The sequence below is a fragment of the Algibacter aquimarinus genome (assembly GCF_039543265.1).
Classification (GTDB): domain Bacteria; phylum Bacteroidota; class Bacteroidia; order Flavobacteriales; family Flavobacteriaceae; genus Algibacter_B; species Algibacter_B aquimarinus.
In genome coordinates this window covers 57,672-115,342 of the sequence record NZ_BAABJK010000002.1, presented here as the reverse complement: position 1 = coordinate 115,342, position 57,671 = coordinate 57,672, and the positions used below count along the sequence as shown (strand labels likewise).

General features: G+C 31.9%; 57 protein-coding genes and 6 tRNA genes (2 of these 63 cut by a window edge). 43 read left to right on the top strand and 20 right to left on the bottom strand.

Going from position 1 to position 57,671, the window contains the following annotated elements; translation table 11 throughout:
- Positions 1–716: the 3' end of a TonB-dependent receptor gene (locus tag ABD939_RS00575; protein ID WP_345163159.1), read on the top strand. 1,438 nt of this gene lie to the left of the window's left edge; only the last 716 of its 2,154 coding nucleotides appear in the window; the start codon falls outside the window, past its left edge; it ends in the stop codon at positions 714–716.
- 12 nt (positions 717–728) lie between these two features.
- Here ABD939_RS00575 and ABD939_RS00570 read toward each other — a convergent pair whose 3' ends face one another.
- From ABD939_RS00570 to ABD939_RS00555, 4 genes are all read right to left on the bottom strand, one after another.
- Entirely contained in the window at positions 729–1,139 is a 411-nt protein-coding gene (locus ABD939_RS00570; protein WP_345163156.1) for a hypothetical protein, read from the bottom strand.
- A complete protein-coding gene (locus tag ABD939_RS00565) occupies positions 1,117–1,686 on the bottom strand; it encodes an archaeosortase/exosortase family protein (RefSeq protein WP_345163153.1) in 570 nt (189 codons plus the stop codon). Before ABD939_RS00565 ends, ABD939_RS00570 begins: the two co-directional genes overlap by 23 nt.
- Complete coding sequence (locus ABD939_RS00560) at positions 1,673–2,017, bottom strand: PID-CTERM protein-sorting domain-containing protein (RefSeq protein WP_345163150.1); 345 nt, start codon at positions 2,015–2,017, stop codon at positions 1,673–1,675. Before ABD939_RS00560 ends, ABD939_RS00565 begins: the two co-directional genes overlap by 14 nt.
- 200 nt (positions 2,018–2,217) lie before the next feature.
- On the bottom strand, positions 2,218–2,613 hold the full coding sequence (locus ABD939_RS00555; protein WP_345163147.1) for a DUF2721 domain-containing protein: 396 nt from the start codon (positions 2,611–2,613) through the stop codon (positions 2,218–2,220).
- Positions 2,614–2,702: 89 nt separating this feature from the next.
- Here ABD939_RS00555 and ABD939_RS00550 point away from each other — a divergent pair, with 89 nt between their 5' ends.
- The 24 genes from ABD939_RS00550 (at position 2,703) to ABD939_RS00435 (ending at position 24,749) form a co-directional block, all read left to right on the top strand.
- Positions 2,703–3,974 carry a DUF2851 family protein gene (locus ABD939_RS00550; protein ID WP_345163145.1) on the top strand — a complete coding sequence of 424 codons (1,272 nt, stop codon included), beginning with the start codon at positions 2,703–2,705 and terminating at the stop codon, positions 3,972–3,974.
- 36 nt (positions 3,975–4,010) lie between these two features.
- Positions 4,011–4,238: a PspC domain-containing protein gene (locus ABD939_RS00545; protein ID WP_345163142.1), complete on the top strand. Its 228-nt coding sequence runs from the start codon at positions 4,011–4,013 to the stop codon at positions 4,236–4,238.
- Between the two features lie 5 nt (positions 4,239–4,243).
- Positions 4,244–5,266, top strand: coding sequence for a potassium channel family protein (locus tag ABD939_RS00540; RefSeq protein WP_345163140.1), 1,023 nt, complete (start codon positions 4,244–4,246; stop codon positions 5,264–5,266).
- Between the two features lie 105 nt (positions 5,267–5,371).
- Positions 5,372–6,982, top strand: a complete 1,611-nt coding sequence (locus ABD939_RS00535) for an alanine/glycine:cation symporter family protein (RefSeq protein WP_345163137.1) — start codon at positions 5,372–5,374, stop codon at positions 6,980–6,982.
- A 17-nt stretch (positions 6,983–6,999) separates the two neighbouring features.
- Positions 7,000–7,887, top strand: coding sequence for a ComEA family DNA-binding protein (locus ABD939_RS00530; RefSeq protein WP_345163134.1), 888 nt, complete (start codon positions 7,000–7,002; stop codon positions 7,885–7,887).
- Entirely contained in the window at positions 7,888–9,054 is a 1,167-nt protein-coding gene (locus ABD939_RS00525; RefSeq protein ID WP_345163131.1) for an acyl-CoA dehydrogenase family protein, read from the top strand.
- A 398-nt stretch (positions 9,055–9,452) separates the two neighbouring features.
- Positions 9,453–9,647: a 30S ribosomal protein S21 gene (rpsU, locus tag ABD939_RS00520; RefSeq protein WP_345163128.1), complete on the top strand. Its 195-nt coding sequence runs from the start codon at positions 9,453–9,455 to the stop codon at positions 9,645–9,647.
- A gap of 141 nt (positions 9,648–9,788) precedes the next feature.
- Positions 9,789–10,679: a tyrosine-type recombinase/integrase gene (locus tag ABD939_RS00515; RefSeq protein WP_345163125.1), complete on the top strand. Its 891-nt coding sequence runs from the start codon at positions 9,789–9,791 to the stop codon at positions 10,677–10,679.
- Positions 10,680–10,704: 25 nt separating this feature from the next.
- Positions 10,705–11,007 (top strand): ribosome hibernation-promoting factor, HPF/YfiA family, encoded by a 303-nt coding sequence (hpf, locus tag ABD939_RS00510; protein ID WP_345163122.1) that lies wholly within the window; start codon positions 10,705–10,707, stop codon positions 11,005–11,007.
- Between the two features lie 110 nt (positions 11,008–11,117).
- Positions 11,118–11,191 (top strand) — tRNA-Thr (locus ABD939_RS00505).
- A 32-nt stretch (positions 11,192–11,223) separates the two neighbouring features.
- Positions 11,224–11,305 (top strand) — tRNA-Tyr (locus ABD939_RS00500).
- 62 nt (positions 11,306–11,367) lie between these two features.
- Positions 11,368–11,440, top strand: a tRNA-Gly gene (locus ABD939_RS00495).
- An 88-nt stretch (positions 11,441–11,528) separates the two neighbouring features.
- Positions 11,529–11,600, top strand: a tRNA-Thr gene (locus tag ABD939_RS00490).
- Between the two features lie 71 nt (positions 11,601–11,671).
- Positions 11,672–12,859 carry an elongation factor Tu gene (tuf, locus tag ABD939_RS00485; protein ID WP_345163119.1) on the top strand — a complete coding sequence of 396 codons (1,188 nt, stop codon included), beginning with the start codon at positions 11,672–11,674 and terminating at the stop codon, positions 12,857–12,859.
- A gap of 62 nt (positions 12,860–12,921) precedes the next feature.
- Positions 12,922–12,994, top strand: a tRNA-Trp gene (locus ABD939_RS00480).
- Positions 12,995–13,042: 48 nt separating this feature from the next.
- Positions 13,043–13,237 carry a preprotein translocase subunit SecE gene (secE, locus tag ABD939_RS00475; RefSeq protein WP_345163117.1) on the top strand — a complete coding sequence of 65 codons (195 nt, stop codon included), beginning with the start codon at positions 13,043–13,045 and terminating at the stop codon, positions 13,235–13,237.
- A gap of 10 nt (positions 13,238–13,247) precedes the next feature.
- Positions 13,248–13,802, top strand: a complete 555-nt coding sequence (gene nusG, locus ABD939_RS00470) for a transcription termination/antitermination protein NusG (protein WP_345163114.1) — start codon at positions 13,248–13,250, stop codon at positions 13,800–13,802.
- 74 nt (positions 13,803–13,876) lie between these two features.
- Positions 13,877–14,314 carry a 50S ribosomal protein L11 gene (gene rplK, locus ABD939_RS00465; RefSeq protein WP_271559721.1) on the top strand — a complete coding sequence of 146 codons (438 nt, stop codon included), beginning with the start codon at positions 13,877–13,879 and terminating at the stop codon, positions 14,312–14,314.
- 20 nt (positions 14,315–14,334) lie between these two features.
- Complete coding sequence (gene rplA, locus ABD939_RS00460) at positions 14,335–15,024, top strand: 50S ribosomal protein L1 (RefSeq protein WP_345163106.1); 690 nt, start codon at positions 14,335–14,337, stop codon at positions 15,022–15,024.
- 20 nt (positions 15,025–15,044) lie between these two features.
- Positions 15,045–15,566 carry a 50S ribosomal protein L10 gene (gene rplJ, locus ABD939_RS00455; protein ID WP_345163103.1) on the top strand — a complete coding sequence of 174 codons (522 nt, stop codon included), beginning with the start codon at positions 15,045–15,047 and terminating at the stop codon, positions 15,564–15,566.
- A 62-nt stretch (positions 15,567–15,628) separates the two neighbouring features.
- The gene (gene rplL / locus ABD939_RS00450; RefSeq protein ID WP_345163100.1) at positions 15,629–16,003 is read left to right on the top strand and encodes a 50S ribosomal protein L7/L12; all 375 of its coding nucleotides are present in this window, start codon (positions 15,629–15,631) and stop codon (positions 16,001–16,003) included.
- A gap of 189 nt (positions 16,004–16,192) precedes the next feature.
- Positions 16,193–20,005, top strand: coding sequence for a DNA-directed RNA polymerase subunit beta (gene rpoB / locus ABD939_RS00445; RefSeq protein ID WP_345164049.1), 3,813 nt, complete (start codon positions 16,193–16,195; stop codon positions 20,003–20,005).
- Between the two features lie 32 nt (positions 20,006–20,037).
- On the top strand, positions 20,038–24,339 hold the full coding sequence (rpoC, locus tag ABD939_RS00440) for a DNA-directed RNA polymerase subunit beta' (RefSeq protein ID WP_345163097.1): 4,302 nt from the start codon (positions 20,038–20,040) through the stop codon (positions 24,337–24,339).
- 92 nt (positions 24,340–24,431) lie between these two features.
- Entirely contained in the window at positions 24,432–24,749 is a 318-nt protein-coding gene (locus tag ABD939_RS00435; protein WP_345163094.1) for a DUF3467 domain-containing protein, read from the top strand.
- Between the two features lie 44 nt (positions 24,750–24,793).
- Here the strand turns inward: ABD939_RS00435 and ABD939_RS00430 are convergent, their stop codons facing one another.
- Together ABD939_RS00430 and ABD939_RS00425 are read right to left on the bottom strand one after the other, a co-directional pair.
- On the bottom strand, positions 24,794–25,024 hold the full coding sequence (locus ABD939_RS00430; RefSeq protein ID WP_345163091.1) for a (4Fe-4S)-binding protein: 231 nt from the start codon (positions 25,022–25,024) through the stop codon (positions 24,794–24,796).
- Positions 25,025–25,154: 130 nt separating this feature from the next.
- Complete coding sequence (locus ABD939_RS00425) at positions 25,155–26,744, bottom strand: peptide chain release factor 3 (protein ID WP_345163088.1); 1,590 nt, start codon at positions 26,742–26,744, stop codon at positions 25,155–25,157.
- Positions 26,745–26,873: 129 nt separating this feature from the next.
- Here ABD939_RS00425 and idi point away from each other — a divergent pair, with 129 nt between their 5' ends.
- From idi to ABD939_RS00400, 5 genes are all read left to right on the top strand, one after another.
- Complete coding sequence (gene idi, locus ABD939_RS00420) at positions 26,874–27,398, top strand: isopentenyl-diphosphate Delta-isomerase (protein WP_345163085.1); 525 nt, start codon at positions 26,874–26,876, stop codon at positions 27,396–27,398.
- Entirely contained in the window at positions 27,395–27,805 is a 411-nt protein-coding gene (locus ABD939_RS00415) for a 6-pyruvoyl trahydropterin synthase family protein (RefSeq protein WP_345163082.1), read from the top strand. The genes idi and ABD939_RS00415 overlap by 4 nt, the downstream gene beginning before the upstream one ends.
- Positions 27,806–27,815: 10 nt before the next feature.
- The gene (locus ABD939_RS00410; protein ID WP_345163080.1) at positions 27,816–28,778 is read left to right on the top strand and encodes a type I phosphomannose isomerase catalytic subunit; all 963 of its coding nucleotides are present in this window, start codon (positions 27,816–27,818) and stop codon (positions 28,776–28,778) included.
- A gap of 28 nt (positions 28,779–28,806) precedes the next feature.
- On the top strand, positions 28,807–29,076 hold the full coding sequence (locus tag ABD939_RS00405) for a hypothetical protein (RefSeq protein ID WP_345163077.1): 270 nt from the start codon (positions 28,807–28,809) through the stop codon (positions 29,074–29,076).
- Positions 29,077–29,095: 19 nt separating this feature from the next.
- Positions 29,096–29,169, top strand: a tRNA-Thr gene (locus ABD939_RS00400).
- 73 nt (positions 29,170–29,242) lie between these two features.
- Here ABD939_RS00400 and ABD939_RS00395 read toward each other — a convergent pair.
- The 3 genes from ABD939_RS00395 to ABD939_RS00385 form a co-directional block, all read right to left on the bottom strand.
- Positions 29,243–29,941 (bottom strand): DUF4369 domain-containing protein, encoded by a 699-nt coding sequence (locus tag ABD939_RS00395; protein ID WP_345163074.1) that lies wholly within the window; start codon positions 29,939–29,941, stop codon positions 29,243–29,245.
- Between the two features lie 51 nt (positions 29,942–29,992).
- A complete protein-coding gene (locus tag ABD939_RS00390) occupies positions 29,993–31,291 on the bottom strand; it encodes a DUF819 family protein (protein ID WP_345163071.1) in 1,299 nt (432 codons plus the stop codon).
- 497 nt (positions 31,292–31,788) lie between these two features.
- Positions 31,789–32,382: an alpha-ketoglutarate-dependent dioxygenase AlkB family protein gene (locus ABD939_RS00385; protein WP_345163068.1), complete on the bottom strand. Its 594-nt coding sequence runs from the start codon at positions 32,380–32,382 to the stop codon at positions 31,789–31,791.
- A gap of 39 nt (positions 32,383–32,421) precedes the next feature.
- Here ABD939_RS00385 and ABD939_RS00380 point away from each other — a divergent pair, with 39 nt between their 5' ends.
- Complete coding sequence (locus ABD939_RS00380; RefSeq protein WP_345163065.1) at positions 32,422–33,087, top strand: M15 family metallopeptidase; 666 nt, start codon at positions 32,422–32,424, stop codon at positions 33,085–33,087.
- A gap of 61 nt (positions 33,088–33,148) precedes the next feature.
- Here ABD939_RS00380 and ABD939_RS00375 read toward each other — a convergent pair whose 3' ends face one another.
- The gene (locus ABD939_RS00375; RefSeq protein WP_345163062.1) at positions 33,149–33,487 is read right to left on the bottom strand and encodes a DUF6249 domain-containing protein; all 339 of its coding nucleotides are present in this window, start codon (positions 33,485–33,487) and stop codon (positions 33,149–33,151) included.
- Between the two features lie 154 nt (positions 33,488–33,641).
- Between ABD939_RS00375 and ABD939_RS00370 the strand changes: the two genes are divergently transcribed.
- Both ABD939_RS00370 and ABD939_RS00365 read left to right on the top strand, forming a co-directional pair.
- Positions 33,642–34,220 carry an RNA polymerase sigma factor gene (locus ABD939_RS00370; RefSeq protein ID WP_345163059.1) on the top strand — a complete coding sequence of 193 codons (579 nt, stop codon included), beginning with the start codon at positions 33,642–33,644 and terminating at the stop codon, positions 34,218–34,220.
- Positions 34,210–34,635, top strand: coding sequence for a hypothetical protein (locus ABD939_RS00365; RefSeq protein ID WP_345163056.1), 426 nt, complete (start codon positions 34,210–34,212; stop codon positions 34,633–34,635). The genes ABD939_RS00370 and ABD939_RS00365 overlap by 11 nt, the downstream gene beginning before the upstream one ends.
- Here the strand turns inward: ABD939_RS00365 and ABD939_RS00360 are convergent, their stop codons facing one another.
- From ABD939_RS00360 to ABD939_RS00345, 4 genes are all read right to left on the bottom strand, one after another.
- Entirely contained in the window at positions 34,636–35,964 is a 1,329-nt protein-coding gene (locus tag ABD939_RS00360; protein ID WP_345163053.1) for a hypothetical protein, read from the bottom strand. It lies immediately after the preceding gene.
- A gap of 61 nt (positions 35,965–36,025) precedes the next feature.
- Complete coding sequence (locus tag ABD939_RS00355) at positions 36,026–36,526, bottom strand: cupin domain-containing protein (protein WP_345163050.1); 501 nt, start codon at positions 36,524–36,526, stop codon at positions 36,026–36,028.
- Between the two features lie 10 nt (positions 36,527–36,536).
- Positions 36,537–37,778 carry a DEAD/DEAH box helicase gene (locus ABD939_RS00350; RefSeq protein ID WP_345163047.1) on the bottom strand — a complete coding sequence of 414 codons (1,242 nt, stop codon included), beginning with the start codon at positions 37,776–37,778 and terminating at the stop codon, positions 36,537–36,539.
- A 43-nt stretch (positions 37,779–37,821) separates the two neighbouring features.
- A complete protein-coding gene (locus tag ABD939_RS00345) occupies positions 37,822–38,457 on the bottom strand; it encodes an MOSC domain-containing protein (protein ID WP_345163044.1) in 636 nt (211 codons plus the stop codon).
- Positions 38,458–38,696: 239 nt separating this feature from the next.
- Between ABD939_RS00345 and ABD939_RS00340 the strand changes: the two genes are divergently transcribed.
- A complete protein-coding gene (locus ABD939_RS00340; protein ID WP_345163042.1) occupies positions 38,697–41,513 on the top strand; it encodes a M16 family metallopeptidase in 2,817 nt (938 codons plus the stop codon).
- 243 nt (positions 41,514–41,756) lie between these two features.
- Here the strand turns inward: ABD939_RS00340 and ABD939_RS00335 are convergent, their stop codons facing one another.
- Both ABD939_RS00335 and ABD939_RS00330 read right to left on the bottom strand, forming a co-directional pair.
- Positions 41,757–42,206, bottom strand: coding sequence for an FKBP-type peptidyl-prolyl cis-trans isomerase (locus ABD939_RS00335; protein ID WP_345163039.1), 450 nt, complete (start codon positions 42,204–42,206; stop codon positions 41,757–41,759).
- 184 nt (positions 42,207–42,390) lie between these two features.
- Positions 42,391–43,413, bottom strand: a complete 1,023-nt coding sequence (locus tag ABD939_RS00330) for a glutamine synthetase beta-grasp domain-containing protein (protein ID WP_345163036.1) — start codon at positions 43,411–43,413, stop codon at positions 42,391–42,393.
- Positions 43,414–43,671: 258 nt separating this feature from the next.
- Between ABD939_RS00330 and ABD939_RS00325 the strand changes: the two genes are divergently transcribed.
- The 4 genes from ABD939_RS00325 (at position 43,672) to ABD939_RS00310 (ending at position 51,192) form a co-directional block, all read left to right on the top strand.
- The gene (locus ABD939_RS00325; protein WP_345163034.1) at positions 43,672–45,858 is read left to right on the top strand and encodes a glutamine synthetase III family protein; all 2,187 of its coding nucleotides are present in this window, start codon (positions 43,672–43,674) and stop codon (positions 45,856–45,858) included.
- Between the two features lie 372 nt (positions 45,859–46,230).
- A complete protein-coding gene (locus tag ABD939_RS00320; RefSeq protein ID WP_345163031.1) occupies positions 46,231–47,409 on the top strand; it encodes an AIR synthase related protein in 1,179 nt (392 codons plus the stop codon).
- 73 nt (positions 47,410–47,482) lie between these two features.
- Positions 47,483–48,442 (top strand): DUF3078 domain-containing protein, encoded by a 960-nt coding sequence (locus ABD939_RS00315; RefSeq protein WP_345163028.1) that lies wholly within the window; start codon positions 47,483–47,485, stop codon positions 48,440–48,442.
- Between the two features lie 194 nt (positions 48,443–48,636).
- A complete protein-coding gene (locus ABD939_RS00310; protein ID WP_345163025.1) occupies positions 48,637–51,192 on the top strand; it encodes an adenosylcobalamin-dependent ribonucleoside-diphosphate reductase in 2,556 nt (851 codons plus the stop codon).
- Between the two features lie 51 nt (positions 51,193–51,243).
- On the opposite strand, the gene ABD939_RS00305 is transcribed toward ABD939_RS00310, so the two are convergent.
- Entirely contained in the window at positions 51,244–51,906 is a 663-nt protein-coding gene (locus ABD939_RS00305) for an ATP-binding cassette domain-containing protein (RefSeq protein WP_345163022.1), read from the bottom strand.
- A 105-nt stretch (positions 51,907–52,011) separates the two neighbouring features.
- On the opposite strand from ABD939_RS00305, the gene ABD939_RS00300 reads away from it, so the two are divergent.
- The 3 genes from ABD939_RS00300 (at position 52,012) to pyrF (ending at position 54,211) form a co-directional block, all read left to right on the top strand.
- Positions 52,012–52,161, top strand: coding sequence for a hypothetical protein (locus ABD939_RS00300; protein ID WP_345163019.1), 150 nt, complete (start codon positions 52,012–52,014; stop codon positions 52,159–52,161).
- 147 nt (positions 52,162–52,308) lie between these two features.
- Complete coding sequence (gene prfA / locus ABD939_RS00295; RefSeq protein WP_345163016.1) at positions 52,309–53,385, top strand: peptide chain release factor 1; 1,077 nt, start codon at positions 52,309–52,311, stop codon at positions 53,383–53,385.
- A gap of 10 nt (positions 53,386–53,395) precedes the next feature.
- Positions 53,396–54,211 (top strand): orotidine-5'-phosphate decarboxylase, encoded by an 816-nt coding sequence (gene pyrF / locus ABD939_RS00290; RefSeq protein WP_345163013.1) that lies wholly within the window; start codon positions 53,396–53,398, stop codon positions 54,209–54,211.
- Here pyrF and ABD939_RS00285 read toward each other — a convergent pair.
- Both ABD939_RS00285 and ABD939_RS00280 read right to left on the bottom strand, forming a co-directional pair.
- Positions 54,204–54,353 carry a hypothetical protein gene (locus tag ABD939_RS00285; protein WP_345163010.1) on the bottom strand — a complete coding sequence of 50 codons (150 nt, stop codon included), beginning with the start codon at positions 54,351–54,353 and terminating at the stop codon, positions 54,204–54,206. The genes pyrF and ABD939_RS00285 overlap by 8 nt on opposite strands.
- A gap of 80 nt (positions 54,354–54,433) precedes the next feature.
- Positions 54,434–55,138 (bottom strand): DUF4197 domain-containing protein, encoded by a 705-nt coding sequence (locus ABD939_RS00280; protein WP_345163007.1) that lies wholly within the window; start codon positions 55,136–55,138, stop codon positions 54,434–54,436.
- A gap of 43 nt (positions 55,139–55,181) precedes the next feature.
- Between ABD939_RS00280 and ABD939_RS00275 the strand changes: the two genes are divergently transcribed.
- Positions 55,182–56,147, top strand: a complete 966-nt coding sequence (locus ABD939_RS00275) for an MBL fold metallo-hydrolase (protein ID WP_345163004.1) — start codon at positions 55,182–55,184, stop codon at positions 56,145–56,147.
- A gap of 74 nt (positions 56,148–56,221) precedes the next feature.
- Positions 56,222–57,355 carry a TlpA family protein disulfide reductase gene (locus ABD939_RS00270; protein ID WP_345163000.1) on the top strand — a complete coding sequence of 378 codons (1,134 nt, stop codon included), beginning with the start codon at positions 56,222–56,224 and terminating at the stop codon, positions 57,353–57,355.
- Positions 57,356–57,401: 46 nt separating this feature from the next.
- Here ABD939_RS00270 and ABD939_RS00265 read toward each other — a convergent pair whose 3' ends face one another.
- Positions 57,402–57,671, bottom strand: partial view of an OmpA family protein gene (locus ABD939_RS00265; protein ID WP_345162997.1) — the 3' portion only. Its footprint extends 828 nt past the window's final position; the window shows 270 of its 1,098 coding nt (coding positions 829–1,098); the start codon falls outside the window, past its right edge — the gene reads right to left on this strand; the stop codon is at positions 57,402–57,404.

Here is a 57,671-nt window from a genome sequence, read left to right as displayed (position 1 = left end):
AAAACCCATCGAGTAATGTTTTGAAGTTTAATCAAGATTTTGAACCTGCAAATGCAAAACACTATATTTTGAATTATCAATACAATGCCGATAGAAAAATTTTTAGAGCAGAGGCTTATTATAAAGATTACAGTGGCTTAGAGAAGTTCGATGGTGCATTCGCGAGTTTTGATAGTAATTTTAGTAATAATGGCTCTGGTTTTGCAAAGGGTATAGACTTTTTCTGGAGAGATAGTAAAAGTATCAAAAATGTAGATTATTGGTTGAGCTATTCAATTTTAGATACCAAGCGTGATTATAGAAACTTCATTGAAAGTGCACAACCCAACTTTGCAAATACGCACAACTTTTCAGCAGTTGCTAAATACTGGATAGACGATTGGAAAAGTCAAGTAGGGTTTAGTTATGCTTATGCTTCAGGTAGAACCTTTACCAATCCAAACAAGTCAGGTTTTTTAAATGAAAAAACTAAAGCATTTAATAGTTTAAGTTTGAATTGGGCATATTTAATCAGTCCCCAAAAAATATTATATGCATCGGTTAATAACGCTCTAGGTTTTAAGAATATTAATGGGTATCAATATGCTAATACGCCAGATATAAATGGTAATTTTAACCGACGTGCGTTACGTCCTGCTTTGGATCAGTTCTTTTTCGTTGGTTTCTTTTGGACTATTAGTGAGGATAAAAAGAGTAATCAGTTAGATAATTTATAAGTTTTTTTTAATCTATTTTTTAGCGTCTCTTTTTAAACTTGTATTAAGTATTCCCATTGCAAAATATAGAACTGGAGAAATCAATATTTCTTGTATTGTATGTGCAAAACTTTTTAAGTTCCTACTGATTTCAAAAATAAACCAATCAAATAACCCCATAGAGGTAATAATAATTAAGCCAGAAATATGAACTAGATGCCAAATTGTTGACATCCAAGAATCTTTTAGCTTGCCTAAATGAAAAGTACCTATAAAATAAACAACAATAGTGACAGCAAACCTAATTAAATGAAAAGTTAACTTGGGAAGTAGCATCCAACTTTGATCTTCGGTAATAAAAAAAAGGTAATACCAAGAATAGATGATTATTATAAAAATAAGCCCTGAAATAAAGCGAATTTTATCCGACTTGTACAGCTTCATTTTTTAAAGAAATTTTACGAGAATATTTAATCCACATTATAAATGTTACTCCATAAACAACTGCTTTAAACAGATAATGATGAGCAAAATCAAAGTAGGCATGAAAATATTCCCTCAAGTAAATAAGCCCACTACATCTCAATATATTGATAAGATCAATTATTATTATGCCAATTAAAATATATTTTACTTTTCGCCAAAAACTTGACGGCATGCAGATAATAAAGCCAATGTATAAAATCATCAGTTCAAGACCATTACAAACATCTGCTACGAACAAAACTAATCTATCATTATGATATATCTCAGAAGATATACCATCACCAATTTCGATTCTATTGGTAGTAAAACCAGACATGCCAGAATTATTTAAGACAAAGGTGGACGCTTTTGCTACGTGGGTTGTTAACGGGTAATCTAGAATACCTGAATTGTAAAGAAAAACACCATAAACAATTTTCCAAATTATGAAAAATAATAAGGCTTTTCCTAAGAAAAGCCTTATTGGTAATGGTATGTCGTTTTTTAAAGTATTAAGCTTTGTCATTTTTATTTGAGCGTAACTTTCTAACTCCAAAAGCAGCAGCACCTAAAACTAAAATACCTAAGCCTCCATCTAATGGCACTTTGTCGCCGCTTGTTGGTTCGCTTTTAGGTGTACGTTTGCATCTGCAAAACCATCTCCAACATCTTCTACATTTTCTCCACCTCCATGTCAAAGCTGTAGTAGAACTAGCTACAGAAGTAGATAGATTTAAAGTAGTAGTTGTTGCATTTAATGCAGTAGTTGTAGCATTTGCGTTGCTAGAAAAAGTAAAGGCTAATACAATAAGAATTGTACTTAGTAAGCTTAAACCTTTTTTTCTGATAATTTCCATTTCTTGTTAATTTAATTGTGTGATTAATAGCTAGAACAAAAATATGGTAAATTTAAAAAGGAGTTTTGTTTTTTTGTTTTTTTCGATGTAATTCTTTTTTTAGCTATAAAATACTTTTTTGATTAAGGTCATCGATTTTAATGGTAAATAATCGATTTTTACTCATAGTTTTTTTATTGAGAATTTGATAAAAAATTAAGCTAATTATTTTCAATATCGTAAATATGATGTTCTAGAGCTTTTACAGAAATTTGAATTTCAATAATTAAGAAGGCTAACGATAATATTAACAAGAGTAGTGCTAAACCAAAAATCCAAACCGCTATGGCATTTTGTTGAATGTATATTAAGAACATGGTTAAAACACATAGTAATAAACTGCTTATTCCAGCAATTTGCATAGAGCGAGTAAGATAAAGGCGTTGCTTTATGTTTTTTATCTGTTTTATTAATCGCTCATCATTTTTTTGAAGATACTTGTCATGTAAATTTCTTATAACTGCCGCATAAGCTAAAAATCTGTTGGTATAAGCTAGCATAATTAATGAAATTGCTGAAAATAAAAGCGCAGGTGTTGTTAAAGTGAGTTGTTCCATAAATAAAAATTTATAACAAAGTTATTCATTTATTGAAGAATAAATGAAAGCAATTTGGTGCTTGCATTTTGTAATTTTATATTTAAGCCATGAGAGAAGATTTTCTTCATTATATATGGAAACATAAAAAGTTTCTAATGCTTAATCTAAAAACTGAATCAGGTGAAAGCTTGAGTGTGGTTTCTTTAGGAGAGCATAATTTAAATTCCGGACCAGATTTTTTTAATTCTCAATTATTAATTGGTAATCAACTTTGGGCTGGTAATGTTGAAATTCATGTAAAATCATCGGATTGGTTTTTACACAATCATGAAAATGATAAAGCTTATGATAACGTTATTTTACATGTTGTTTGGGAGCATGATACAGAGGTTTTTAGGAAAGACAATACTGTTATACCTATATTACAACTAAAAAGTTATATTTCAGAATCCGTTTTTAATAAATATAAGCAGTTGTTTAATAGCAAAGATAGATGGATTAATTGTGAAAATGATTTTGCTTCTATAGATGGTTTTCTTTTAAACAATTGGTTAGAGCGTCTGTATTTTGAAAGATTAGAGGAGAAATCTAATTTGATAGAGCAACTTTTGGAAACATCAAAAAACGATTGGGAAGCTGTGCTGTTTAAAATGTTATCAAAAACTTTTGGGTTAAAGGTAAATGGAGATGCTTTTTTAAGTTTAGCACAATCATTAGATTTTTCTGTAGTAAGAAAAACACAATCAACTCAAAAAACTCTTGAGGCGCTTTTGTTTGGTCAAACAGGGTTGTTAAATGATGATATTCAAAATTCTTATTTTTTAAATTTAAAAAAAGACTATCAATTTTTAAAACAGAAATTCAATTTAGAAAACGCACAAGTTTTACAATTACAGTTTTTTAGATTACGTCCAAATAATTTTCCAACTATCAGGTTATCTCAGTTATCTAATTTATACCACAAACACCAAAATCTATTTTCAAAACTAATAGAAAGTAAGAGTTTAAATGAGTTTTATGAGTTATTTAAAGTTGAAACATCCGAATTTTGGGAAAATCACTATACATTTCAAAAAGAATCGAAAAAGTCAAAGAAAGTGTTATCCAAATCTTTTATAGATTTACTATTAATAAATACTATTATTCCTGTTAAATTTAGTTACGCAATACATCAGGGTAAATCTATTAATGATGATATATTAGAACTTATCGCAAAAATAAAATCTGAGAAGAATAGTATTATAGATTCATTTAATAATTTGAAACCAATATCAAAATCGGCTTTACAATCTCAATCACTAATTCAACTAAAAAATCATTATTGCGATAAAAATAAATGTTTACAATGTGTTGTTGGAAACACACTTTTAGGCAAATAAACTTTCAAAGATTTAAACTTAATATTAAATTGCAGCATGAACAGTATTTATAAACCATTATTGTTTTTTCAAAAGCACGGATATTACGTTTGTCAGCGTATCGCAGAACGCTTTGGAATTCGAGCAAAAGTAGTACGCACATCATTTATGTATTTAACTTTTGTCACCTTAGGTTTTGGTTTTGCCTTGTATTTGTTTTTAGCCTTTTGGATGCGTATAAAAGATTTAATTTACACAAAACGTTCGTCAGTATTTGATTTGTAATGCATATGAGTAATCCGCTTATTCGCTTTTTTAGAACCAAGATTTACACCGCCATTTTTTTATTGGTTATTATTCTATTAATTGGTGTAGCTGGTTACAAAATGATATCAGGCTATTCTTGGGTTGATGCGCTATATATGACTGTTATAACCATGACTACAGTTGGTTTTGGGGAGGTAGTTCCGCTTAACGACCAATCAAAAATTTTCACAATATTCTTAATATTAGCAAGTATTGTTATTGTAGGTTATGCTTTATCTATAATCACAGAATACATTTTAAGTAAAAATGATGTTGAAGAATTAAAACAAAAAAAGATGCAAAAAAAGATTGATAGTTTTAAAAACCACGTTGTTATTTGTGGTTATGGTCGTAACGGCAAACAAGCTGTTAGAAAATTATTAGCACATAAAAAATCTTTTGTAGTTATTGAAAAGGATAAGGAAATGGAAGAGCGACTTCAATTAGACGAGGTGCCTTATGTAATAGGAAACGCGAATGAAGACGAAATTCTCTTGCAAGCAGGTATAGAGCGAGCTTCAAATTTCATATCAGCATTACCTAATGATGCTGATAACTTATTTGTAGTACTATCAACAAGACAAATTAATAAAGACATTAATATAATAAGTCGCGCATCAAATGAATCTTCGTATAAAAAATTAAAATTTGCTGGAGCCAATAATGTTATTTTACCAGACAAAATAGGAGGAGACCATATGGCTTCTTTGGTTGTAGTTCCTGGTTTAATGGAGTTTATAGATAATTTATCAATTGTTGGAAAGTCTAATATTAATATTGAAGAAATTGATGTTGAAAAACTATATAATACAAGGCGAATAAAAACTATTAGAGATTTAGATTTAAGAAAAAAAACGGGTTGTACAGTCATAGGTTATAAAGATGAAAATGGAGAGTATATTGTAAATCCTGAGGCTGAATTAGAATTAGCTCCAAATTCTAGGATTATAGTTTTAGGCAGACCAGAACAAATTGAAGAATTAAATTCTGAATACGATATCGATTAGAATTTCTTCTATTTTAACGTTCGTTGTTTTAAAAAACGAATAATTTTTAGCATCTTGCTATCTTTTCAATGTAAATTTTAATAAAAACTAACTAATTTAAAACTTATGAAGAAATTTCTTCTTTCAATTTTCACATTAATTTTACCAGTAATTACATTTGCTCAAGAAGCAGCAGAAAAAGGTTTAGACCAAAGGATAGATGAAGGTTTTAAACCGGTTTCAGACTTTTTTACTGACGTTATATTTTTTAATGTTTGGAAAGATCCAGATATTCCATTTGTATTACTTCTTTTAGTTGGTAGTGCTGCTTTTTTTACCATTTATTTTGGTTTTCCTAATATTAGATTTTTTGGTAAAGCAATTAATACCGTAAGAGGAAAGTATGATGAAATAGAAGGTGGGCATGCAGCTTCTGATACACCAATGACTATTGATGGAGATATTAGAGATACAATTAGAGACGAAAGTCAAGAAGGTGAAGTTTCTCACTTTCAAGCTTTAGCAACAGCAGTATCAGGTACTGTTGGTAATGGAAATATAGCTGGTGTAGCTTTAGCGATTGCTTTAGGTGGTCCGGGAGCAACGTTTTGGATGATTGTTTGTGGTTTATTAGGGATGTCTACAAAATTTGTAGAATGTACACTCGGTGTTCAATACAGAGATGTTGGTGAAGACGGAACTGTTTACGGAGGCCCAATGTACTATATAACTAAAGGTTTAAAAGAAAGAGGGTTTGGGATTCTAGGTAAAATAGCTGCTATTTTATTTGCTATTTTCTGTATTGGAGGTTCTTTTGGCGGTGGTAACGCTGCTCAATCAAATCAAGCAACTGTTGTACTAAAAGAACTTTTAGGTTTAGACAGTTCAAGTGCAGGAGCAATAATAGGTGTGGTTTTAGCTATTTTAGTTGGAATTATAATAATCGGTGGAATTAAAAGAATTGCATCAGTTACCGAAAAAGTAGTGCCATTCATGGCAGTATTATATATTGTAGCGTGTTTGTATATTATTTTAAGTAATTTCTCATTAGTAGATGATGCTTTTGGTTTAATTTTTAGTGAAGCGTTTAATCCGCGTGCTATAGGTGTTGGAGGTGTTATTGGTGTTTTACTAGTTGGTTTTCAGCGTGCAGCATTTTCGAATGAAGCTGGTGCAGGTTCAGCATCTATTGCACATTCGGCTGTAAAAACAAAATATTCTGCTTCTGAAGGTTTAGTGGCTTTATTAGAACCATTTATTGATACTGTTATTATTTGTACAATGACAGCTTTGGTAATTATTATTTTCAATACAGGAGGTGTATTTGAATATGGTGGTGATGGTACAGGTGGTGTATTAATTGATGGGATGCGTTATGAAGGTGCAGGTATAACAGCTCAAGCATTTGCAGAATATATTCCTTATTCAAATATTTTCTTAACTATTGCTGTGGTATTGTTTGCTGTATCAACCATGATATCATGGTCTTATTATGGGTTGCAATCTTGGAAATTCTTATTTGGTAGAGGTAAAACTGCCGATTTAGTCTATAAGCTATTATTCTTATTATTTGTTGTAATTGGAGCTGCGGCTAGTATGAATTCTATTTGGGCATTTTCAGATGCTATGATTTTTGCAATGGTATTCCCGAATATGGTGGGATTATATTTCTTATTCCCAGTTGTTAAAAAACAACTTAAAAGATATTTGGATGCTATAAAAGAAGCTAAAGCTTAAAATCAAGTCTAAATAATATGAAATCTCATTTCACTTTTTCAAAAAATCAGCGAAATGGGATTTTTTTATTGGTACTGGTTATCATAATTCTTCAATCTTTATATTTTTTTATAGACTTTGGTCCAAAAACTTTAGAAGTTAATCAAGACGTTCTATCAACGTTTCAAAAAGAAGTTGATTCGCTCAGATTAGCAAAATTGGAAGAAATAAAACCAAAAATATTTCCGTTTAATCCAAACTATATTACTGATTACAAAGGTGCATCTCTTGGAATGAGTAACGAGGAAATTGACAGATTACTCGCTTTTAGAAAGGAGAATAAGTGGATTAACTCTGCAAAAGAGTTTCAAAAGATTACAAAAGTTTCAGACTCATTGCTAGATGCAATATCTCCTTATTTTAAATTTCCTGAATGGGTAACAAATCCTAAGCAGTCAAGCTTTAACTCAAATTACTCAAACTATAATTATGATAAGGTAAAAACATTTTTACAAAAAAAGGATTTAAATACTGTAACCGCAAAACAATTGCAGCGAGTAAATGGCGTAGGAGCTGTTTTGTCAGAACGCATTATAAAGTGTAGAGATAAATTTAAAGGAGGTTTTATTGCTGATGTTCAGCTTGAAGACGTTTATGGTTTAGCCCCCGAAGTAATTGAAAGGATAAAAAATGATTTTACAGTAAAAACACCAAGAAAAATAAAGAAAATAAACTTGAATAAGGCTTCAGTTGATGATTTGGTCACAATTCAGCACATAGACTACGATGTTGCTTATAATATAGTTGAAGAAAGGCATTTAAGGGAAGGCTTTAAATCCATTAACGAATTAACTAAAGTTAAAGACTTTCCTTTAAATAAAATAAAGATAATTGAATTATATTTGCATCTTGAAAAAGAAAATTAAATGAATAGCATGTACTTCACCGAAGAGCATAACCTTTTTAGAAAAAGCCTTCAACATTTTTTAAAGAAAGAAGTAGTTCCACACATTAACAAATGGGAAAAATCAGGAACCATTGAGCGTTTTATCTGGAAAGAATTCGGAGAAATGGGATTCTTTGGTATAAATTATCCAGAAGCTTATGGTGGCATGAAGCTGGATTTATTTTACACAGTTATTTTTCTAGAAGAACTTCAAAAGATAAATTCAGGCGGTTTTGCAGCAGCAATATGGGCGCATGCATATTTAGCCATGACACACTTAAATGCAGAAGGGGACGAAGCTATCAAACAAAAATATTTAGTACCAAGTATTGCAGGAGATAAAATAGGTTGTTTAGCTATTACAGAACCATTTGGTGGAAGTGATGTGGCAGGCATGCGTACCACAGCAGTTAAAGATGGTGATCATTACATCATAAACGGATCAAAGACCTTCATAACAAATGGTGTTACTAGCGATTATTTAGTGGTAGCTGCAAAAACAACTCCAGAACTTGGTAATAAAGGCATAAGTATATTTGTTTTAGATAGAGATATGGAAGGTGTATCAGCAACCAAACTAGATAAGTTAGGATGGCGAGCATCAGATACTGGAGAAATAGCGTTTGATAATGTAAAAGTACCTGCAGAAAATCTTTTGGGTAAAGAAAATGAAGGCTTTTCATATATAATGCAGCACTTTTCTTTAGAGCGTTTAATAATGGGCGTTAATGCTCATGCGCGTGCAGAATTTGCATTAGATTATGCGCTTCAGTATATGAGCGAGCGTCAAGCATTTGGTAAAACTATCGATAAATTTCAAGCTTTAAGACATAGTATTTCAGATTTATATACTGAAATGGAGTTTTGTAAAACCTTTAACTATGCCGTAACTGCTAGATTAGACAAAGGAGAGTATGTTGTAAAGGAAGCAACCATGTCTAAATTAAAATCTACAAAAGTGGCCGATGATGTTATATATCAATGCCTTCAATTCTTAGGTGGCTATGGTTATATGGAAGAATATCCGATGGCTCGATTACTCCGTGATAGCAGATTAGGGCCTATTGGCGGTGGAACTTCAGAAATACTTCGTGAAATTTTGGCAAAAATCATCATCGATAAAAAAGAGTATAAGCCAGTTACTTAAATTACTTTGTTTTATGCTTGTAATATTTGGGCGTTACCACAAGGGTCGGGCTTTCCACTATATCTTTTGCTTTTTGTCATTCCTGCGAAGGCAGGAATCCATTAGCCGAATTACAGTATCTACAATAAGTCTTTTCTGTTTTGTATAAAGCAAAAGGATGCCGTTTCAATCCCTAACGCGGGCATATTTACTAAATTTAGTTTATGTCAAAAAAAGGGGGAGGTTCGTTTAATGCAAAAATAAAGTTCCGTTTCAATGAACTTTATTAGTTGTTAAACGAAGGTAGATGAATTTTTCTACAAAATCAAGTTAAAAAAACAACTTTATAAATTGCAAACTATAAAAGACTTTTTATATTTGCACCCTGAAAATTCTAAAAGAGAGGAGGTTAAGATACTATGTTAATAATTCCAGTTAAAGAAGGAGAAAATATAGATAGAGCGTTAAAGCGTTACAAACGTAAGTTTGTTAGAACAACAGTTAAAAATCAGTTGCAAGAGCGAAAGCAATACACTAAACCTTCTGTTGAGCGTAGAGCACAAATTCAAAAAGCTCAATATGTTCAGAGCTTAAGAGATTTAGAAGAGGTGTAAAAAAAATCAGCTTTTAAATATCATACAATCCCACTTTTTTTACAGTGGGATTTTTTTTATTTAGTAATTTATTTAATGTCATTTTAAAGTTGCTGTATTAACTTTTAACTTTTAACTTTAAGCTTTTAACTATTATTAGGTATGTCTTTAAAATCATTTTCAGATTATTTATTGCTAGAAAAGAATTACTCGTTATTAACGGTAAATGCTTATGCTAGTGATTTAGATGATTTTTCAAAATTTATTAAAACTGAGTACGATTCAAATTCAGTTACTGAAGTTAATTATTCTCAAATTAGAAGTTGGATTGTTTATTTGGTTGAAAAAAAAATATCCAATAGAAGTATAAATAGAAAAGTTTCAGCACTTAATACATATTATAAATTTCTTTTAAAAATAGGCGATATAGAAATTAATCCGTTGGCAAAGCATAAAGCATTAAAAACCAGCAAAAAAATTCAAGTACCTTTTTCAGAAAAGGAAATTACCATGGTTTTGGATGATTTTAATTTTGATAACGACTTTGAGGGTATTCGCGATAAGCTTATTATAGAGTTGTTTTATTCAACAGGAATAAGACGTATAGAATTAGTTGAATTAAAACTAACAAGCTTAGACTTGCATAATAAAACGTTAAAGGTGTTAGGTAAAAGAAATAAAGAACGCATAGTACCGTTATTAGAGACAGTATTAATAACCTTAAAAAAATACCTAAATAAAAGAGATGAGTTAGAGTTAATTATAGATAAAGATCATTTATTCTTAACCAAGAAAGGCGTTAAAATATATGAAACACTTGTTTACAGAATAATAAATGATTATTTTAGTGTGGCATCTTCAAAAGTAAAAAAGAGTCCTCATATATTAAGGCACTCTTTTGCTACTCATTTACTCAACCAAGGTGCAGATTTAAATACTGTTAAAGAGCTTTTAGGTCATTCTAGTTTAGCAGCAACACAGGTCTATACTCACAATAGTATAGCAGAATTAAAAAAGGTGCATATAAAAGCACACCCAAGAAGTAAAGAATAATATTGTCTAACCAAAAACGATAAGTATGAAAGTAAACACACAATCAGTTAATTTCAATGCTGATAAAAAGCTAATTGATTTTATTCAAAAACGCATGGACAAGTTAGATATGTTTTATGATAAAGTAATAAAATCTGATGTTTATTTGAAAGTAGAAAACACAAGCGACAAAGAAAATAAAATATTTGAAGCTAGAGTTAGTGTGCCGGGTGATAGTTTAATAGTAAAGAAGCAATGTAAATCGTTTGAAGAAGGTGCAGATATGGCTGTTTCCTCGTTAGAACGCCAGCTTAAAAAAAGGAAAGAAAAATTAAGAGCATATTTATAATAAAATTTCTCAAAAAATGTTTTGAATAAAGTAAAAAATCTATACATTTGCAGTCCGTTAGAAATAGCGGGCTTTTTTTATGTGGAATTTTTGTAAAAAAACACAAGAAAGCCGATGTAGCTCAGCTGGCTAGAGCAGCTGATTTGTAATCAGCAGGTCGTGGGTTCGAGTCCCTCCATCGGCTCAAGTTCTTTAAAAAATTGAAATAAGTTAATTGGGGAGATACTCAAGCGGCCAACGAGGGCAGACTGTAAATCTGCTGACTACGTCTTCGCAGGTTCGAATCCTGCTCTCCCCACAACTTTTTCTAATTTTTTGTTTAAGTATTGAAAACCAAACAAGCGAAAGCTTGTTAAAATTGCGAGAGTAGCTCAGTTGGTAGAGCGTCAGCCTTCCAAGCTGAATGTCGCCGGTTCGAACCCGGTCTCTCGCTCTAAAATTCCTGCGAAGGCAGGAATCTCTTCTTTCAATTTATGCAATCATGAATGATTGTTTGAGAGAAAAGGAAATAAAAACTTTACGCCGGTGTAGCTCAGGGGTAGAGCGTTTCCTTGGTAAGGAAGAGGTCACGAGTTCAAATCTCGTCATTGGCTCTATGTTAGAGTAAAAAAAAATAGAATACACTAATATTATTATATAACTAAGATTAAAATTATTTAAAAACATGGCAAAGGCAACTTTCGATCGTTCAAAACCCCACTTAAATATTGGTACAATTGGACACGTAGATCACGGTAAAACAACTTTAACTGCTGCTATTACTAAAGTATTAGCTGATGCAGGTTTATCAGAAGCAAAAGACTTCGATCAAATTGATAACGCTCCAGAAGAAAAAGAGAGAGGTATCACAATTAATACATCTCACGTAGAATATCAAACAGCTAACCGTCACTATGCTCACGTTGACTGTCCAGGTCACGCCGATTATGTAAAGAACATGGTAACTGGTGCTGCACAGATGGATGGTGCTATTTTAGTGGTTGCGGCAACTGATGGTCCTATGCCACAAACTCGTGAGCACATCCTTTTAGGACGTCAGGTAGGAATTCCTCGTATCGTTGTATTCATGAATAAAGTGGATATGGTTGATGACGAAGAATTACTTGAGTTAGTAGATATGGAAATCAGAGATTTATTGTCTTTCTATGAGTACGATGGAGATAATGGTCCTGTAATTGCTGGTTCAGCTTTAGGTGCACTTAATGGTGAGCAAAAATGGGTTGATACGGTAATGGAATTAATGGCAGCTTGTGATGAGTGGATTGAAGAGCCTGTTCGTGATATGGATAAGCCTTTCTTAATGCCTATTGAAGATGTATTCTCTATTACTGGTCGTGGTACTGTAGCAACTGGTAGAATTGAAACTGGTGTTGCTAATACTGGAGATCCTGTAGAGATTATTGGTATGGGTGCTGAGAAATTGACATCTACTATTACTGGTATTGAAATGTTCCGTCAAATATTAGATAGAGGTGAAGCTGGTGATAACGCTGGTATCTTATTAAGAGGTATTGAGAAATCTCAAATCTCTAGAGGTATGGTTATTACTAAACCAGGTTCGGTTACTCCACACGCTAAATTTAAAGCTGAGGTTTATATCCTTAAGAAAGAAGAAGGTGGACGTCATACTCCATTCCATAATAACTACCGTCCACAGTTTTACGTTCGTACAACTGACGTAACTGGAAACATTGCGCTTCCTGATGGAGTTGAAATGGTAATGCCTGGAGATAACTTAACAATTACTGTTGAGTTAATAAACACTATTGCAATGAACGTAGGTTTACGTTTCGCTATCCGTGAAGGTGGTAGAACAGTAGGTGCAGGTCAGGTAACTGAGATATTAGACTAATAAAGTTTAAATAAATATAGAGTTAAGGTATTTCGTTTTTCGGAATACCTTGACTTATATTTACGGGTTTAGCTCAGTTGGTAGAGCACTGGTCTCCAAAACCAGGTGTCGGGAGTTCGAGTCTCTCAACCCGTGCAATACAAAATTGAGTATCATTTCAATTTAGATTAAAAAAGAAATAACATGGCTGGAATTGTAAATTATATTAAAGAATCATTCGGAGAACTAAAAAACAATGTGTCTTGGCCTACATGGGCAGAAGCACAAAGTTTAACGGTTTTAGTTGCTGTTTTCTCTATAATATTTTCACTTGCTATTTGGGGTGTAGATACAGTTTTTAGTAAAGTTATAACGTATTACTTTGATTTAATTAAATAAGAATTTATCTATGTCTGAAGTAAGCGAAAAAAAGTGGTACGTTGTTCGTGCAGTAAGTGGTCAAGAAAACAAAATTAAAACCTATATCGAGAATGAAATTGCTCGTTTAGGAATGCAAGATTATGTTGATCAGGTACTAGTACCAACGGAAAAAGTAATTCAAATCCGTAATGGAAAAAAAATCCAGAAAGAGAAAACATTTTTTCCTGGATATATTATGATTCAAGCTAATTTAACGGGTGAAGTACCTCATATCATAAAAGGTATAACCAACGTTATAGGCTTTTTAGGTGAAACTAAAGGAGGAGATCCAGTACCTTTAAGACAATCTGAAGTAAACAGAATGTTAGGTAAAGTTGATGAATTAGCAGTAGAAGAGAGTGCAAATGTTGCCATTCCTTTTACTAAAGGAGAAACGGTTAAGGTTATAGATGGTCCTTTCAATGGATTTGATGGAACTATCGAAAAGATAAATGAAGAAAAGCGTAAGCTTGAAGTAATGGTTAAAATTTTTGGAAGAAAAACACCATTAGAGTTAAGTTATATGCAAGTTGAAAAAGTTTAATAGTGTTACATTACGATAGATGAATTTTTCGCTTCCAAAAGAAAGGTTTATCAAAATTAAATTAATTATTAAAAATGGCAAAAGAATTAGGTAAAGTAGTTAAGTTACAAGTTCGGGGAGGTGCTGCGAATCCATCGCCACCGGTTGGACCCGCTTTAGGAGCTGCAGGTGTTAACATCATGGAGTTCTGTAAGCAATTCAATGCCAGAACCCAAGATAAGCCCGGTAAAGTATTACCAGTGGTTATATCTGTTTACAAAGACAAATCATTTGATTTTGTAATAAAAACTCCGCCAGCAGCAGTTCAATTATTAGAATCTGCAAAGGTGAAGAAAGGGTCTGGAGAGCCAAACCGAAAAAAAGTAGCTAAAGTATCTTGGGATCAGGTTAAAACCATCGCAGAAGACAAAATGGTAGATTTAAATGCATTTACAATTGAATCTGCAATGAAAATGGTTGCTGGTACAGCAAGATCGATGGGAATAACTGTAACAGGAAAATTTCCTTCTTAATCTATAAAAGACATTAGAAAATGGCAAGATTAACAAAAAAGCAAAAAGAAGCTTTAGCGAAAATTGAAAAAGGTAAAATTTATTCTGTTGATGAAGCATCGGCATTAATAAAAGAGATTACCAATACTAAGTTTGACGCATCAGTTGATTTAGCAGTACGTTTAGGAGTAGATCCTCGTAAAGCTAATCAAATGGTAAGAGGTGTGGTTTCTTTACCACACGGAACTGGTAAGGATATGAAAGTATTAGCATTAGTAACACCAGATAAAGAAGCGGAAGCTAAAGAAGCTGGAGCTGATTACGTAGGTTTAGACGAGTACCTTGATAAAATTAAAGGTGGTTGGACTGACGTTGACGTTATTGTTACTATGCCAAGTGTTATGGGTAAATTAGGTCCTTTAGGACGTGTATTAGGTCCTCGTGGTTTAATGCCTAACCCAAAAACAGGTACAGTAACAATGGATGTTGCAAAAGCAGTAAGTGAAGTAAAAGCTGGTAAAATTGACTTTAAAGTTGATAAAACTGGTATTGTTCACGCGGCTATAGGAAAAGCATCTTTTAGTGCTGATAAAATTGCGGGTAACGCAAATGAATTATTAACAACATTAATGAAACTAAAACCGACAACCGCTAAGGGTGTTTATGTAAAAAGCATATTTATGTCTTCTACAATGAGCCCAAGTTTGGCGATTGATCCTAAAATTGGTTAATTAAGTTAAAACTTTAAATTATGACTAGAGAAGAAAAATCACAAGTAATTGAGGACTTAACTGCAGAATTAGCTAATAATGCAAATATCTATTTAACAGATATTTCAGGATTAAATGCAGGTTCTACTTCAGATTTGCGTCGTGCAGCTTTTAAAGCAAACGTGCAAATGGCAGTTGTTAAAAACACATTACTTGAAAAAGCTATGGAAGCTTCAGATAAAGAATTTGGAGACCTTGCATCAGTTTTAAAAGGAAATACATCAGTGATGTATTCTGAAACCGGTAATGCACCAGCTAAGTTAATTAAAAACTTCCGTAAAAAATCTGAAAAGCCTTTATTAAAAGGAGCTTTTATTGAGGAAGCAGTTTATATTGGCGATGAGCAATTAGACATGTTAGTAGATATCAAATCTAAAGAAGAATTGATTGGAGAGATTGTTACTTTATTACAATCACCTGCTAAAAATGTTATTTCTGCACTTAAATCAGGTGGAGGAACAATAGCTGGAATTATTAAAACGCTATCTGAAAAAGAAGGATAGTCTTAAATAGTACGCACTTTATTACAAATATATTATTACAAAATTATTAAAACGATAGAAAAATGGCAGATTTAAAAGATTTCGCAGAACAATTAGTTAACCTTACTGTAAAAGAAGTAAATGAGTTAGCAACTATATTAAAAGATGAGTATGGTATCGAGCCTGCTGCTGCTGCTGCAGTTGCTGTTGCTGGTCCTGCTGGAGGTGGAGAAGCTGAAGAAGCTCAAACTGAATTTGATGTAATCTTAAAAGCGGCAGGTGGTTCTAAACTAGCTGTAGTAAAATTAGTTAAGGAATTAACTGGTTTAGGTTTAAAAGAAGCTAAAGGTTTAGTTGATGAAGCACCAAGTGCTATTAAAGAAGGTATCGCTAAAGATGAAGCTGAAGCTTTAAAAGCATCTTTAGAAGAGGCTGGAGCTGAGGTTGAGCTTAAGTAAGCTTTACAACTCAAGAATACAAAGGTTTAGGTCTGGAGAGTAGTCTCTAAGACCTAGACCATTTTGCGTATATAATCATATGCACAAATAAAATCTCAAAACAGCACTTAATATAAATTAATATTAGTGTTGTTTATCTAGTGTTTCAAGGCACTATCAATATTTTTTTAATCAAAATTTCGTCCATTGATGTTAACAACACAAGCTGAAAGATTAAATTTCTCGTCTATTGTAAACAAGACAGAATATCCAGATTTCTTGGATATTCAGATAAAATCCTTCCAGGATTTTTTCCAGTTAGAAACAAAATCAGAAGAAAGAGGTGATGAAGGTCTTTATAATACCTTCATGGAAAACTTTCCAATTACAGATTCACGTAATCAATTCGTTTTAGAATTTTTAGATTACTTTGTTGATCCACCAAGATATGCTATTGAAGAGTGTATTGAAAGAGGGTTAACTTATAGCGTTCCACTGAAGGCTAGGTTAAAGTTGTATTGTACAGACCCTGAACATGAGGATTTCGAAACCATTGTTCAAGATGTGTATTTAGGAACTATACCTTACATGACGCCCTCTGGTACATTTTGTATTAACGGTGCAGAACGTGTTGTAGTATCTCAATTACACCGTTCACCTGGGGTTTTCTTTGGACAATCTTTCCATGCAAATGGTACAAAATTATATTCAGCAAGGGTTATACCTTTTAAAGGATCTTGGATTGAGTTTGCTACAGATATCAATCAAGTGATGTATGCTTACATTGATAGGAAGAAAAAGTTACCTGTAACAACGCTTTTCCGTGCTATCGGTTTTGAGCGTGATAAAGATATTTTAGAGATTTTTGATTTAGCAGAAGAGGTTAAAGTATCAAAATCTGGATTGAAGAAATACTTAGGAAGAAAATTAGCTGCTCGTGTGCTTAATACATGGCATGAGGATTTTGTTGATGAAGACACTGGTGAGGTTGTATCTATAGAGCGTAATGAAATTGTGCTTGATCGAGATACAGTTCTTGATAAAGAAAATATAGAAGAAATTCTTGAAGCAGAAGTAAAAACAATTTTACTTCACAAAGAAACTTCAGAGCAAGGTGATTATGCTATTATTCATAACACGCTTCAAAAAGATCCAACAAACTCTGAAAAAGAAGCTGTTGAACATATCTATAGACAATTACGTAATGCTGAGCCGCCAGATGAGGAAACAGCACGTGGTATTATAGATAAATTATTCTTTAGTGACCAACGTTACTCTTTAGGAGAAGTTGGGCGTTATAGAATGAACAAGAAATTACAGTTAGATATTGGTATGGATAAGCAAGTGCTTACCAAAGAAGATATCATTACTATCATAAAATATTTAATCGAGCTTATCAACTCTAAAGCAGAGATTGATGATATTGATCACCTATCAAACCGTCGTGTACGTACTGTTGGCGAACAATTATCTTCTCAGTTTGGTGTTGGTTTAGCACGTATGGCACGTACTATTCGTGAACGTATGAACGTTCGTGATAACGAGGTGTTTACGCCAATAGATTTAATTAATGCGAAGACATTATCGTCAGTAATTAATTCATTCTTTGGAACAAACCAGTTATCTCAGTTTATGGATCAAACAAATCCATTAGCGGAGATTACACATAAGCGTCGTTTATCAGCTCTTGGACCAGGAGGTTTATCAAGAGAAAGAGCCGGGTTTGAGGTTCGTGATGTTCACTATACACACTACGGTCGTTTATGTCCAATTGAAACACCAGAGGGACCAAATATTGGTTTAATATCTTCACTTTCAGTATTTGCAAAAGTGAATTCTATGGGATTCATTGAAACACCATATAGAAAAGTAACTGATGGTGTTGTTGACATTAAAAACGCACCTACATACTTAAGTGCTGAAGAAGAAGAAGAAAAATTAATCGCTCAAGCAACTGTAGAAGTTGATGACAATGGTAAGATTCTTCATGACAAGGTAATTGCAAGAATGGAAGGTGATTTCCCAGTAATAGATCCGAACGCATTACATTACACGGATGTTGCACCAAATCAAATTTCATCTATATCAGCATCTTTGATTCCATTCTTAGAGCATGATGATGCGAATAGAGCCTTGATGGGATCTAACATGATGCGTCAAGCGGTTCCATTACTAAGAGTAGATGCTCCTATTGTTGGTACAGGTTTAGAGCGTCAAGTAGCATCAGATTCAAGAGTATTAATTAATGCTGAAGGAACTGGAGAAGTACTTTACGTTGATGCAAATGAAATTAAAATAAGATATGATCGTACAGAAGATGAAGCTAAAGTAAGTTTTGATTCTGATATTAAAACATATCAATTAGTTAAATTCAGAAAAACAAACCAAGGAACTTCTATTAACCTTAAACCAATCGTAGTTAAAGGTGATAAAGTAACAAAAGGTCAAGTTTTATGTGAGGGATATGCGACTCAAAAAGGAGAGCTAGCCTTAGGTAGAAATATGAAAGTAGCCTTTATGCCTTGGAAAGGGTATAACTTTGAGGATGCGATTGTAATCTCAGAAAAGGTAGTTCGTGAAGATATATTCACATCAATTCATATTGATGAATATTCTTTGGATGTTAGAGATACTAAATTAGGTAATGAGGAATTAACTAATGATATTCCAAACGTTTCAGAAGAGGCTACTAAAGATTTAGATGAATACGGAATGATTCGTGTTGGAGCTGAAGTAAAGCCTGGTGATATCTTAATTGGTAAAATCACACCAAAAGGTGAATCTGATCCAACTCCTGAAGAAAAATTATTACGTGCCATTTTTGGTGATAAAGCAGGAGATGTTAAAGATGCATCTTTAAAAGCTTCACCTTCATTACATGGTGTTGTAATTGAAAAGAAATTATTTGCAAGAGCTGTAAAAGATAAGCGTAAAAGAGCTCAAGATAAAGATGATATTCTAGCTTTAGAAGCTCAGTATGACAGAAAATTTGATGAGCTACAAGAAGTATTAGTTGAAAAACTTTTTGCTATTGTAAATGGTAAAACAGCTCAAGGTATTTTTAATGATTTAGGTGAAGAAGTTTTACCAAAGGGTAAAAAATTCACGCTTAAAATGTTAAATGCTGTTGATGATTACGCGCATTTAGTTTCTGGAAAATGGACAACTGATGATTACACAAATCAACTAGTTTCAGAATTAATCCACAACTACAAGATAAAAGAAAATGACTTGCAAGGTTCGTTACGTCGTGAGAAATTTACAATCTCTGTAGGTGATGAGTTACCAGCAGGTATTATCAAACTAGCAAAAGTTTATATTGCTAAGAAACGTAAACTTAAAGTTGGTGATAAAATGGCGGGTCGTCACGGTAACAAAGGTATTGTTGCTCGTATTGTTCGTCAAGAAGATATGCCATTCTTAGAAGATGGAACTCCTGTAGATATTGTTCTTAATCCACTTGGTGTACCATCTCGTATGAACATCGGGCAGATTTATGAAACTGTATTAGGATGGGCAGGTCAAAAACTAGGTCGTAAATACGCGACTCCAATTTTTGATGGTGCTACAATAGATCAAATTAACGGATTTACAGATGAAGCTGGAATTCCAAGATATGGACATACTTATTTATACGATGGTGGAACAGGTGAGCGTTTCGATCAACCAGCAACTGTTGGTGTGATTTACATGCTGAAACTAGGACACATGGTTGACGATAAAATGCATGCACGTTCTATTGGACCTTACTCATTAATTACACAACAACCATTAGGTGGTAAAGCACAATTTGGTGGTCAGCGTTTTGGTGAGATGGAAGTTTGGGCACTTGAAGCATATGGTGCATCAAGTACCTTACGTGAGATCTTAACTGTAAAATCTGATGATGTTATTGGTAGAGCTAAAACTTACGAAAGTATAGTTAAGGGTGAGCCAATGCCAGATCCAGGTTTACCAGAATCTTTCAATGTATTAATGCATGAATTGAAAGGTTTAGGTTTAGACATCAGATTAGAGGAGTAGTTAATTAATTAAATTCATTTCAACCATTTATTATGGCAAGAAAACAAGATAAAAATACAGTTAAGAGATTTAATAAAATCTCCATTGGTTTAGCATCACCAGAATCTATTTTAGCAGAGTCTAGAGGTGAAGTTTTAAAACCAGAAACTATCAATTATCGAACTCACAAACCTGAACGTGATGGTTTGTTCTGTGAGCGTATTTTTGGTCCTGTAAAGGATTATGAGTGTGCTTGTGGTAAGTATAAAAGAATTCGCTACAAAGGAATCGTTTGCGACCGTTGTGGGGTAGAAGTAACCGAAAAGAAAGTACGTCGTGATAGAGTAGGACATATTAATTTAGTTGTTCCTGTAGCTCATATATGGTACTTCCGTTCGTTACCAAACAAAATAGGTTATTTATTAGGATTGCCTTCTAAGAAATTAGATATGATTATTTACTACGAACGTTATGTAGTAATCCAACCAGGTAATGCAAAAAATGAAGAAGGAGAGCCATTACAAAAAATGGATTTCCTTACTGAGGAGGAATATTTAAATATTCTAGAATCACTTCCACAAGAAAACCAATATTTAGATGATTCTGACCCAGAAAAGTTTTTAGCTAAAATGGGTGCTGAATGTTTGATAGAGTTATTAGCTAGAATTGACTTAGAAACGTTATCATACGAACTTCGTCATAAAGCAAATACTGAAACATCTAAACAACGTAAAACAGAAGCTTTAAAGCGTTTACAAGTTGTTGAAGCATTAAAAGAATCTAATAACAACAGAGAAAATCGTCCTGAATGGATGATTATGAAAGTTGTGCCAATTATTCCACCAGAATTACGTCCGTTAGTGCCGTTAGATGGTGGTCGTTTTGCAACTTCAGATTTAAATGATTTATACCGTCGTGTAATTATTCGTAACAACCGTCTTAAACGATTAGTCGAGATAAAAGCACCGGAAGTAATTTTACGTAATGAGAAGCGTATGTTGCAAGAATCTGTAGATTCATTATTTGATAACACACGTAAATCATCTGCGGTTAAAACAGATTCTAATAGACCATTAAAATCATTATCAGATTCACTTAAAGGTAAGCAAGGACGTTTCCGTCAAAACTTACTAGGTAAGCGTGTTGATTATTCTGCACGTTCTGTAATTGTTGTTGGACCAGAATTAAAATTATTTGAATGTGGATTGCCTAAAAATATGGCAGCTGAATTATACAAGCCTTTCGTTATTAGAAAATTAATTGAAAGAGGAATTGTAAAGACAGTAAAATCTGCTAAGAAAATTATAGATAAAAGAGAACCAGTGGTTTGGGATATCTTGGAAAATGTTCTTAAAGGACATCCAGTATTGCTAAACCGTGCGCCTACTTTACACCGTCTAGGCATCCAAGCTTTCCAACCGAAATTAATCGAAGGAAAAGCAATCCAGTTACACCCATTAGTGTGTACTGCATTTAATGCGGATTTTGATGGTGACCAGATGGCGGTGCATTTACCATTAGGACCAGAAGCTATTTTAGAGTGTCAATTATTAATGTTGGCTTCTCATAATATCTTAAATCCAGCCAACGGTTCACCGGTAACTGTACCTTCACAGGATATGGTTCTTGGTCTTTATTATATGACTAAGTTGCGTAAATCTACTCCAGAATTACCTATAAAAGGAGAAGGATTAACGTTTTATTCACCAGAAGAAGTAGAAATTGCTTTTAATGAGAAGCGAGTTGACCTAAATGCTGGTATCAAAGTTAGAACTATTGATATTAATGAAGATGGTAAACTTGACAGAATGATTGTAGAAACTACTGTTGGTAGAGTGTTGTTTAATCAGCACGTACCACAAGCAGCAGGTTATATCAATCAGGTGTTAACTAAGAAATCTCTAAGAGATATTATTGGTGATATTCTTAAAGTAACTTCTGTTCCTGAAACTGCAGATTTCCTTGATGCTATTAGAACATTAGGATTTAAATTTGCATTCCAAGGTGGATTATCGTTTAGTTTAGGAGATATTATTATACCACCTGAAAAGCAAGGTATGATTGATAAAGCTAATGGTTTAGTTGACGGTATTACTGGTAACTATAACATGGGGCTTATTACAAATAACGAACGTTATAATCAAGTAATTGATATCTGGACGTCCACAAATGCTGAATTGACTGAATTGTCAATGAAACGTATACGTGAGGATCAGCAAGGATTCAACTCTGTGTTTATGATGCTTGACTCTGGAGCTCGTGGATCTAAAGAACAGATTCGTCAGCTTACTGGTATGCGTGGATTAATGGCGAAACCTAAAAAATCTAATGCAGGAGGTGGCGAGATTATTGAAAACCCGATTCTTTCTAACTTTAAAGAAGGTCTTTCAATTTTAGAATACTTTATTTCTACACACGGTGCACGTAAAGGTCTTGCAGATACCGCTTTAAAAACAGCTGATGCGGGTTACTTAACACGTCGTTTAGTTGATGTTTCTCAAGATGTTATAATTAACTCTGAAGATTGTGGAACATTACGAGGTGTAGAAGTTGAGCCATTAAAGAAGAATGATGAAGTAGTAGAAACTTTAGAAGAAAGAATTGTTGGTCGTGTATCATTAAATGATGTATACAATCCATTAACTGATGAGTTGTTAGTTTCAGCAGGTCAATTAATTGATGATGTTATTGCAAAATCAATCGGAGCTTCTCCAATTGAATCTGTAGAAGTAAGATCAGCATTAAGTTGTGAAGCTTTACAAGGGATTTGTGCTAAATGTTACGGACGTAACTTAGCAACTGGTAAAATGGTTCAAAGAGGTGAAGCTGTTGGTGTAGTTGCTGCACAATCTATTGGAGAACCTGGTACACAGTTAACACTTCGTACATTCCACGTAGGTGGTATTGCGGGGAACATTTCTGAAGAAAATAAGCTTGTAGTTAAGTTTGATGGTGTTGCTGAAATTGAAGATCTTAAAACAGTTAAAGGTCAAGATAGTGAAGGTAACGATGTAGATATTGTTATTTCTAGAACATCTGAACTTAAACTTACAGACAAGAAAACAGGAATTGTTTTAAGTACAAATAACATCCCTTACGGTTCTACTATTTTTGTTAAAAATGGAGATGCCCTTAAGAAAGATGATGTAGTTTGTCAATGGGATCCATATAATGGTGTAATTATTTCAGAATTTGCCGGTAAGGTTAAGTATGAAAATATTGAGCAAGGAGTTACTTATCAAGTTGAAATTGACGAGCAAACCGGTTTCCAAGAAAAAGTAATTTCTGAATCTAGAAATAAGAAATTAATTCCAACACTTCATATTGAAGATGCAAAAGGTGAAATTATACGTTCTTACAACTTACCAGTTGGAGCGCATTTAATGATTGATGATAACGAGAAAATTATTGTTGGTAAAATCTTAGTTAAGATTCCTCGTAAATCTGCAAAAGCAGGTGATATTACTGGTGGTCTTCCTCGTGTAACTGAGTTATTCGAAGCGCGTAACCCATCAAATCCAGCAGTAGTTAGTGCTATTGATGGTGTGGTGTCTTTTGGTAAAATTAAAAGAGGTAACCGCGAGATTATCGTAGAATCTAAATTAGGTGATGTTAAGAAATACCTAGTAAAATTATCTAATCAAATTCTTGTACAAGAAAATGATTATGTAAAAGCTGGTATGCCATTATCTGATGGATCTATAACGCCAAACGATATTTTAAATATCAAAGGCCCTTCTGCAGTTCAACAGTATTTAGTAAATGAAGTACAAGAAGTATACCGTTTACAAGGTGTGAAAATTAATGATAAGCACTTCGAAGTTGTAGTAAGACAAATGATGCGTAAAGTTAGAATCATTGATTCTGGTGATACTATTTTCTTAGAAGATCAGCTAGCACATAAAGCAGATTTCATTAAAGAAAATGATGAAATTTTCGGAATGAAAGTTATTGAAGATGCTGGTGATTCAGCTAATCTTAAAGCGGGACAAATTATTTCGCCTCGTGAATTAAGAGATGAAAATTCAATTCTTAGAAGAGAAGACAAGAATCTTGTTGCGGCTAGAGATGCTAAACCAGCAACTGCAACGCCAATACTTCAAGGTATTACAAGAGCTTCGCTTCAAACTAAGTCATTTATTTCGGCTGCTTCCTTCCAAGAAACTACTAAAGTACTTAATGAAGCCGCTGTAGCAGGTAAAGTTGATACTTTAGAAGGATTAAAAGAAAATGTAATTGTTGGACACAGAATTCCAGCAGGAACAGGTATGAGAAGTTATACTGATATCATAGTTGGTTCTAAAGAAGAATTTGACGAGATGATGCAAGTAAAACAAGAATTAAATTATAATTAAAATTATTGTTCCTGCGGAGGCAGGAATCTATAAAACAAAAAGCCTTCATATGTACATTATATGAAGGCTTTTAATATTTAAAGTAAATTATTATGGCAAACGAAAATGATAAACCGAAGCAAGGACAAATTAATATAGAGTTAGATGAAAAAGTAGCTGAGGGTATATATTCTAACTTAGCTATTATTAATCATTCGGTATCAGAATTTGTAGTAGACTTTGTTAGTATAATGCCTGGTATTCCTAAAAGTAAGGTTAAATCTAGAATTATATTAACTCCGCAGCACGCTAAACGATTACTAAAAGCACTAGGCGACAATGTATCAAGGTTTGAGAATGCTCATGGAGAAATTAAGGATTATGAACAACCTCCAATACCACTAAATTTTGGTCCAACTGGGCAAGCATAAAAGATAAAAAAGTCTATGAATATTTTTCATGGGCTTTTTTTAATTTATGCAACTTCTCTTTTATTAATTCGAAATTTTAAAGCTCCTGAAGGGCATTTCTTTATTTGCTTTTTGATATCCTTTATATTAGCACCATCTAAATCTATCCAAGGAATTACAGAATTTCTAAAAACGCTTGAAAGCTCCTTACAACATACTTCTGATTGCTTGCATATACAAGGGTCGTAGGCTATAGTAATGTCTTTATTACTAAATTCTTGAGCATTTATTTTCATAAGTTAAATCAATTTGGGGTTAGATTCAGTTATCAAATAAAAAAGAGGGAAGTATTTTTGAAAATCAAATATATCGATAAAAATACTAAAAAACACGTCAAAATGCATTTTTTTAATAAAAATCTATGTATTATTTAAATTCTGAGACTAAATGAAATTTTAAATTTGGATATTTTTGTTGACTCATTTGGAGCGAAAATGGAGAATCAGCTAAAAAAACCAATTGGTTTCTTTTGTCCTTTGCCAAAAATCGTTGTTTAACTCTAATGAACTCTTTAAATTCTTCACTTTTTTCATCTTCAGCCTCAATCCAACACGCTTTATGTACATTTAAATTTTCATAAGTACATTTTGCTCCGTATTCATGTTCAAGCCTATATTGTATAACTTCATATTGTAAAGCACCCACAGTACCAATAACTTTTCTGCCATTAAGTTCTAAGGTGAATAATTGTGCAACACCTTCATCCATTAATTGGTCGATACCTTTATAGAGTTGCTTAGATTTTAATGGGTCTGCATTATTAATATACCTAAAGTGTTCTGGTGAAAAACTAGGCACACCTTTATAATTTAAAATTTCACCTTCTGTTAAGGTATCACCTATTTTAAAAGTACCAGTGTCTTGCAATCCTACAATATCACCTGGATAAGAGATATCTACAATTTCTTTCTTTTCAGCAAAAAAGGCATTTGGACTTGAGAATTTTACTTTCTTTCCGTGCCTTACATGTAAATAAGGTGTATTTCTTTTAAATTCACCTGATACAATTTTAACAAATGCCAAACGGTTTCTATGGTTCGGGTCCATATTAGCATGTATTTTAAAAACAAAACCACTAAATTTGTTTTCATCAGGCTTTACTAAACGTTCTTCACTTTGTTTGGCTCTTGGCTTTGGAGCTATCTCTATAAAACAATCTAACAACTCCCTTACTCCAAAGTTATTTAAAGCTGAACCAAAAAATACAGGTTGCAAGTTTCCTTGTAAATAGTTATCCTTATCAAAAGATGGATAGATACCTTCAACAAGTTCTATTTCTTCTCTTAAAGTTGAAGCTGCTTTTTCTCCAACTAATTTATCTAATTCTGGAGAAGTTAAATCTGAAATCTCAATGGTCTCTTCAATGTCTTTTCTACTATCTCCACTAAAAAGATTTAAGTTTTTCTCCCAAATATTGTAAATACCTTTAAACTCATAACCCATTCCTATTGGAAAACTTAAAGGAGTAACTTTTAAACCTAACTTTTGTTCAACTTCATCTAATAAATCGAAAGCATCTTTACCTTCTCTATCCATCTTATTTATGAACACAATCATTGGTATATTTCGCATTCTACAAACTTCAACTAGTTTTTCAGTTTGTTCCTCTACACCTTTTGCTACATCTATAACCACGATAACACTATCCACAGCAGTAAGTGTTCTAAAAGTATCTTCTGCAAAATCTTTATGCCCAGGAGTATCAAGTATGTTAATTTTTATGCCGTCATATTCAAAAGCTAAAACAGAAGTTGCAACAGAAATTCCACGCTGACGTTCAATTTCCATAAAATCACTTGTAGCTCCTTTTTTTATCTTGTTACTTTTTACAGCACCTGCTTCTTGAATGGCTCCACCAAAAAGTAATAACTTTTCCGTTAAAGTTGTTTTACCTGCATCTGGGTGAGATATAATGCCAAAGGTTCGCCTGCGTTCAATTTCTTTTAAAAAACTCATAAATATTTGTGCAAATGGGATGCAAATATAATATTTATAACCTCAATAGGTATAGAAGATTAAGCTACTTTTTAAAATTATTAATAGAATAATGTTTTTTAAAAATTTACTTGGTATTTTTGTTAAACTATGAAAGAAGAAAAAGTAATCCTTGTTAACGAAAAGGATGAGCAAATTGGTTTAATGCCAAAAATGGAGGCTCACGAAAAAGCCATATTGCATAGAGCATTTTCAGTTTTTATTTTCAACAATAAAAATGAGTTAATGTTACAACAAAGAGCTTTAAATAAGTATCATTCCCCAGGACTATGGACAAATACATGTTGCAGCCATCAACGAGATGGAGAAACTAATATTCAAGCAGGAAAAAGACGCTTGATGGAAGAAATGGGTTTTGTTGTAGATTTAAAAGAATCTGTTTCATTCATCTATAAAGCACCTTTTGATAATGGTTTAACGGAACATGAGTACGATCATGTGTTATTGGGATATTATGACCAAAAGCCAATAATAAATTTGGAAGAAGTAGCTGATTGGAAATGGATGCCTCTTGAAGATGTAAAAGTTGATATTTCTTTACATCCTGAATTATATACCGAATGGTTTAAGGTTATTTTTGATAAGTTTTACGAACACATAAACATTAAGCCATGAAAGTAACAGTCAGTAGAAAAGCACATTTTAATGCAGCACACAGACTGTATAGAAAAGATTGGGATTTTGATAAAAATGATGAAATTTTCGGGAAATGTAATAATCCTAATTTTCATGGACACAATTATGAGCTTATTGTAAGCGTAACTGGTGAAATTGACAAAGAAACGGGTTATGTAATAGATATGAAAGTTCTAAAAGACATTATAAAAAGCGAGGTGGAAGATGCTTTTGATCATAAAAACTTAAATGTTGAAGTACCAGAATTTAAAGACTTAAATCCAACTGCTGAAAATATTGCAGTCGTAATATATAATAAAATGAAAGTTAAATTAAGCCCTGAATTAATATTAGAAATTACGCTTTACGAAACACCTAGAAATTTCGTCTCATATTCAGGGGAATAAAACAATACATATGTTATACCCATTAAAATTTAACCCAATATTGAAAGATAAAATTTGGGGAGGGCAAAAATTGAAAAGTCTTTTAAACAAAGAAAACAATTTACCAAATGTTGGTGAAAGTTGGGAAGTTAGTGATGTTGAAGGCGATACATCAATAGTCTCTAATGGTAGTTTAAAAGGAAAATCTTTAAAAGAATTATTAGAAACATATCAAGCAGATTTAATAGGGGAAAAGAACTATGAAGCATTTGGGAATAAATTTCCATTACTTATTAAGTTTATTGATGCTAAAGAAGATTTATCAATTCAATTACACCCAAATGATGAGTTGGCTGCAAAACGTCATAATTCTTTTGGAAAAACCGAAATGTGGTATGTTATGCAGGCCGATGATGACTCAAACCTTATTGTTGGTTTTAATCAAGATATGACTTCAGAAAAATACTTAGAACACCTAGAGAGTAAAACGCTTACTAAAATTTTAAATTTTGATAAAGTAAAAACTGGCGACACGTATTTTATTGAAGTAGGACGTGTACATGCCATTGGAGCTGGGGTTATGTTAGCAGAAATTCAACAAACTAGTGATATTACATATCGTGTTTACGATTGGGATAGAGTAGATGATGAGGGTAATGAAAGAGAACTACATAACGATTTGGCTATAGATGCTTTCGATTTTAATATGCCAGATAATTTTAGAGTTAACTATTCTAAAACAATAAATGAATCCAATGAAATGGTAAGTTGTCCATATTTTACAACAAGCTATTTAGAGGTTAGTAAAACCATTTGTAAAACAAACGCTCATGATTCATTTTTAATATATTTATGTGTTGATGGTGAAGCAGAAATAGTTGTAAATGGTAAATCGGAATATTTGAAAAAAGGACAAACTGTATTACTGCCAGCTGCAATTAAAAATTACCAAATTACTTCAAAAAAAGCTACTCTATTAGAAGTTTATGTTTAGTTTTGTATTGAAATTTAAATAAGATATTATGGCAAATGTTAGAGACCTTAAAAAGGATATTAATTATGTTTTAGGAGATATTATTGAAGCTGTTTACGTATGGGAATATGAGAATACAGATAAAGATACCAAAAAAAGCGAGGCAATAATTGATGAAGCTATTGAAACCTTTGACGAATTAATCGCCAAGGTAAACGCTAAAGATGTTGAGAATGCTAAAGCACATTTTAAGTCTATAAACCAGGAGTTGGAAAATAAAGGGAAGGCTTTAATTGAAAAAATTAATAAACTAGGTTAATATAATTATTGGTCAACGCGCCGATGTAGCTCAGCTGGCTAGAGCAGCTGATTTGTAATCAGCAGGTCGTGGGTTCGAGTCCCTCCATCGGCTCTTTTATAAAAAGCAAAAGTTCCTTCATAATGAGAAGGAACTTTTGCTTTTTAGTTACTAGTGTTAATAGATACTACTTTTCTGAAGCTTTTATATCATCAATAAAAGATTGTAATTTTTTTCCATATTTTGAAGCCTTTACTTCAGTTGATAAAGAATTATTTATGGTATCTAAAAAATTAATTTTGGCGTCATAAATCTCTGTTAAAGCTAAATAAGGTGCTATTTCACTGTCTTTATTATTTAATGCAAAATTTACAGTGTATAAATATTTTCTTTTTAAGGAGTTGTCGTATTCCTTTTGAATAGCATTTAATTTTGCTGTGTCTCCTTCTTTTTGAGCTTCAAAATTCTCTTTAATTAAATCTAAATTTCTATTGTTTAACCTAGAAATTATAGATTGATACTCTTCTAATAGTTGTTGTTGTTTAGAGCCTTTAATTTTGGCATCGAAAGCAAAGTTTTTTAATGTTGTATTTATTTCAGTGATACCATTATCTGCAAAAAAAACAATGTTATCATTTTCTGCACTTTGTTTGTCTAAAAAAAGAAAGAAAACTTCAGGAGAATCTAAATCACTTCGTAATTCAAATTCTGAATTTCCATTTATATTCAAAGAATCAACTGTTATTAGAGTTGAATCGTTCGTTTTTTTCAAGTAAACAGTTCCTTTTTTTAGCCCTTTTATATTAACCTTTACAAGTAAATCAGGTTGTTTTTCGCTACAAGAAAATATAAAAAGAAGAACAAGTAAAAGAGATAGTTTTTTCATTTATGGATTTTAATTTAAGAATGGCAAATATCTTAAAATTATTTATTAAAACTAACCAGCTGCTGCAATTTTCATTAACTCTGCACAAAGCATAGCACCATAGGTACCAACTACATACCCAAAAACAGCTAGAAGAACTCCAACAGTGGCTAACGATGGGTGAAAAGCAGCAGCAACTACCGGAGCAGAAGCTGCACCGCCAATATTTGCTTTACTACCAACAGCCAAGAAAAAATAAGGTGCCTTTATAATTTTTGCAATTAAAATTAGGAGTACTACATGTATAAACATCCAGACTAGACCAACAAAAATTAAACCTGGATTTTCTGTAATTCTAGTAAGATCCATTTTCATACCTATAGTTGCAACTAAAATGTAAATAAAAACACTTCCAATCTTACTAGCACCTGCACCTTCGTACTGCTTGAGTTTCGTGAAAGAAAGAAGTATTCCAACAACGGTTGCAATGGTTATCATCCAGAAAAACTGTGAACCAAAAGAGGACATTGCAGATGTTTTATCACTTATAATTTCAAAATTAGATTTTAGATATTCAGAAATATTATTAGCTCCAAAATGAGATAGTCCAACAACTGTAAATGCAATGCCCAATATTATCATGAAATCACTAAGTGACGGATTTCTGGAAATTTTAGATGCATGTGACGAAACACGTTTTTTTAAAGCTTCAATAGCTGTATTGTCAGCTTTAAGCCATTTATCAATCTTATCAGATTTGCCAATCCCTAATAGTAAAATAGCCATCCAGATATTAGCAACAACAATATCTACGATTACCATACCTGCATAGTTATCTGTATTATAACCATATATCTCCAGCATTGCCGCTTGGTTAGCTCCTCCACCAATCCAACTACCTGCTAAAGTTGCTAAACCTCTCCAAACAGCATCCGGACCTGCACCTCCAACAGTTTCAGGAGATATAATGGATATTAATAAAATAGCCAGAGGACCACCAATTATAACGCCAACGGTTCCTGTTAAAAACATAATTAGTGCTTTTGGACCAAGATTATAAATTCCCTTCAGGTCTATACTAAGTGTCATTAATACTAGCGCTGCAGGAAGTAAAAACCTACTAGCAATGTAGTACAGTTGCGAACTATGCTCAATAACTTCACCAGATGCACTAATAGTTGTCCATTCTGGTGCTATTATTCCTAAAGTTGTTAAAGCACCAGGAAGCATGTAGGCTAGAAGTAATGCTGGAATATATTTGTAAAATTTTTTCCATATTGAGTTTGAACTAGAGGATGTGTAAAACACAAAACCTAGCATTAACATTAATAGTCCAAATACAATGGTATCATTAGTGAATAAAGGTTGCATAGTCTGAATGTAAATTATTATTTATGCAAATTAGTGAAATATATATTATATGGTAAAAAGTTGAGTTTTACAGTTTGGCACGGTGTTTGAATTATTAAAAGTAATTACATTCAAATACTAAAAAGTTTATTGAGTGGTTACTTTAAACTTAAGAAGTGTAATTCATATTTTGGTTGGTTAGTTAGAAAAAAAGCACTCTTTTTTAGAGTGCTTTTTTTATTTTACAAGTATCTCTAAAGTGTATTTAATCGATAATATAGTGTTTTTTATCTTTAAATGTTAAAATTAAGTGTATTTCATCGATTAATAGTGTATTTAATCGTTTTATATTATTTAATAATTATATATTTGGAGTGTACTAAATAACACACTTTTTAGTTCAATGGATTAATTAATTAATATTTGCATTATGTTGTTGATATGGAGACCCCAAATCTAACGTCATAATATAAAAAAGCAAATTGAAAGGAAGCCGAGTTTGAGGGAACTCGGCTTTTTTATTTTATAATTCTAAAAGTTAAATTAATTCTTTCTCCTATTTGTTTTTTTGTTTTTGGAATTTGATGAAGCCAGTTTTCTTGAGTTGCTCCTTTCATTAATAATAAGCTTCCTGGATCTAAAACCAACTTTTTCTTGAGTTCCTTATTGTATCTGTGTTTAAAATGAAAAACTCTTTTTTCACCAAATGAAATTGACGCTATAATTGGGTTTATACCAAGTTCCTTCTCATCGTCTGCATGCCAACCATTACTATCATTGCCATCTCTATATAAGTTTGCTAAACAACTTGTAAATTTTATATCAAGCTTGGTTTCTATATTTGTTTTTATTTTTAGTAAATCTCCACTAAAATGATGAGGTTTCATAGTAATGTTACTGTACTTATAATTTTTGCTATTATCAGCATAAAAAGCGGTAAGCCTTGGTTGTAAATATGTTTTCCCGAAAACTGTTATATTGTCTTGTTGCCAATTAATGGATTGCAGTAGGTTTTCAAAAAAGATGTCAGCTTGATTTTTATTAAAGAAATTAGGGTAATAAACAACATTACCATCTTTCATTTCTAAATTTATAGGATTACTAAAAAGCATATTCTTTTATTTTCTAAATTAGCATAAATCAAAATAAAAATGAAGTTAAAGGTTATAATTTTCGCAAGTCTTTTTTGTGTAAATGTTTTTGCTCAATTACCAAATGGGTTTGTATATGTTAAAGATGTTATACCTGATTTAGATATTGAGTTAAGATACTTTGGTGATTATAACTTTGTTGGAAAACCTATTGATGGTTATGAAGTAAATAAACTTATTTTAACTCAAGAAGCAGCAGATGCATTAAAGCATGTTCATGAAGAATTACAAAATAATAACTTGTGTATAAAAGTATACGATGGTTACCGACCGCAAAGTGCCGTTAATCATTTTATAAAATGGGCTAAAAATTTAAATGATACAATAAACAAACACGTTTTTTATCCAAATACGGAAAAGAAAAATTTATTTAAAGAAGAATATATTGCGTCACGCTCGGGGCATAGTAGAGGCAGTACTTTAGATTTAACTATTATTGATGGTAATACTGGAATTCCTTTAGATATGGGAAGTCCATATGATTTTTTTGGAATAGAGTCTTGGGTAAATTATGAAGATATTTCTGAGTCTCAGAAAGTAAACAGACAACTTTTACAGAGGGTTATGGCTAAACATGGTTTTAGAAATTACCCAAAAGAATGGTGGCATTTTACACTTAGAGGAGAACCTTTTCCTAGTACTTATTTTGATTTTCCCATTCAATAAAAAAACCCGTTTTCTATAAGAAAACAGGTTTTTAAAGTTTTTTGATTGATTGAAAATTGATTTATTCTTTATCCAAATCTTTACTTTTATTAAACCCTATATATAGCCCTAAGCCAGCCATTAGGAAAATAGTACCAGGATAAACAGAATCCCCTAAAGTAGTATAATTGTCTAAAATAGAGGCTATAAAAACGCCTACACCAATACTCATTAATAATAAAGCTAAATTTAAAAGGATAACTTTCCAAATTGGGCTAGAGCTTCGGCCTCTCATAAAAATACTTGCGTCTGCTCCTTTTTCTATAAGGGCTAAACGCTCTTTATTTCGAGTAGATAAATAAAGATAAACTACTCCAAAAATTGCTAAAAATAAACTGATTGGGATTAATATTTCTTCCATAATTGTTGTTTTTTAATTGATTATTTAATTCATTAATTTTAATTGTTCTTAGCTTATGACGATAATCTTTTGATTTTGGTTACACTTTTTTCTAAAAATATTTTTTTTAGTTTTTATGTAACCTAAATTCAGTTTAGATCGTCTTACCTTAAAAATGACTACTAACGATCAACATTATATCAATTTAATAATTGATGGCGATACTAATGCATTTACTGTCTTAGTAAACCGTTACAAGGATTTGGTGTATACCTTAACCTTAAGAATGATGAAAAATAGAGAGGAAGCAGAGGAGGTGGCACAAGATACTTTTATTAAAGCTTATAAATCTCTAGGCAAGTTTAAAGGAGATTCTAAATTTTCAACATGGATTTATAAAATAGCTTACCATACAAGTTTAGATCGATTAAAAAAGAATAGAAAGCATTTTAATGATGTGCCTATAGATGAATTTACAGAACATCAAATAAAAACTATTGATAATGCACTTTTTAAATTAGAGAAAGAAGAGCAAAGTAAAGCAATACAAAATTGTATAGCTTTGTTGCCAAGTGAAGATAGCTTTTTGTTAACTTTATATTATTTTGATGATATGACTTTAGATGAAATTGCAAAAACAGTTAATCTAAAAACAAATAATATAAAGGTTAAAATACATAGAAGTAGAAAAAAGCTAGCCACTGTTTTAAAGAGGCATCTAGAGCCTGAAATAATTGAACAATATGAAAGATAAGGTAGATAAATATTTAGAGGAAATAACTAATAAAGTTATTAAAGAAGCTGCAGTTGAAAGCCCTTCATTTAATTTTACTAACTCTGTAATGGCTGAGGTAAATATGCTTAACCAAAGTAAATCAATTGTTTATAAGCCCCTTATTTCTAAGTATACTTGGGGTGTTATTTTTGCAGTATTTATAGCTTTGTTAGTCTATATTGTATTCTTTAGTAGCCAAACTGAAGTGTCTCCTCGTTCTAATTGGTTCAATGCTATTGACTTTAGTGTAATATCAAATAATAAAGCCTCGAATGCTATTTCAAACTTTTCAATACCTAAAGTTTTTGCTTACGCTATAATATTATTTGGAGGTATGCTATGTATACAAGTTCCGTTATTAAAATACCATTTTAATAAGCGTTTAGAAATATAATTAGTCCTTGTAAAACCAAAAGGGAATTTTTGAAATATTCCATCGTATAGTATCACCTTTACTTATTCTTAAGCGGTTTACCTTTAAAAGGTGCTTGCCTTCATCTAGCATATTTGTGCTAATATATGTTTCAAAACCTAACTCATTTTTATGGTTTTTAGATAAAACAAATTTAGGCTGATATTTTGTAGAATCTATAATCACATAGTATATAGAGTTAAATGTTTCTATATATTCTCTTTGAATACTTTCAGCTCTATTACCAAAGTTAAATTGATTATTTCCTCCAATGGTAATGTTAGTTTCTAATCCTCTTTTATCTTCTTTAGGCTTTAAACTAGGGTTAAAACTAAAAACAATATCTTCAATATTATCAGAAAAAACTAAAAACACTTTTATGTATGGATCTGTAATTACTTTTGATTGAATCATGGAATTTCTCATAAAGCCATTGCTTTTAATTAAGTAATCCTCATAGTTTTCGTTGTTAGCTATTACTTCATTTGAATAAGTATCAGTACTTAAATAATTAGACGGATTATATTTTAAGGATGTAGTTATTAAAATAAGTACATATAATGGTACTAAAATTAAACTTAAGCGTCTTCCAAACTTATTATCAAGAAAATTATAAACTATAGGTCTGTATAAAAAAGACAATGTTATAAAACTAAATACCCAATAGATTGGGAAATATATTTTAGAAATCCATTTTTTCTTCTTTAAAAAACCAAGAGTTAAAAAATCTATAAAAGTTATAAGCATACCAAGAACGATAAAAATAACTAGAGGAATGCCAACTCCATTCGATAACCAATTTGGCAAATTATCGTTATCAATTATAAAGTTACCAATAAAAGCAATAGTTAATATTGTAAATGTTATTGCGAGCACATAAAAAATTAGTAAAAATGAAATAGCGAAAATAATGCTACAGTAATTCTCTAATGTTGCAATGTATTTATCAAAAGATCCTACTTTTTTTTCTAAATATTTGGTGAATTTTTTGCTGTAATTTAAACTTTCATAATCTATATCTCCAGACACATAGCGTAAACCTAGTGCGCCAATCCATAAGCCACGAAGCATAACGTGCAATAGTAAATTAAATATTAAAATAGCACAAGAAATAAGGGCTACAAGCGAAATGATAAATTTATAGATTTGTTCACTATTTTCAGATTCTTGAACACTTAATTGAATATTTGGATAAGCGGTAATTAATCCGAAAATTGCAAAACCAGAAATAATAAGTTCTAATTGCCAGCTCTCTTCTTGTAGTTTTTTTAGTAACTTTTTAAAAGCAGGATTTGTGTAATCATTACTCATAAATAGAATATTTTCTCTAAGATAATGACTTTTAGAATATTTTAGCCCAATTTAATAATTACTATCTGGTCAGTTTTAATATGTGGGCTTTGTGTTGAGGAAATTTTGAAATTAAAGCATTTCTTTCAGCAAGTTCGAAATCATCAAAATCAAATCCAGGTGAAACAGTACAGCCAACCAAGCTAAAAGCATCTTGGTTTATTACTTCTGCAGCAAACCAACATTTTGCCGGAACAATGTATTGAAGTGTTTCTTCTTTCTCTAAATCATTGCCAATAATAACATTTTTGTAATCACCTTTTTTAGAAATTACATGAAGTTTAATGGGGGAACCTTTATAAAAATGCCAAATCTCATCTTGGTTTATTCTATGAAACGCAGAGAAATTGTTTGACGTTAACAGAAAATAAATGGATGTTGAGTAATTACGTTTTCCAGAAAAATCTGAATTTAAACTGTCATTATTTATTAGTCCTTCACTTCTGTAAACTTCTTTGAAATAACCACCTTCAGGATGAGGTAATAGTTGTAATTTATTTATTATTTGTTCAATTTCAGACATTAACTAATGTTTAATACCAACGCTTTTTTTTCTTTTTTGAAGCTACGCTTTTTCTACCTTTTTTATGTTTACTACCAGTTTTTTTCGACTTATGAATAATCGGTTTCGCTTTTGGGTCAAGCGGATAGGGGTGATCTTCAATAATATCCAATTGCAATTGAATAAGTTGCTGGATACTTTTTATGTAATTCTTTTCATCAGAAGAACAAAGTGAATAGGCTATTCCAGTATTTCCAGCTCTTGCTGTTCTGCCAATTCTATGTACGTAGGTTTCTGGAATATTTGGTAAATCAAAATTAATTACGGCGTCTAAATTATTTATATCTATACCGCGTGCTGCAACATCGGTAGCAATTAAAATATTAACATCTCCTCTCTTAAATTTATTTAGAGCATCTTGTCTACCAGTCTGACTTTTATCACCGTGAATACTATCAACTCTGTAACCATTTTTTAAGAGTGTTTTTTCAAGTTTGTCTACACCAAATTTAGTGCGTCTAAAAATGATAATATTTCCTTTAATAGTGTTTCTAAGTAGATGTAAACACAATTCAATTTTATTTCGTTTGGGCACGTAATAAAGCAATTGAGCAACATTTTTTGAAGTAGAAGAATTTTGGGCTACTTCAACACGCTCAGGTGTATTTAAAACAGAATTAGCTAATTGTTCTACTTTATGAGGAATGGTTGCTGAAAAAAGCAGTATTTGCTTTTCTCTGGTACATAAACGCTCAATCTTTCTTACATCATCAATAAAACCCATGTCTAGCATTAAATCGGCTTCATCTAAAACTAGGGTTTCAACATAATCCAAATTGATTATATCTTGCTTATGTAAATCTAATAGACGTCCAGGAGTTGCAATTAAAATATCAACCCCTTTTCTTAAAATATCTTTTTGTGGTTCGATTGAGGTGCCACCGTAAACAACAGTGGTTCTTAAGTTAGTATATGTGTTGTAGGTTTTAAAATTATCTTCAATTTGAATTGCTAACTCTCGAGTTGGACTTATAATTAATGCTTTTACAGTTTTTCCTTTTTTTGGGGCGTCTTGTTGATCTAAAAGCGATTGTAAAATAGGAAGTGCAAAAGCAGCTGTTTTTCCTGTTCCTGTTTGTGCAGATACAATCACATCTTTTTTGCTTAAAACTAGCGGGATTGTTTTTTCTTGAACCAGAGTAGGGTTATCGTATCCAGCTTCTGCAATAGCACGTAAAATGGGTTTACTTATTTTTAAATCTTTAAAAGACATCTACAACATATTTATGGCAAAGATATGATAAACCGGCACAAACTTATTTTAAATAAGCTTTAAGCTTTTCTCGTTTTTGTTTTGGTAGTGCATTATTATCTAAAATTAATTTTATGTGTCCTTGGTTCTTTTCTTTGCTATATAATAAATTGAAAAATTGCCAAATACTTAAAGTATTTTTAGTTTTATTAACTAATTCAAAGGTGTCGCCAGCTTTAACATAGCCTTCTTCTAATATCCGAGTGTAAGTACCCGGAAAGCCGTGGTTAATAAATTGTTTTAAAACTTCTTGAGAGCCAAATTTAACACCTAATTTAAAACAAGGTTCTCTAGGCTGAGTTACTTGAATTTGAGCAGAACCAATTTTGTAAATATCACCAATATGAAGCTCTTTTTCATTTAAACCGGAAACGGTTATGTTTTCACCAAACATACCCCAATTCCAATCGAGTTCTGGATACAAGTTTTTCCAATAATTATAATGGTCTTCAGAAAACAAATAACATGCTTTAAACTCTCCTCCATGGTATTTCCTATCTGATACTTCATCATTTTCAACTATATCTTTTCCTAAAAATATGGGTTTGTTTGTCGGTGTTTTATGAATCCCAGTTATTACTTCTTTATCATTCCAAATAATGGTTGTTGGTTTAGCTGTGTTGGTTGCACTTATTTGCATAGTGTATTTACAGTATTGTTTGTTTTAAAATATAATTCATTAAAACTTATGTAAGATATTGAAATTTTAACTGTTTTCATTTGTAAGTCAATAGCAAATTTGTTGGTCATCATTTGCGGTTGGTAAACATTGAAAAGTGCTTTTTTATTCACACAAAATTAACATAATAATCAAGTTTTATAAACTAAATTTGTTTGGAAAACACTAATTATTATTTAAATTACTTAAAAAAAAATTAAATGAAATTTATTTTAAAGCTTACAATTTTTACTTTTTGCTGTATTAATTTTAATGGATTTGCTCAAACTGCAGCTTATAGTAGTCCGATACCAACAGACGAATCCATTAAAAAAGGAGTTTTACCAAATGGCTTAACGTATTATATTAAAAGTACAGATGTAGTAAAAGATGCGGCTAGCTATTATATTATTCAAAACGTTGGTTCTGTTTTAGAGAATGATGACCAGCAAGGATTAGCTCATTTTTTAGAACATATGGCATTTAACGGAACGCAAAATTTCCCTGGTAAAGGAATTCTTAACACCCTTCAAAAACATGGAGCTGTTTTTGGAAAGGATATAAACGCCTACACGTCGTTTGATGAAACAGTCTATAATTTAACCAATATCCCAACTAAAGATGGTCTTGTAGATACTTGTTTGACTGTACTAAACGATTGGTCTAATTATTTACTTTTAACAGATGAAGAAATTGATGCGGAACGTGGTGTAATAAAAGAAGAATGGCGTACTAGACAAAATGGACAAATGCGATTATTTCAAACTTCGTTACCAATTACATTTAACCATTCTAAATATGCTGATAGATTACCAATAGGTTTAATGTCAGTTGTAGAAGGTTTTGAATACAAAGCATTACGCGATTTTTACCATGATTGGTACAGAACAGACTTGCAAGCGATAGCAGTTATTGGTGATGTAGATTTGAATGAGATTGAGCAAAAAATTATTAGTAAGTTTTCTAAAATCCCAGCAGTTGATAATCCTAGAGAGCGTTTTATTATTGATATACCCGATAATAAAGAAATGTTATATAGCTTAGGAATGGATCCAGAAGTTTCAACCGCCAACATTAGTTTTGGTATTCGTCATAAAAAATCTTTAGAAACAGAAACAGTTGCCGATTTAAAACGCTCATTACTAGAGTCTATGGCAACTTCTATGTTATCTGCTAGAATTAGAGAATTGGCTCAGAAACCAGATGCTAATTTTTTAGGTGCCTTTGGAGGTTACAGAGGAATGGCTAGAACTTCAAATGCATTTAGTGTAGGTATAGCACCAAAACCGAATAAACAAAAGGAAGCATTTGCTCAAGTACTAAATGAGGTAGTAAGGGCAGTGAAGTTTGGTTACTTACAATCTGAAATAGATAGAACTATTGCACAGCTTAAAACATCTTATGAAAATCAAATTGCAAAAAAGAATGACATCAGTCACAGGCAAATAGTAAGATCAATTCAAAATAATTACTTAGAAAACAAAACTATTTCTGATATTGAAAAGGAGTATGAAATAGCTAAAAATCTCTTCAACGATATTACAAAAGAAGATATTCATGAAACTATTAAAAGATTATACGCTCAAGAAAACAGATATTTAAATGTAACTGGAGTTGAAGGGCAAGATAATTTGACTGAAGAACAAGCAAAACAAATTATTTTAGCTGTTGAAAATAATCCAAATCTTGAACCGTATTCGGAAGCATTAAAAGGGAAAACACTAGTATCTGGTGTTAAAATTACTAACGGTAAAATTTCAAGTACAGAAACTAATGATGATTTAGGTTCTACAACTTTTACGCTAAGTAATGGTGTTAAGGTTCATTATAAATTTGTTGACAAAGAGAAAGATAAAGTAGCCTTATCTGCTTATAGTTATGGAGGTACTTCTTTATTAAGTGATGAAGACTTACCATCAGCAAGTTTAATGGGTAACTTAGTGCAAATGTCAGGATTAGGAGATTTTACATCAACAGATTTAAGAAAAATTTTAGCTGGAAAAACAGCAAATGTTAGAATTAGACTAGGAGAAATTGATGAAAACCTAAGTGGGTCTTCTAACACAAAAGATGTGGAAACTATGTTACAAATGGTATATATGTATTTTGTTAAGCCACGCTTTGATGAAGAATCCTATAAAGTATTACAAAGCAACATTAGTAACTATATTACAAGAAGGGGTAAAGATATAGGAGAAAAAATGAGAGATAGTCTTACCGTTGCTTTATATGGAAAAGACAATCCTAAAGAACGTTTGTTTACGCAAGCTTATGCTGATGATATCTCATTTGATAAAATTAAATCTATTTATCAAGATCGTTTTGCGGATGCTTCCGACTTCGAATTTATTTTAGTAGGCGATGTTAAAGAAGAGGAACTAAAACCACTTTTAGAAAAATACATAGCTAGTATTCCAACAAAAAATACTACTGAAGCCTATAAAGACAATGGTGCTACTTGGTTATCGGGTAAAATAGATGAAGATATTTATCTAAGCATGGAAGACCCAAAAGCACGTATTAATATTGCTTATAAGAAAGAAATGCCTTATTCAATTAAAAATGCGCTTTATACGGACGCTTTAGGCGATATATTGCAATTACGCATTACAGAAACTGTAAGAGAATCTGAAGGTGGCGCTTATAGCCCAAGAGCATTTGCTAGATTTTCTAGAGAGCCAAAATCTCAGGCTTATGTTTCAGTAAGTTTTGATTGTAACCCAGATTTAGCTGAAAAGTTAGTAGGTATTGTGCAAGCAGAATTACAAAAAATGGCAGATGGCGAAATTATGGATGAAAATTTAGAAAAAACCAGAACTAACTTTTTAAAAGAACGTCAGCAATCAAAAGATAAAAATTCTTACGATATGCAATTACTTAGAAATTTTTATAAGTATAATTACAACATGAATGATCCAAAAAACTTTGAAGATATTGTAACTAACATGTCAAAAAGTGATATTCAAAATATAGCAAAACAAGTTATAGGTGATGGGCAATCGTATGAAATTGTATTTAAGCCAAAAAATAATGACTAAATTTTGAAAATACTGCTGTAAATGGGAATTATGTTTACAGTATGGTTATAATAGCTTTATAAATAGGTGCCTATTAATACTTTAATAGGCACTTTTTTTGCTTTTTATTTTGATAAAAAGAGATTATTATTTCTTTTAGTTTTTAATAGCTAATTACATAGTTATAGTTTACAAATACTTGCTTTTAAACAAAAAACCACATTGTGAAAACAATGTGGTTTTTTATAAATTAAAGTCATTATTTTAATTTACCTCTATAAGGTTAATATCAAAAATAAGCACAGCTCCACCAGGTATGTTACCTCGTCCTCTATTGCCATATCCTAAACGTGATGGAATTAACAAAATACCGCTACCACCTTCTTTAAAATAGGTAATACCTTCTGTCCATCCCTGTATTACTTGTTGTAAACCAAACGAAATGCCTTCAGCACTACTTTGGTCAAATACATCACCATTTGTAAAATAGCCTTTATAAGCTACGGTTACATTATCAGATGAAGTTGGTTGCACACCAGTACCCGGATTATCTATTACATAGTATAAACCTGAGCTACTTTTTTGGGCATTTAAGTTATTATCTGCGATGAATTGAGTGATTTCATCTTCATTTGCCTGAGTGAAATCTTCAGAATCATTATCAGAACAAGCAAAAAAGAAGATAAGACTAAAAGCGAGAATTATTTTTTTCATAGTAAATTTATTTCTGGCAAATATAACTACACTTGTTATTTTTACATAAAAGATTAATGTTAAAATTAAATTGGTAAAAGTTTATTATTAAGTAACAATTATTTAGCTTTAATACAACATAAAAAAAAGCGCTAATAAATAAATATTAGCGCTTTTTTCATGAACAAAATTTGTGCTGTAATTATTAAACTTTAGCAGATTTAACAGTTTTAATAATACGTCCAGCAATTTTATAAGGGTCACCGTTTGAAGCTGGTCTTCTATCTTCTAACCAGCCTTTCCAGCCTTTTTCAACAGTAATAATTGGAATACGAATTGAAGCTCCTCTATCTGAAACTCCATAAGAGAAATCAGTAATAGCAGCAGTTTCATGATCTCCTGTTAAACGTTGGTCATTAAACTCACCGTAAACTTCGATGTGCTCTTTTACAACTGGACGGAAAGCTTCACAAATTGCTTCGTAAGTTTCTTTAGAACCACAAGTTCTTAACGTTGTATTAGAGAAGTTTGCGTGCATACCAGAACCATTCCAATCCATATCTTTTCCTAATGGTTTTGGGTGGTACTCAATGTAGTAACCATATTTCTCAGTTAAACGATCTAGTAAGTATCTAGCTACCCATATTTCGTCACCAGCTTTTTTAGCGCCTTTTGCAAACAATTGAAATTCCCATTGTCCCGAAGCAACCTCTTGGTTAATACCTTCAAAGTTTAAACCTGCATCAATACATAAATCCGCATGCTCTTCAACTAAATCTCTACCATGTGTATTTCTACCACCAACAGAACAGTAATACATACCTTGTGGTGCAGGATAACCACCAACAGGGAAGCCTAATGGTAATTGTGTTTTAGTATCCATAATAAAATACTCTTGCTCGAAACCAAACCAGAAATCATTATCATCATCATCAATAGTAGCTCTTCCGTTAGATGTGTGAGGCGTTCCATCTGCGTTTAAAACTTCAGTCATTACTAAGTATCCATTGATTCTATCTGGATCTGGATAAATAGCTACAGGTTTTAATAAACAATCTGAAGATCCACCTTCTGCTTGTCTAGTTGAAGATCCGTCAAAAGACCACATTCCTAGTTCTTCTATTGTACCTTTGAAGTTTTCATGCTCTTCTACCTTTGTTTTACTTCTCAAATTTTGAGTTGGGTAATACCCATCTAACCAAAGGTATTCTAATTTAATTTTTGCCATAATGAATATTTTATGAATAAGATATTAATTGTTAATCACACAAATATAAATTATTATAAAGAGACTGTAAATTTTAAGGGGTGTTTTAGTAATTTGTCGAGTTATTTTTATTTATACCCCATTTTTTTGAGGTTTATTTTAAAAAAAGACTATTATTTTGATAGATTACTGAAAAATTGTTAACAATATTTTTTTTTAATGTAGGTAAATTTATTCAAGCTAATTACTTTTGTTTCATCAACATAATCAAACCTAAAAATGTCAAAATTAAGATTTCATGCTATAAAAGAATCCTTGGCCTATAAGTCTATACATGTAGAAGAAAAAGGACGACGATCTAATGTTTTTGGTGAGAATGTATTTAATGAAAATACAATGCGTCAGTACTTAACTAATGATGCTTTTAAAGGTGTAATAAATGCGATAAACCACGGTAAAAAAATTGATAGAAGCATAGCAGATCAGGTGGCTTCATCCATGAAAGACTGGGCGCTTTCAAAAGGTGTAACGCACTATACGCATTGGTTTCAGCCACTAACAGGAGTTACAGCAGAAAAGCATGATGCCTTTTTTGAAACAACAGATGATGGTATGGCTATTGAAAAGTTTGGCGGCAATCAATTAGTACAACAAGAACCTGACGCATCAAGCTTTCCAAGCGGAGGTATAAGAAATACTTTTGAGGCGCGAGGCTATACGGCATGGGACCCAACATCTCCAGCATTTATATATGGTACAACACTTTGTATACCAACAATATTTGTGGCTTATACCGGAGAAGCTTTAGATTATAAAACACCATTACTAAGAGCTTTACATGCGGTAGATGATGCAGCAACTGCTGTGTGTAAATATTTTGATAAAAATGTGAAAAAGGTAACGTCGTCTTTAGGATGGGAGCAAGAATATTTTTTAGTAGATAAGTTGCTAGCAGCGAGTCGTCCAGATTTAATGTTAACAGGAAGAACGCTATTAGGCCATTCACCAGCAAAAGGACAACAGTTAGACGACCACTACTTTGGTTCTATACCTAATAGAGCATTAAACTTTATGCGCGAGTTAGAAAACGAGTGCATGCTTTTAGGAATACCTGTAAAAACAAGACATAACGAAGTAGCGCCAAATCAGTTTGAGGTAGCACCTATTTATGAAGAAGCAAATTTAGCCGTAGACCACAATTCATTACTTATGGATGTTATGGGGCGAGTAGCATCAAAACATAATTTTAAGGTGTTGTTGCACGAAAAACCATTTGCAGGAATTAATGGTTCTGGTAAACATAACAACTGGTCATTATCAACCGATACTGGTATTAATTTATTACAACCAGGAAAAACACCAATGAGTAATTTACAGTTTTTAACCTTTTTTATAAATACAATAAAGGCTGTACACGAAAACGAAGCCTTGCTTAGAGCTGCAATTGCTTCGGCTAGTAACGACCATAGGCTGGGAGCAAACGAGGCACCACCAGCTATTATTTCAGTATTTATAGGAAAGCAATTAACCAAAGTTTTAGAGGAGTTAGAAGGTGTTACAAAAGGTAAATTATCACCTCAAGAAAAAACAGAACTTAAATTAAATGTTGTTGGAAAAATACCTGATGTTTTATTGGACAATACCGACAGAAACAGAACATCACCCTTTGCATTTACAGGCAATAAATTTGAGTTTAGAGCGGTAGGCTCTACTGCAAATTGCGGAAAACCAATGACCATTTTAAATACCATTGTTGCTAAACAATTAAAAGATTTTAAGGTTGAGGTAGATGCTTTGGTTAATAAAAAAGATTTAAAGAAAGACGAAGCAGTTTTTAATGTATTAAGGGAATATATAAAATCATCAAGAGCAATTTTGTTTGAAGGAAATGGCTATGGAGAGGCATGGGAAAAAGAAGCTAAAAAAAGAGGCTTAAGTAATAACAAAACAACCCCAGAAGCTTTAAAAGCCAAAATTTCTAAAAAAACAATTACCCTTTTTGAAGAAATGAAGGTTATGAGTAAAATAGAAACTGAAGCGCGTTATGAAATTGATATGGAAGCTTACAGTTTACATATTCAAATAGAAGGTCGTGTTTTGGGCGATATAGCCAGAAATCATATTGTTCCAACAGCAGTTAAATATCAAAACATTTTAATTGAGAATGTAAGAGGATTAAAAGGTATTTTCGATAAAAAATTTGAAAGTGTAGCCAAAGAGCAAATTAATTTGATAGAGGATATATCTAAACATATAGAAGGTATAAACTCCAACGTTACAAAAATGATAGACGAGCGCAGAAATGCAAACGCCATAATAGATATTGAAAAGAAAGCACTAGCGTATTGTAATAAAGTTAAGCCTATATTTAACGACATTCGTTACCATTGCGACAAGCTAGAATTGTTAGTAGATGATGAAATTTGGCCATTAACCAAGTATCGAGAAATGTTGTTTACACGATAGTTTTTTGTTTGGGCGTTACCTCGAAAAGAGGTCGGGCTTTACGCTATATCTTTTTAAAAAACTAAGGTAATTATCAAGTTACATGGTAATATTTAAAACTATATTATAATTATTTTTTTTGGTTTTTGTCTTTTTAAAAAGGATGCCACTACAATCCCTAACGCGTTTATTTGCCAGCATAGTTTAAAACTGAAAAGGAAGTTTTTTTTTGGGTTTGTCTAACTATTTCGCAGATATGAAATCGTTTTAAAGTTTTACATCCGAAGTTAGGCGAAAGTAGTTAAAAACCCGTTAATAAAACCCGTTTCATATTTAAATTAAAGACTCTTAATTTTTAAAATATTCCTTTTCTTTGCATCACAATACAACATTATGAGTCAAGAAGTTTCAAAACGATATGCACAACGTGGTGTTTCAGCATCAAAAGAAGATGTACACAACGCCATAAAAAATATTGATAAAGGTTTGTTTCCAAAAGCATTCTGCAAAATAGTACCAGATTATTTAACAAATGACGATAATTATTGTTTGATTATGCATGCTGATGGTGCAGGAACAAAATCGTCTTTGGCATATATGTATTGGAAAGAAACAGGCGATGTTTCTGTATGGAAAGGTATTGCGCAAGATGCCTTAATTATGAATATTGACGATTTATTATGTGTTGGTGCTACTGATAATATTATGTTATCCTCAACCATTGGAAGAAATAAAAGTTTAATTCCAGGTGAGGTTTTATCAGCAATTATAAATGGAACAGAAGAGCTGCTTGAAGATTTAAAATCTTTTGGTGTAACCATTCATTCTACTGGTGGTGAAACTGCTGATGTTGGCGATTTAGTAAGAACCATAATTGTTGATTCTACCGTTACAGCTAGAATGAAACGAAGCGATGTAATAGATAATGCTAATATTAAAGCAGGTGATGTTATTGTGGGTTTAGAAAGTTTCGGGCAAGCATCTTATGAAAAACAATACAACGGTGGTATGGGTAGTAACGGTTTAACGTCTGCCAGACACGATGTGTTTAGTAAATATTTAGCTAAAAAATATCCTGAGAGTTTTGATGCCGCTGTGCCAGAAGAGTTGGTGTATTCTGGAGGCGTTCAATTAACTGATGCAGTTGAAAATTCTCCAATTGATGCTGGTAAATTAGTTTTGTCCCCAACACGTACTTATGCGCCTATTATAAAAGAAATTTTATCAAAATATAATAGTAACGATATCCATGGTATGGTTCACTGTTCTGGTGGTGCGCAAACAAAAATTCTTCATTTTGTTGATGAGTTTCATATTATAAAAGATAATATGTTTTCAATTCCACCACTTTTTAAACTGATACAAGAGCAAAGCAAAACAGATTGGAAGGAAATGTATCAAGTTTTTAATTGCGGGCACCGTATGGAACTTTATGTGCAACCAGAAATAGCTGAAGATATTATTGCAATCTCAAAATCATTTCAGGTAGATGCTAAAGTTATTGGAAGAGTTGAGGCTTCAAAAACTAAAAAGCTTACGATAAAATCAGAATTTGGAGAGTTTACTTATTAAAATCTCATCAAATTAGTTAAAACGGAATAATTTTTGATAAGATTCATGATTTAAAATAATCTAATCACTAACCATGAAAAAAATATTTTTATCCCTCACTTTTTTATGCTTACAATTAATTAGTGCCCAACCCGATTCTCTTTTTTTGAAAGCAAAAAAGAAAGCCTATGACGGTCCGCAATGGGTTCAAAAAAATAAAGCAACAGTAGATTTAAGTCAAGTATCTTTCACAAACTGGAATTCCGGTGGTACAAATTCTATATCTGGTCTTGTTGGTTTTCAATCTTCTGCCAATTACAAGGATAAGTATTTTAATTGGCGAAATAATGCGTCAATTCGTTATGGTATCAATAAACAAGAAGCTAGAGAAACTCGAAAAACAGATGATTTATTCGAATTAAACTCAGATATTGGTTATAATCCTAGTAAAACATCAAATTGGTTTTATTCTGCCAAGTTTAATTTCAGAACCCAGTTAACAAATGGTTTTAAATATCCGAATACAGACAACCCAATATCTAGATTTATGGCGCCTGGGTATTTGTTTTTTGGAGGTGGTATGGAATATGGAAAAAAAATAGAGCGTTTGGCATTTTATTTTTCGCCAATAACGTTGAAAGCAACCTTTGTTTTCGATGAAGAATTGGCAAATGCAGGTTCTTTTGGTGTAGAGCCAGCTGTTTTAGATGATGAAGGTAATGTAATTACGCCGGGTGAGCGTATTAGAAATGAGGTAGGTATTCTCATGACAAACAGCTACGAAATGGAAGTAGCTGAAAACGTTAACATGAAACATCGTGTTAGTTTATATTCAGATTATATAAATAATTTTGGTAATGTAGATTTAGATTGGAGAATAGATTTCGATTTTAAAGTTAATAGTTTTATTCGAGCTACTTTGGGTTCTCATATTCGTTATGATGACGATGTGAAAACACAAAAACCATCAGAGGTTGAAGGTGAGTTTGATGAGGCTGGAGCTAAAATGCAATGGAAGCAATTTTTAGGTGTTGGTTTTGCTGTAGATTTTTAAAATCATATTCTTGCTAATAGAAATAATTTGTTAACTTTTTTATGTTGATAAATTTTTAAAATACTGATTACTAGTATTTTGGTTAATTTTACTTGTAAACTTTATGATAGATGTCATGTTTTAAGTTTAATTTTTTTTGTTTATTTATGTCGTTATTAAATAATCCAAAAAAAAACTTAAAATCAACACTATTCATGAATACCGAAGTAACCCCAAGACCCTCAAAAACTTACACACAGGAAGAAGCTTTTGAAGCTTCACTAGCTTATTTTAATAATGATGATTTAGCAGCAAGAGTTTGGTTAAATAAATATGCTCTTAAAGATTCGGAAGGCCATATTTACGAACTTACACCTGATGATATGCATAAGCGTATTGCTAAAGAAATTGCTCGTATAGAATCTAAATATGCAAATCCATTTTCAGAAGAAGAGATTTTTGGTTTCATTAAAAACTTCAAATATATTGTTCCACAGGGTAGTCCAATGGCAGGTATTGGAAATCCGTTTCAAATAGGTTCGCTGTCAAATTGCTTTGTTATTGGTAATTCTGGAGATTCAGACTCTTACGGTGGTATTATGAAAATAGACCAAGAGCAAGTTCAGCTTATGAAGCGCAGAGGTGGTGTAGGTCATGATTTATCACATATTCGCCCAAAAGGGTCGGCAGTAAAAAATTCTGCACTAACTTCTACAGGACTTGTGCCATTTATGGAGCGTTATTCTAATTCTACCAGAGAGGTCGCACAGGACGGAAGACGTGGTGCTTTAATGTTATCTGTTTCTATTAATCATCCAGATTCTGAGGATTTTATTAATGCAAAATTAGAGCAAGGCAAAGTTACTGGTGCCAATGTTTCAGTGAGAATTGATGATAATTTTATGAAGGCTGTGAAGCATAAAACAGAGTACACTCAAAAGTATCCTATTTTTAGCCCAAACCCGAAAGTTTCAAAATCTATTGATGCGAATTCACTTTGGAAAAAAATAGTACATAACGCATGGAAATCAGCCGAACCTGGAATTTTATTTTGGGATACTATTATTAACGATTCTGTTCCTGATTGTTACGCTGATTTAGGTTACAAAACTGTTTCAACAAACCCGTGTGGCGAAATCCCTTTGTGTCCTTATGATTCTTGCAGACTTTTGGCAATTAATTTGTTTTCCTATGTAGAAAATCCGTTTACAAAAAAGGCGAAATTTGATTTTAAATTATTCAAGAAACATGTTCAAGTAGCGCAGCGCATCATGGACGATATTATTGATTTAGAACTTGAAAAAATTGATAAAATTCTAAATAAAATTGAAGCAGACCCTGAATTAGATGAAGTAAAATCTACTGAGAGAAACTTATGGCTTAACATAAAAAAGAAAGCTGAAGAAGGTCGAAGAACTGGTGTTGGAATAACAGCCGAAGGAGACATGCTTGCGGGATTAGGAATTCAATATGGTAGTGAAGCAGGTAATGCTTTTTCTTTGGAAGTACATAAAACAATAGCTATTGAAGCGTATCGTGCTTCTGTACATTTGGCTAAAGAGCGTGGAGCGTTTTCAATTTTTGATGCAGAGCGAGAAAAGAACAACCCATTTATTCAACGCTTAAAAGAAGTAGACAGTAAATTATATTACGAAATGCTTGAATATGGTAGACGTAACATAGCACTTTTAACTATTGCGCCAACAGGAACTACAAGTTTAATGACACAAACCACATCGGGTATCGAACCTGTTTTTATGCCTGTTTATAAAAGAAGACGAAAAGTAAATCCTAACGATAAATCTGCTCGTGTTGATTTTGTTGACGAAGTAGGAGATTCATGGGAAGAATATGTTGTATTTCATCATAAATTTAAACAATGGATGGAAGTTAATAACATTGATACTGCTAGAAATTTTTCTCAAGAAGAAATAAATGATTTAATTAAACAATCACCTTATTATAAAGCAACATCTAACGACGTAGATTGGTTAAGTAAAGTGAGCATGCAAGGCGCTATTCAAAAATGGGTAGATCATTCCATTAGTGTAACTATAAATTTACCAAATGATGTGTCTGAAGAATTAGTTGGTGAACTTTATTTAAAAGCATGGGAGGTAGGATGCAAAGGAGTTACGGTATATAGGGATGGTTCGCGTTCAGGCGTCTTAATTTCAAACGAAGAAAAAAAGGAAGACACCGCAGATGATAAATTAACCACATTTCCAAAAAAACGACCTCAAATTTTAGAAGCAGATGTTGTACGTTTTCAAAATAGCAAGGAGAAATGGATTGCTTTTATTGGTTTGATAGAAGGGAAACCTTATGAGATTTTTACTGGTTTAGCAGATGACGAAGACGGGATTTTAATTCCGCGTTGGGTTAATTCTGGCTTAATAATTAAAAACAGAAATCTGGATGGTGCCTCGCGATACGATTTTCAATATAAAAATACGAGAGGTTACAAAACAACCATTGAAGGTTTATCACATAAATTTAATCCTGAATTTTGGAATTATGCAAAGCTAATTTCTAGTACACTTCGCCATGGTATGCCAATTGACAAAATTGTAGATTTAATAAATAGTTTACAGTTAGATAGTGAATCTATTAACACTTGGAAAAACGGAGTTGGTAGAGCTTTAAAGCGCTATGTAGAAGATGGCACTAAAGCTAAAGGACAAGCCTGTGATAATTGTAAATCTGAAAATTTAATTTATCAAGAAGGGTGCTTAACTTGTAAAGACTGCGGATCTTCAAAGTGTGGATAACCAAAAAAGTAAGTTGTTAAAAAAGAGAGCTTAAAAGCTCTCTTTTTTATTTTAATCTAAACCACCAACACTTAAATACTTATAGTCTTCAAGTTCTTTTAAGTTGTTAATGAGTTTGGTGCTTCCGTTCTTTATTAAACATATAGCATCAGATATGTCTATAATATGCCGATACATATGGTCTGTAATTATTATGGTTTTGTGTTTCTTTTCTTCAGAAATTAAAGCTTTTATTTTCTCAATATGTAAAGGTGTTATATGAGAAAAGGGTTCGTCTAGAAATATAATTTTCTTATTACTCATTAAAACAAGATACGTTTCAATAATACGTCGTTCACCACCAGATAATTTATTGATTTTTAAATTTTTATAAATGGAAAAGTCATCAAAAACTGTAATGAAATCATCCCAAGACACCTTGAAAAGATTAAAAGCAGATTTTAGTTTTAATCCGTTCGGAATAAAATTATACTGCGGTAAATAAGAAGCTAAATTTGTTAGGTATAAAGGTTTTAAAATGGGTTTACCATCAATTCTAATAAGTTTGTATTTAGGTTTTAAATTTCCAAAAGCTATGTTTAATAGGCAACTTTTTCCGCAGCCATTACTTCCAAGAATCCCTGTAACTTCTCCAGTTTCAGCTTTTAGGTAAATACCGTTTAAAATTCGTTTCTCTTTAAAGTAAAGTTCAACGTTATCTATTTCAAAAATCATACAAACTCTTTAAGAACTAAAAGAAAAGGAATGCTTAAAAATAGGTCAATAATATATAAAAATGAAAATAATTTAAATGTGGAAATCCCTAAGTTTTTATAGAAAATGAGTTTTCTTTTAGCTGTTGTTTCGCTTAAAATATACCACAAAAAAATAGTTAAAAATACCTTAGCAAAACATATTGGAAAAAGTGTGAACCCAATAACAGATAGAAATATATTCACACCAAACGACCATAAAATGAATGGTCTGTAAAAAAAGAATATGGATGATAATTGTTGCATGTTATTGTAAATAACGAAGTAAATGAATAAATATTTTCAAAATCGAATTATTACAATGTCTTAAAGCTATTGCAAATTCATAAATTATCGTATTTTTGGTTTCCAACAAAAAAGGCAGATGTTAGAGAAATTACAGATTGTAAAACAGCGTTTTGATGAGGTTAGTGATTTAATAATTCAACCCGATATTATTACAGATCAAAAACGATATGTTGCACTAAATAGAGAATATAAAGACTTGCGAATTCTTATGGATAAGCGGGAATTATATATAGAACTTACTAATAATTTAAAAGAAGCTGAAGAAATAATTTCTGATGGAAGTGATCCTGAAATGGTTGAAATGGCCAAAATGCAATATGATGAGGCTAAGGAAGGAATACCAAAGCTTGAAGAAGAAATAAAGGTTTTATTAATTCCTAAAGACCCAGAGGATTCTAAAAATGCTGTTGTAGAATTAAGAGCCGGAACAGGAGGTGATGAAGCTAGTATTTTTGCTGGAGATTTATTTAGAATGTACACGAAATATTGCGAAGGAAGAGGATGGCGAGTAGATACGGTAGATTTTAGTGAAGGGACTAATGGTGGTTTTAAAGAAATTCAGTTTGAAGTTTCTGGTGAAGAAGTTTACGGAACTTTAAAATTTGAAGCTGGTGTACACCGTGTACAACGTGTACCACAAACTGAAACTCAAGGTCGTGTGCATACCAGTGCAGCAACGGTTATGGTGTTTCCTGAAGCTGAAGAATTTGATGTAGAAATAAACCCGAAAGATGTTAGAATAGATTTTTTCTGTTCATCTGGACCAGGAGGTCAATCAGTAAATACAACATATTCTGCGGTTAGATTAACTCACGAACCAACAGGTTTGGTGGCTCAATGTCAAGATCAGAAGTCTCAACATAAAAACAAGGAAAAAGCTTTTAAGGTACTACGCTCGCGTCTTTATGATTTGGAATTAGCCAAAAAAATGGAAGAGGATGCTGCGCTTAGAGGCACCATGGTTACTTCAGGAGATAGAAGTGCTAAAATTAGAACTTATAATTATCCGCAAGGGCGTGTAACCGACCACAGAATTGGATTAACACTTTATGACTTAAGTAATATTGTAAATGGTGATATTCAAAAAATAATTGATGAACTACAATTAGCTGAAAATACGGAGAAGTTAAAAGCTAGTGATGATGTTATTTAAAATACTCTAAATGACAACAAACCAACTTGTAACCGAAATTAGAAAAAAGAATTCCTTTCTATGTATTGGATTGGATGTCGATTTAAATAAAATTCCAAAACATCTTTTAAAAGAGGACGATCCTATTTTTGCTTTTAACAAAGCAATTATTGATGCTACTAATCATCTTTGTGTTGCTTACAAACCTAATACAGCGTTTTATGAGGCTTATGGTATAAAAGGTTGGCAGGCTCTTGAAAAAACAATTAATTATTTAAACGAAAATCATCCAGAAATATATACAATCGCTGATGCTAAACGTGGAGATATTGGTAATACGAGTACCATGTATGCCAAAGCATTTTTTGAAGACTTAGCTTTTGACTCTGTTACAGTAGCGCCATACATGGGAAAAGATTCAGTGGAGCCTTTTTTAGCGTTTAAAAACAAACATACCATTCTTTTGGCACTAACATCAAACCAAGGCGCGTTCGATTTTCAAACTAAAGAAATTGAAGGAAAAGAAGTTTATAAACAGGTTTTAGAAACTTCAAAATCTTGGAAAAATTCTGAAAAATTAATGTATGTAGTGGGCGCAACAAAGGCTGAATATCTAGCAGATATTAGAACTATTATTCCTGATAGTTTTTTACTAGTTCCGGGTGTCGGTGCGCAAGGTGGTAGCTTACAAGACGTTTGTAAATTTGGTATGAATAGTCAAATAGGTTTGCTAATTAATTCCTCTAGAGGTATTATCTATGCATCTTCAAATGAAGATTTTGCACAAGCAGCAGCTTCAAAAGCTGAAGAGTTACAAAAAGAAATGCAAACTATTTTAACTAAATAGAGGCAGTTTTAAAACCATCAGGTAAATCAATTTTGCTAACATCATCAACAAAGTTTGCAATTTTGCTTTCTAACTCTTTTAAACTAATCAATTTACTTACGTTGGGCTTTATTTTTCCAACTTTACAGAAATGTGGACTCATATAACATTCTTTTTATACCTAAATTACGCGTAAGTCCTTAATTTAGATGTTATTGGAATGTTAAAGAATTGATAAAATTTTTAATCCTGCAAAGCAAAAACTTTTCTTAATAAATCTGTAGTTCTAGAACCTATTTTTGTTCTTATTTCCTTTTCTTCAACAGCTATCATCGTGTAAACACCTTTTAAAGCTTCTCCTGTAACATAATCTGTTAAGTCTGGATTTACATTATTTGTAAATGGTAATCCGTTGTATTTGTTAATTAGGTTATTCCAAATTTGGTCTGCACCAACTTTACTAAACGAATTTTTAATAACAGGGTTAAATTTATTATATAAAGCAGTATTGGTTTTACTTGTTAAATACTGGGTTGCAGCATCATCATTACCAAGTAAAATATTTTTTGCATCGGCAAACGTTATGCCTTTAACAGCGTCAACAAAAATAGGTGTGGCTTCTTTTACAGCATCTTCAGCAGCTCTATTTAGTACTTTTAAACCTTCATCTGCAAGACTACTAAGTCCAATATCTCTCAGTGCTTTGTCTACTTTTCGTAACTCTTCTGGTAATAAAATTTTAACTAATTCATTTTTAAAAAAACCATCGGTTTGGGTTAGTTTAGTTACTTGTTTATCGATACCAAAATCTAATGCTTGTCGTAACCCTGATGCGATTTCAGTATTACCAATAGGACCACTTTGCGGTAATTGATTAACAACTTGTTGTAGTTCTGCACAAGCTGTTAGGTTAATAACAAGAAAAAAGATTAAAAGTTTACGTATCATAATAAATTGGGTTTTATATCTTAGGCAAAGATATATATTACTTATGAAACCTTTTAGAATAAACAGTTTAGTTCTTTTTTTGATTTTCTTTAGTTGCCATGATAAACAAACAAAGAATAAGGTAGACAGTAATTTGCCATTTAAATCCAGACAATTTATTACGGTTTTAGGTATTGCTCAAGATGCTGGATATCCTCAAATAAATTGCAAAAACGATTGTTGTAAAGCCTTTTATGACGGAAACGAGAGCAAAAAACTAGTTTCCTGTTTAGGTTTAATAGATTTAGATAACGAGGAAAAATATATTTTTGATGCCACGCCTGATTTTACTGAACAAACACAAATATTAAAATCTAAGTATTTAGATAATAATCAGATAATTAATGGTGTTTTTTTAACTCACGCTCATATTGGGCATTACACAGGTTTAATGTATTTAGGTTTTGAAGCTTTAGGAAGCAATGAAATTCCGGTTTATGCTATGCCAAGAATGAAGGATTATCTTGAGAATAATGGACCATGGAGCCAATTGACGAGTTTTAAAAATATTGATATTAAGCCTTTGCAGAATGATTCAATTATGCATGTAAATAAAGATTTAAAAGTGACACCTTTATTAGTGCCGCACAGAGATGAGTTTTCTGAAACTGTAGGTTATAAAATTGAAGGCAAAAGCAAATCGGCACTTTTTATTCCAGATATAGACAAATGGGAAAAGTGGGAGCGAAGCATTATTGATGAGGTTAAAAAAGTAGATTATGCATTTTTAGATGCTTCCTTTTTTAGAAATGGCGAGCTTGATAGAGATATGAGTAAAATTCCGCATCCTTTTACTACTGAGACTACCAGTTTATTTGAGAATGAAAGTGTAGCTACAAAAAATAAAATTTATTTTATTCATTTCAATCATTCAAATCCTACTATAAGAGATAACCATCCATTAAGAGATAGTATACAGAACCTAGGATTTAATTTTGCTAAAGAGGGTGCAGTTTTCGATTTGTATTAATATTAAATAAGTTTTTTATTAAAATACTATTTTAGCACAATAATTGTTATGTATTAGCATAAGCACTTTAACTCATGGTTTTTAAAAGAAATTTGATTCTATTTTTACTTGTGCCAATATTTTCTTTTGGACAAATACACCTTTCAGAAATTATTCAAGATTCAAAAATAGTTGATGATACCAAAAGTAAACTATTTTTCATAGATTTTTGGGCGACTTGGTGTGGGCCGTGTATTACTGTTTCAAAGTATTTAAACTCGTTACAGGCTCAATATCCTAATGACTTCTATATTATATCGTTGAGTCAAGAGAGTCCTGATGTTGTTAAGCGATTCATGACAAAACACCAAACCGGTTTGGCTGTATCTATGGATTATGAAGGAGAAACATTTGCCAAATATGGTGTTGTTAGTTTGCCTTATGGTGTGTTAATAAACGCCAAAGGTGATAAAATTTGGGAAGGACACCCAGCAGAATTAAAAGGGCATCATATTAAAGAGTTTTTGATAAAAAATAATGAAGAGGCTTATTTAAAAAACATGTTTAAATATGAAGCTTATAAAAAAGTCAGTCGTACATCTAATAGAGAAAAGTTGCCTAAAAAGGATTTTCAGTATTCTAAGTTAACTAATATTTATATTGATGAACTAAAAATTGAAAAGAGAGCAGGCTTTCTTGAACTTAAAGGTACACTCAAACAAATTTTAGCTTATGTTAATTCTGTAAACACAAACCAAATAGAACTATCTTCAAAACTCAATGAGATTTACAAAATGACTTTTAAGTATGATTATTATGCCCATAATAAAATGAAAAGAGCAATTTATAAGGCATTTAAACTTAAAGAATCTTTTAATTACATTAAAGGAGAAGTAATTACATTTAATATTGAGAAAGCTAAACTGTGGGACAATAAACAAATAGACTGGGGAAATGATACTCCAAATTTTTTAGTTGGAGATTCTGATATTAAGGCAGATAATGTGTCGTTTAACGATATTAAATATAAATTATCCTCATTACTTAAAACACCTATTGTAATTGAAAATGATGCTGAAATTTTAGATAAAAATTCAAGTAATGATTGGTATTTACATTATAAATACTTTGATTTAATGGTCGCTAATTTTCTTGATAATTATGGTATTAAAGTTGAAAAGAAATCAATGGTTTATCCAAAATATACCATAATAAAAAAGACGCCTTAAAAAGGCGCCTTTCAATAAAGCAATTATAATTAATTCTTAGGTGCTATTAATTATTAATTACTCTAAATTCTGTTCTTCTGTTTTTCTGATGTTGAGATTCAGAACACTCAACGCCATTAGCACAACGGTTTACCAATCTAGATTCCCCATATCCTTTAGCCGATAATCTGCTTCTAGAAATTCCTTTAGATACTAAATAGTTAACTACTGAGTTTGCGCGTTGTTGAGATAAAGACATGTTGAAATCATCATTACCTCTAGAATCTGTATGAGACATTAATTCAATATTAACAGGCTTGTTTTTTAATAACGGTAG

Coding starts and splice junctions, on each gene's coding strand:
- prfA (WP_345163016.1), top strand. CDS start 52,309: ATGTTAGAGAAATTACAGATTGTAAAACAGCGTTTTGATGAGGTTAGT.
- rplA (WP_345163106.1), top strand. CDS start 14,335: ATGGCAAGATTAACAAAAAAGCAAAAAGAAGCTTTAGCGAAAATTGAA.
- rpoC (WP_345163097.1), top strand. CDS start 20,038: ATGGCAAGAAAACAAGATAAAAATACAGTTAAGAGATTTAATAAAATC.
- ABD939_RS00375 (WP_345163062.1), bottom strand. CDS start 33,487: ATGGAAGAAATATTAATCCCAATCAGTTTATTTTTAGCAATTTTTGGA.
- ABD939_RS00565 (WP_345163153.1), bottom strand. CDS start 1,686: ATGACAAAGCTTAATACTTTAAAAAACGACATACCATTACCAATAAGG.
- ABD939_RS00365 (WP_345163056.1), top strand. CDS start 34,210: ATGAAAGATAAGGTAGATAAATATTTAGAGGAAATAACTAATAAAGTT.
- ABD939_RS00360 (WP_345163053.1), bottom strand. CDS start 35,964: ATGAGTAATGATTACACAAATCCTGCTTTTAAAAAGTTACTAAAAAAA.
- ABD939_RS00430 (WP_345163091.1), bottom strand. CDS start 25,024: ATGAAAATAAATGCTCAAGAATTTAGTAATAAAGACATTACTATAGCC.
- ABD939_RS00310 (WP_345163025.1), top strand. CDS start 48,637: ATGAATACCGAAGTAACCCCAAGACCCTCAAAAACTTACACACAGGAA.
- ABD939_RS00340 (WP_345163042.1), top strand. CDS start 38,697: ATGAAATTTATTTTAAAGCTTACAATTTTTACTTTTTGCTGTATTAAT.
- hpf (WP_345163122.1), top strand. CDS start 10,705: ATGAAAGTAAACACACAATCAGTTAATTTCAATGCTGATAAAAAGCTA.
- ABD939_RS00560 (WP_345163150.1), bottom strand. CDS start 2,017: ATGGAAATTATCAGAAAAAAAGGTTTAAGCTTACTAAGTACAATTCTT.
- ABD939_RS00405 (WP_345163077.1), top strand. CDS start 28,807: ATGGCAAATGTTAGAGACCTTAAAAAGGATATTAATTATGTTTTAGGA.
- ABD939_RS00515 (WP_345163125.1), top strand. CDS start 9,789: ATGTCTTTAAAATCATTTTCAGATTATTTATTGCTAGAAAAGAATTAC.
- ABD939_RS00280 (WP_345163007.1), bottom strand. CDS start 55,138: ATGATACGTAAACTTTTAATCTTTTTTCTTGTTATTAACCTAACAGCT.
- ABD939_RS00390 (WP_345163071.1), bottom strand. CDS start 31,291: ATGCAACCTTTATTCACTAATGATACCATTGTATTTGGACTATTAATG.
- rplL (WP_345163100.1), top strand. CDS start 15,629: ATGGCAGATTTAAAAGATTTCGCAGAACAATTAGTTAACCTTACTGTA.
- nusG (WP_345163114.1), top strand. CDS start 13,248: ATGTCTGAAGTAAGCGAAAAAAAGTGGTACGTTGTTCGTGCAGTAAGT.
- ABD939_RS00285 (WP_345163010.1), bottom strand. CDS start 54,353: ATGAGTCCACATTTCTGTAAAGTTGGAAAAATAAAGCCCAACGTAAGT.
- ABD939_RS00535 (WP_345163137.1), top strand. CDS start 5,372: ATGAAGAAATTTCTTCTTTCAATTTTCACATTAATTTTACCAGTAATT.
- ABD939_RS00530 (WP_345163134.1), top strand. CDS start 7,000: ATGAAATCTCATTTCACTTTTTCAAAAAATCAGCGAAATGGGATTTTT.
- ABD939_RS00555 (WP_345163147.1), bottom strand. CDS start 2,613: ATGGAACAACTCACTTTAACAACACCTGCGCTTTTATTTTCAGCAATT.
- ABD939_RS00395 (WP_345163074.1), bottom strand. CDS start 29,941: ATGAAAAAACTATCTCTTTTACTTGTTCTTCTTTTTATATTTTCTTGT.
- ABD939_RS00325 (WP_345163034.1), top strand. CDS start 43,672: ATGTCAAAATTAAGATTTCATGCTATAAAAGAATCCTTGGCCTATAAG.
- ABD939_RS00355 (WP_345163050.1), bottom strand. CDS start 36,526: ATGTCTGAAATTGAACAAATAATAAATAAATTACAACTATTACCTCAT.
- idi (WP_345163085.1), top strand. CDS start 26,874: ATGAAAGAAGAAAAAGTAATCCTTGTTAACGAAAAGGATGAGCAAATT.
- rplJ (WP_345163103.1), top strand. CDS start 15,045: ATGACTAGAGAAGAAAAATCACAAGTAATTGAGGACTTAACTGCAGAA.
- ABD939_RS00385 (WP_345163068.1), bottom strand. CDS start 32,382: ATGCTTTTTAGTAATCCTATAAATTTAGAAATGAAAGATGGTAATGTT.
- ABD939_RS00525 (WP_345163131.1), top strand. CDS start 7,888: ATGAATAGCATGTACTTCACCGAAGAGCATAACCTTTTTAGAAAAAGC.
- rplK (WP_271559721.1), top strand. CDS start 13,877: ATGGCAAAAGAATTAGGTAAAGTAGTTAAGTTACAAGTTCGGGGAGGT.
- ABD939_RS00330 (WP_345163036.1), bottom strand. CDS start 43,413: ATGGCAAAAATTAAATTAGAATACCTTTGGTTAGATGGGTATTACCCA.
- ABD939_RS00275 (WP_345163004.1), top strand. CDS start 55,182: ATGAAACCTTTTAGAATAAACAGTTTAGTTCTTTTTTTGATTTTCTTT.
- pyrF (WP_345163013.1), top strand. CDS start 53,396: ATGACAACAAACCAACTTGTAACCGAAATTAGAAAAAAGAATTCCTTT.
- ABD939_RS00380 (WP_345163065.1), top strand. CDS start 32,422: ATGAAGTTAAAGGTTATAATTTTCGCAAGTCTTTTTTGTGTAAATGTT.
- secE (WP_345163117.1), top strand. CDS start 13,043: ATGGCTGGAATTGTAAATTATATTAAAGAATCATTCGGAGAACTAAAA.
- ABD939_RS00270 (WP_345163000.1), top strand. CDS start 56,222: ATGGTTTTTAAAAGAAATTTGATTCTATTTTTACTTGTGCCAATATTT.
- ABD939_RS00415 (WP_345163082.1), top strand. CDS start 27,395: ATGAAAGTAACAGTCAGTAGAAAAGCACATTTTAATGCAGCACACAGA.
- ABD939_RS00320 (WP_345163031.1), top strand. CDS start 46,231: ATGAGTCAAGAAGTTTCAAAACGATATGCACAACGTGGTGTTTCAGCA.
- ABD939_RS00410 (WP_345163080.1), top strand. CDS start 27,816: ATGTTATACCCATTAAAATTTAACCCAATATTGAAAGATAAAATTTGG.
- ABD939_RS00370 (WP_345163059.1), top strand. CDS start 33,642: ATGACTACTAACGATCAACATTATATCAATTTAATAATTGATGGCGAT.
- ABD939_RS00540 (WP_345163140.1), top strand. CDS start 4,244: ATGAGTAATCCGCTTATTCGCTTTTTTAGAACCAAGATTTACACCGCC.
- rpsU (WP_345163128.1), top strand. CDS start 9,453: ATGTTAATAATTCCAGTTAAAGAAGGAGAAAATATAGATAGAGCGTTA.
- ABD939_RS00335 (WP_345163039.1), bottom strand. CDS start 42,206: ATGAAAAAAATAATTCTCGCTTTTAGTCTTATCTTCTTTTTTGCTTGT.
- rpoB (WP_345164049.1), top strand. CDS start 16,193: ATGTTAACAACACAAGCTGAAAGATTAAATTTCTCGTCTATTGTAAAC.
- ABD939_RS00435 (WP_345163094.1), top strand. CDS start 24,432: ATGGCAAACGAAAATGATAAACCGAAGCAAGGACAAATTAATATAGAG.
- ABD939_RS00545 (WP_345163142.1), top strand. CDS start 4,011: ATGAACAGTATTTATAAACCATTATTGTTTTTTCAAAAGCACGGATAT.
- ABD939_RS00350 (WP_345163047.1), bottom strand. CDS start 37,778: ATGTCTTTTAAAGATTTAAAAATAAGTAAACCCATTTTACGTGCTATT.
- ABD939_RS00550 (WP_345163145.1), top strand. CDS start 2,703: ATGAGAGAAGATTTTCTTCATTATATATGGAAACATAAAAAGTTTCTA.
- ABD939_RS00305 (WP_345163022.1), bottom strand. CDS start 51,906: ATGATTTTTGAAATAGATAACGTTGAACTTTACTTTAAAGAGAAACGA.
- ABD939_RS00570 (WP_345163156.1), bottom strand. CDS start 1,139: ATGAAGCTGTACAAGTCGGATAAAATTCGCTTTATTTCAGGGCTTATT.
- ABD939_RS00300 (WP_345163019.1), top strand. CDS start 52,012: ATGAGTTTTCTTTTAGCTGTTGTTTCGCTTAAAATATACCACAAAAAA.
- ABD939_RS00425 (WP_345163088.1), bottom strand. CDS start 26,744: ATGAGTTTTTTAAAAGAAATTGAACGCAGGCGAACCTTTGGCATTATA.
- ABD939_RS00345 (WP_345163044.1), bottom strand. CDS start 38,457: ATGCAAATAAGTGCAACCAACACAGCTAAACCAACAACCATTATTTGG.
- ABD939_RS00315 (WP_345163028.1), top strand. CDS start 47,483: ATGAAAAAAATATTTTTATCCCTCACTTTTTTATGCTTACAATTAATT.
- tuf (WP_345163119.1), top strand. CDS start 11,672: ATGGCAAAGGCAACTTTCGATCGTTCAAAACCCCACTTAAATATTGGT.